Source organism: Variovorax sp. GW531-E2, assembly GCF_059423125.1.
This window is the reverse complement of the sequence record NZ_JBWKXQ010000003.1, coordinates 223,779-266,268: the sequence shown is the minus strand read 5'-3', so window position 1 is coordinate 266,268 and position 42,490 is coordinate 223,779. Positions and strand designations below refer to the sequence as shown.

At 68.0% G+C, this 42,490-nt stretch carries 42 protein-coding genes (1 of these 42 running past the window's edge); 11 read left to right on the top strand and 31 right to left on the bottom strand.

Annotation, left to right across the window (positions count from 1 at the left end):
• Window positions 1–266 precede the first annotated feature (266 nt).
• The 3 genes from phnE to AC07XP_RS04030 are packed head-to-tail and all read right to left on the bottom strand — an operon-like array spanning window position 267 to window position 3,006.
• Entirely contained in the window at window positions 267–1,265 is a 999-nt protein-coding gene (phnE, locus tag AC07XP_RS04040) for a phosphonate ABC transporter, permease protein PhnE (protein WP_495263873.1), read from the bottom strand.
• Window positions 1,262–2,062, bottom strand: a complete 801-nt coding sequence (gene phnC, locus AC07XP_RS04035) for a phosphonate ABC transporter ATP-binding protein (RefSeq protein WP_139706723.1) — start codon at window positions 2,060–2,062, stop codon at window positions 1,262–1,264. The genes phnE and phnC overlap by 4 nt, the downstream gene beginning before the upstream one ends.
• Window positions 2,063–2,070: 8 nt before the next feature.
• Window positions 2,071–3,006 (bottom strand): phosphate/phosphite/phosphonate ABC transporter substrate-binding protein, encoded by a 936-nt coding sequence (locus AC07XP_RS04030; RefSeq protein ID WP_495263872.1) that lies wholly within the window; start codon window positions 3,004–3,006, stop codon window positions 2,071–2,073.
• Window positions 3,007–3,194: 188 nt separating this feature from the next.
• Here AC07XP_RS04030 and AC07XP_RS04025 point away from each other — a divergent pair, with 188 nt between their 5' ends.
• Window positions 3,195–4,070 (top strand): HAD-IIA family hydrolase, encoded by an 876-nt coding sequence (locus AC07XP_RS04025; protein ID WP_495263871.1) that lies wholly within the window; start codon window positions 3,195–3,197, stop codon window positions 4,068–4,070.
• Here AC07XP_RS04025 and AC07XP_RS04020 read toward each other — a convergent pair.
• Window positions 4,007–4,936 (bottom strand): MurR/RpiR family transcriptional regulator, encoded by a 930-nt coding sequence (locus AC07XP_RS04020; RefSeq protein ID WP_223301301.1) that lies wholly within the window; start codon window positions 4,934–4,936, stop codon window positions 4,007–4,009. The genes AC07XP_RS04025 and AC07XP_RS04020 overlap by 64 nt on opposite strands.
• A 375-nt stretch (window positions 4,937–5,311) precedes the next feature.
• Here AC07XP_RS04020 and AC07XP_RS04015 point away from each other — a divergent pair, with 375 nt between their 5' ends.
• Window positions 5,312–5,620, top strand: coding sequence for a hypothetical protein (locus tag AC07XP_RS04015; protein WP_495263870.1), 309 nt, complete (start codon window positions 5,312–5,314; stop codon window positions 5,618–5,620).
• On the top strand, window positions 5,617–5,970 hold the full coding sequence (locus AC07XP_RS04010; protein ID WP_070060357.1) for a VOC family protein: 354 nt from the start codon (window positions 5,617–5,619) through the stop codon (window positions 5,968–5,970). The genes AC07XP_RS04015 and AC07XP_RS04010 overlap by 4 nt, the downstream gene beginning before the upstream one ends.
• A 91-nt stretch (window positions 5,971–6,061) precedes the next feature.
• On the opposite strand, the gene AC07XP_RS04005 is transcribed toward AC07XP_RS04010, so the two are convergent.
• The 8 genes from AC07XP_RS04005 to urtA form a co-directional block, all read right to left on the bottom strand.
• Window positions 6,062–6,412: a hypothetical protein gene (locus tag AC07XP_RS04005; RefSeq protein ID WP_056582144.1), complete on the bottom strand. Its 351-nt coding sequence runs from the start codon at window positions 6,410–6,412 to the stop codon at window positions 6,062–6,064.
• Between the two features lie 231 nt (window positions 6,413–6,643).
• Window positions 6,644–6,988: a zinc ribbon domain-containing protein gene (locus AC07XP_RS04000; RefSeq protein ID WP_492685449.1), complete on the bottom strand. Its 345-nt coding sequence runs from the start codon at window positions 6,986–6,988 to the stop codon at window positions 6,644–6,646.
• Window positions 6,989–6,992: 4 nt separating this feature from the next.
• Window positions 6,993–8,225 carry a formamidase gene (gene fmdA / locus AC07XP_RS03995; RefSeq protein WP_013541972.1) on the bottom strand — a complete coding sequence of 411 codons (1,233 nt, stop codon included), beginning with the start codon at window positions 8,223–8,225 and terminating at the stop codon, window positions 6,993–6,995.
• 24 nt (window positions 8,226–8,249) lie between these two features.
• Window positions 8,250–8,939, bottom strand: a complete 690-nt coding sequence (gene urtE / locus AC07XP_RS03990; protein ID WP_062478384.1) for an urea ABC transporter ATP-binding subunit UrtE — start codon at window positions 8,937–8,939, stop codon at window positions 8,250–8,252.
• Between the two features lie 15 nt (window positions 8,940–8,954).
• Window positions 8,955–9,698, bottom strand: a complete 744-nt coding sequence (gene urtD / locus AC07XP_RS03985) for an urea ABC transporter ATP-binding protein UrtD (RefSeq protein ID WP_062478314.1) — start codon at window positions 9,696–9,698, stop codon at window positions 8,955–8,957.
• Window positions 9,699–9,718: 20 nt separating this feature from the next.
• Complete coding sequence (gene urtC, locus AC07XP_RS03980; RefSeq protein ID WP_495263869.1) at window positions 9,719–10,915, bottom strand: urea ABC transporter permease subunit UrtC; 1,197 nt, start codon at window positions 10,913–10,915, stop codon at window positions 9,719–9,721.
• A 28-nt stretch (window positions 10,916–10,943) separates the two neighbouring features.
• Window positions 10,944–11,858: an urea ABC transporter permease subunit UrtB gene (gene urtB, locus AC07XP_RS03975; protein WP_354343384.1), complete on the bottom strand. Its 915-nt coding sequence runs from the start codon at window positions 11,856–11,858 to the stop codon at window positions 10,944–10,946.
• Between the two features lie 77 nt (window positions 11,859–11,935).
• Window positions 11,936–13,204: an urea ABC transporter substrate-binding protein gene (urtA, locus tag AC07XP_RS03970; RefSeq protein ID WP_062478305.1), complete on the bottom strand. Its 1,269-nt coding sequence runs from the start codon at window positions 13,202–13,204 to the stop codon at window positions 11,936–11,938.
• 244 nt (window positions 13,205–13,448) lie between these two features.
• On the opposite strand from urtA, the gene AC07XP_RS03965 reads away from it, so the two are divergent.
• The 3 genes from AC07XP_RS03965 (at window position 13,449) to AC07XP_RS03955 (ending at window position 18,572) form a co-directional block, all read left to right on the top strand.
• The gene (locus tag AC07XP_RS03965; RefSeq protein ID WP_492743868.1) at window positions 13,449–16,844 is read left to right on the top strand and encodes a hybrid sensor histidine kinase/response regulator; all 3,396 of its coding nucleotides are present in this window, start codon (window positions 13,449–13,451) and stop codon (window positions 16,842–16,844) included.
• The gene (locus AC07XP_RS03960) at window positions 16,816–17,709 is read left to right on the top strand and encodes a response regulator transcription factor (RefSeq protein ID WP_307693863.1); all 894 of its coding nucleotides are present in this window, start codon (window positions 16,816–16,818) and stop codon (window positions 17,707–17,709) included. The genes AC07XP_RS03965 and AC07XP_RS03960 overlap by 29 nt, the downstream gene beginning before the upstream one ends.
• Window positions 17,710–17,801: 92 nt before the next feature.
• Window positions 17,802–18,572 (top strand): TIGR04325 family methyltransferase, encoded by a 771-nt coding sequence (locus tag AC07XP_RS03955; protein ID WP_495263868.1) that lies wholly within the window; start codon window positions 17,802–17,804, stop codon window positions 18,570–18,572.
• Between the two features lie 29 nt (window positions 18,573–18,601).
• On the opposite strand, the gene AC07XP_RS03950 is transcribed toward AC07XP_RS03955, so the two are convergent.
• Both AC07XP_RS03950 and AC07XP_RS03945 read right to left on the bottom strand, forming a co-directional pair.
• Window positions 18,602–19,516 (bottom strand): amino acid ABC transporter substrate-binding protein, encoded by a 915-nt coding sequence (locus AC07XP_RS03950; RefSeq protein WP_062474625.1) that lies wholly within the window; start codon window positions 19,514–19,516, stop codon window positions 18,602–18,604.
• Between the two features lie 10 nt (window positions 19,517–19,526).
• On the bottom strand, window positions 19,527–19,958 hold the full coding sequence (locus tag AC07XP_RS03945; protein ID WP_062474623.1) for a VOC family protein: 432 nt from the start codon (window positions 19,956–19,958) through the stop codon (window positions 19,527–19,529).
• Window positions 19,959–20,067: 109 nt separating this feature from the next.
• Here AC07XP_RS03945 and AC07XP_RS03940 point away from each other — a divergent pair, with 109 nt between their 5' ends.
• The 5 genes from AC07XP_RS03940 (at window position 20,068) to AC07XP_RS03920 (ending at window position 23,860) form a co-directional block, all read left to right on the top strand.
• Window positions 20,068–20,988, top strand: a complete 921-nt coding sequence (locus AC07XP_RS03940; protein ID WP_307694179.1) for a LysR family transcriptional regulator — start codon at window positions 20,068–20,070, stop codon at window positions 20,986–20,988.
• A 24-nt stretch (window positions 20,989–21,012) separates the two neighbouring features.
• Window positions 21,013–21,909, top strand: coding sequence for an SPFH domain-containing protein (locus tag AC07XP_RS03935; RefSeq protein ID WP_495263867.1), 897 nt, complete (start codon window positions 21,013–21,015; stop codon window positions 21,907–21,909).
• Window positions 21,910–21,954: 45 nt separating this feature from the next.
• The gene (locus AC07XP_RS03930; RefSeq protein WP_062474617.1) at window positions 21,955–22,158 is read left to right on the top strand and encodes a type II toxin-antitoxin system antitoxin; all 204 of its coding nucleotides are present in this window, start codon (window positions 21,955–21,957) and stop codon (window positions 22,156–22,158) included.
• A gap of 49 nt (window positions 22,159–22,207) precedes the next feature.
• The gene (locus AC07XP_RS03925; RefSeq protein ID WP_495263866.1) at window positions 22,208–23,056 is read left to right on the top strand and encodes a substrate-binding domain-containing protein; all 849 of its coding nucleotides are present in this window, start codon (window positions 22,208–22,210) and stop codon (window positions 23,054–23,056) included.
• A 69-nt stretch (window positions 23,057–23,125) separates the two neighbouring features.
• Entirely contained in the window at window positions 23,126–23,860 is a 735-nt protein-coding gene (locus tag AC07XP_RS03920) for a transporter substrate-binding domain-containing protein (protein WP_495263865.1), read from the top strand.
• Between the two features lie 154 nt (window positions 23,861–24,014).
• Here AC07XP_RS03920 and AC07XP_RS03915 read toward each other — a convergent pair whose 3' ends face one another.
• From AC07XP_RS03915 to AC07XP_RS03835, 17 genes are all read right to left on the bottom strand, one after another.
• Complete coding sequence (locus tag AC07XP_RS03915) at window positions 24,015–24,422, bottom strand: LptM family lipoprotein (protein ID WP_495263864.1); 408 nt, start codon at window positions 24,420–24,422, stop codon at window positions 24,015–24,017.
• A 76-nt stretch (window positions 24,423–24,498) separates the two neighbouring features.
• Entirely contained in the window at window positions 24,499–26,736 is a 2,238-nt protein-coding gene (locus tag AC07XP_RS03910) for a M1 family metallopeptidase (RefSeq protein ID WP_495263863.1), read from the bottom strand.
• A gap of 655 nt (window positions 26,737–27,391) precedes the next feature.
• Window positions 27,392–28,708 carry an MFS transporter gene (locus AC07XP_RS03905; protein ID WP_495263862.1) on the bottom strand — a complete coding sequence of 439 codons (1,317 nt, stop codon included), beginning with the start codon at window positions 28,706–28,708 and terminating at the stop codon, window positions 27,392–27,394.
• Between the two features lie 41 nt (window positions 28,709–28,749).
• Entirely contained in the window at window positions 28,750–29,907 is a 1,158-nt protein-coding gene (locus tag AC07XP_RS03900; RefSeq protein ID WP_495263861.1) for an alpha/beta hydrolase family protein, read from the bottom strand.
• 15 nt (window positions 29,908–29,922) lie between these two features.
• Window positions 29,923–31,029 carry a porin gene (locus AC07XP_RS03895; RefSeq protein ID WP_495263860.1) on the bottom strand — a complete coding sequence of 369 codons (1,107 nt, stop codon included), beginning with the start codon at window positions 31,027–31,029 and terminating at the stop codon, window positions 29,923–29,925.
• A gap of 58 nt (window positions 31,030–31,087) precedes the next feature.
• Window positions 31,088–32,056 carry a PDR/VanB family oxidoreductase gene (locus AC07XP_RS03890; protein WP_159272139.1) on the bottom strand — a complete coding sequence of 323 codons (969 nt, stop codon included), beginning with the start codon at window positions 32,054–32,056 and terminating at the stop codon, window positions 31,088–31,090.
• A gap of 35 nt (window positions 32,057–32,091) precedes the next feature.
• Window positions 32,092–33,135 (bottom strand): Rieske 2Fe-2S domain-containing protein, encoded by a 1,044-nt coding sequence (locus AC07XP_RS03885; protein WP_495263859.1) that lies wholly within the window; start codon window positions 33,133–33,135, stop codon window positions 32,092–32,094.
• An 11-nt stretch (window positions 33,136–33,146) separates the two neighbouring features.
• A complete protein-coding gene (locus tag AC07XP_RS03880) occupies window positions 33,147–33,368 on the bottom strand; it encodes a recombinase-like helix-turn-helix domain-containing protein (RefSeq protein WP_062474598.1) in 222 nt (73 codons plus the stop codon).
• A gap of 30 nt (window positions 33,369–33,398) precedes the next feature.
• Complete coding sequence (locus AC07XP_RS03875) at window positions 33,399–34,568, bottom strand: FAD-dependent monooxygenase (RefSeq protein ID WP_495263858.1); 1,170 nt, start codon at window positions 34,566–34,568, stop codon at window positions 33,399–33,401.
• A gap of 32 nt (window positions 34,569–34,600) precedes the next feature.
• Window positions 34,601–35,587: a Bug family tripartite tricarboxylate transporter substrate binding protein gene (locus AC07XP_RS03870; RefSeq protein ID WP_095747572.1), complete on the bottom strand. Its 987-nt coding sequence runs from the start codon at window positions 35,585–35,587 to the stop codon at window positions 34,601–34,603.
• A gap of 14 nt (window positions 35,588–35,601) precedes the next feature.
• Window positions 35,602–36,573, bottom strand: a complete 972-nt coding sequence (locus AC07XP_RS03865; RefSeq protein ID WP_495263857.1) for a VOC family protein — start codon at window positions 36,571–36,573, stop codon at window positions 35,602–35,604.
• 13 nt (window positions 36,574–36,586) lie between these two features.
• The gene (locus AC07XP_RS03860; protein WP_062474590.1) at window positions 36,587–38,062 is read right to left on the bottom strand and encodes an aldehyde dehydrogenase; all 1,476 of its coding nucleotides are present in this window, start codon (window positions 38,060–38,062) and stop codon (window positions 36,587–36,589) included.
• A gap of 8 nt (window positions 38,063–38,070) precedes the next feature.
• Entirely contained in the window at window positions 38,071–38,871 is an 801-nt protein-coding gene (locus AC07XP_RS03855; RefSeq protein ID WP_062474588.1) for an aspartate dehydrogenase, read from the bottom strand.
• A gap of 20 nt (window positions 38,872–38,891) precedes the next feature.
• Window positions 38,892–40,589 carry a thiamine pyrophosphate-binding protein gene (locus AC07XP_RS03850; protein ID WP_062474586.1) on the bottom strand — a complete coding sequence of 566 codons (1,698 nt, stop codon included), beginning with the start codon at window positions 40,587–40,589 and terminating at the stop codon, window positions 38,892–38,894.
• On the bottom strand, window positions 40,582–41,421 hold the full coding sequence (locus AC07XP_RS03845; protein ID WP_495261756.1) for an SDR family oxidoreductase: 840 nt from the start codon (window positions 41,419–41,421) through the stop codon (window positions 40,582–40,584). Before AC07XP_RS03845 ends, AC07XP_RS03850 begins: the two co-directional genes overlap by 8 nt.
• Window positions 41,422–41,441: 20 nt before the next feature.
• The gene (locus AC07XP_RS03840) at window positions 41,442–42,275 is read right to left on the bottom strand and encodes an IclR family transcriptional regulator (protein ID WP_070060330.1); all 834 of its coding nucleotides are present in this window, start codon (window positions 42,273–42,275) and stop codon (window positions 41,442–41,444) included.
• 36 nt (window positions 42,276–42,311) lie between these two features.
• Window positions 42,312–42,490 carry the 3' portion of an alpha/beta fold hydrolase gene (locus tag AC07XP_RS03835; protein ID WP_492726237.1) on the bottom strand. 691 nt of this gene lie beyond the right edge of the window, so only the last 179 of its 870 coding nucleotides appear in the window; the start codon falls outside the window, past its right edge; the stop codon is at window positions 42,312–42,314.

The following is a 42,490-nucleotide window of genomic DNA, read 5'->3' as shown; positions in this document are numbered from 1 at the left end:
GTGGGCGGCAGCACCGGCAGGCCGCCGCCACCGCCGCTTCCGCCGCCGCACGCGGCAAGGCTCAGGCACAGGAGAAAGCCCGCCGCAGCGAGGCCATACCGGGAAGAACGTGAGGTCATGAAGGTGTCCTTTTCTGGATCGAAGGGGCGTGGGAAGAAAAGCAGGGCGAAGCCGGGCCGTGCAGGCCTCGAAGGGCTTGCACCGGAACGGGAAGAAACGGAATGAAGTCGGGTGCCCGAAGTGGGCGCAGGGGTGGGTGTCAGCGCTCAGGCATAGCGGCTGCGCAGGCGGGCTGCGACCCTGTCGAGCACGAGCACCGTGAGGAAGATCGCGATCAGGATCGTTCCGACGTGGGCGTAGTTGTACATGTCGTAGCGGCCCTTCAGCTCCTGGCCGATGCCGCCCGCGCCCACCAGCCCGACCACGGTGGCCATGCGCACGTTGCGGTCGAGGATGTACAGCGTGTAGGCGATGAACTGCGGCATCACCTGCGGCAGCACCGCGAAGCGCATCACCTTCAACTTGTTCGCGCCGATGGCACGCAGCGCCTCCTGCGGCTTGTCGTCGGCGGTCTCGATGTCTTCGGCGTAGAACTTGCCGAGGAAGCCCGCCGAATGCAGCGCCAATGCGAGCACGCCGGCGATGGGACCGAAGCCGTAGGCCAGCACCAGGAACAGCGCACTCACCAGTTCGGGCACCGCGCGGAACATGCCGACCACGCCGCGCGCCAGCGTGTAGACGGCGCGGTTCGGCGTGTAGTTCTTCGCGCTGCACCAGGCCAGCGGTGCGCTCAGCACGATGGCCAGCAGCGTCGCCCAGATGGCGATCTCGAAGGTCTCCAGCATCTTCACCGCCACGTGCCAGAGGTAGCCGAAGGGCTCGACCAGCACCTCGCGCCGGTCGACCACCTCTTCCATCTGCAGCGTCTGCGGGTTGAGCTTGGGCTGGCGCGACTCCTCGGTTTCGACATGCGAGAACCACGGCAGCCGCTCGCGGTCGAAGCCCTCGATGCGCGACACCTCGGTGCGCTCCGACACCTGCGGCGGAAAGAGCGACCTGGCGATGGTGCCCAGGCCCGACAGCACCTGCGACTGCTCGCGCAGGCCGACGGCCGCGAGCACGCCCTCGCCCGTGAGCGACAGCATGCGGCCCATCTCCACGCGCTGGCCGGCGAAGAAGCCGACCACCACCACGAGCAGCAGCACGGCGAGGCTGCGGGCGCCGAAGGGGCGCGGCAGGTCCCAGGCGGATGCGGGGCGGCTCATGGCACCAGCTCCAGCGCGCCGGCATGCAGCGGCAGCGGCGCTTCGGGCGCGGGCCGCGCGGGCGCCGGCGTGCGCCCGTAGACCGCGTCGAACACCTTCGGGTCGAAGGCCGCGGGTGCGCCGTCGAACACCACCGCGCCGTGGCGCAGCGCCACGATGCGGTCGGCGAACTCGCAGGCCAGCTCGATCTGGTGCAGGCTGCACAGCACCGTGGTGCCGCGCTCGCGGGCCTGCGTGCGCAGCAGCGACAGCACGTCGTGGCTGGTCTGCGGGTCGAGGCTGGCCACCGGCTCGTCGGCCAGCACCAGCGGCGGCTCCAGCATGAAGGCACGCGCGATGCCCACGCGCTGCTGCTGGCCGCCCGAGAGCTCGCTCACGCGGCGCAGCAGGTGCTGCTCCTGCAGGCCGACCGATTCGATCAGCGCGCAGGCCTTGGCACGCTGCGCGTCGGTGAACAGGCCGAGCAGCGCGCGCCAGGTCGGCACCGCGGGCAGCGCGCCGGCCAGCACGTTGTCGGCCACCGTGGAACGCAGCACCAGGTTGAACTGCTGGTGGATCATGCCGATGCGCGGGCGGATGCGGGCCAGCGAGTGGGCGGCGATCTGCACGCCCTCGACCTGCACCGCGCCCTGCGTGGGCTTGACCAGCCCGTTGGCCATGCGCAGCAGCGTCGACTTGCCCGCGCCCGAGGCGCCCAGCACCACGCAGAACTGCCCCGCCGGCACCTGCAGCGACACGCCGTCGAGCGCGCGCGTGCCGTCGGCGTAGTGCATGGCGACCGATTCGAAATTCAGCATGGCGACGCTCAACGCTCGGCGGACTTGGCGAGGATGCGGCCCTTGAGCTCGTCGGTCAGCAGGCCGAGCTTTTCGGCGGCGACGTTGAACTTGGCTTCGGAGAACTTGGTGTCGTAACCGTCGATCTTGCCGCCGCCGTAGCCGCGGATCATGTCGGGCGTGACGCCGGGGGCCTTGTTCACGGTCTGGAAGGCGTCCTTGAGCTTCGCCTTCAGCGGCTCGGGCAGCTTCGAGTTGAGCGCCAGCGGCGGGTACGGAATGGCCATGCTGCGCGCCACCACCTTCACCGTCTTCGGGTCGACCACGCCCTGCTTCACGGCCTTCTCGTACGAATCGAACGAGAGCGAGGCCACGTCGACCTGGTCCTGCACCAGCGCGGCCAGGCTGCTGGCGTGGCTGCCGGTCATGCGGATGGCGCCGAGGTCCTTGGCCGGGTCCATGCCGGCGTCCAGCAGCATCGCGACCTGGAAGGTGAAGCTCGAGGCCGAGTTGACGTCGCCGAAGGCCACGCGCTTGCCCTTGAGGTCCTTGACCGAGGCGATGGGCGCATTGGCCTTGGCGAACATGCCCGCGTAGTAGACCGAGGCGCCCTTCTCCACGCCCACGGCCAAAAGCTGCGCGCAGCCGCGCTTGTTCGCTTGCACGTACGACACGGGGCCGAAGAAGGCGATGTCGGCGAGCTGGTTGCACATGCCCTCCACCACCGCGCCGTACGACTGGCCGACCTTGAGGTCGAAGTTCAGGCCGGTGCTGCGCGTGATGGCGTTGAACACCGGCGCGTAGTCGGCCTTGGTGCCCGACTCGGTGCCGCCATCGGCCGGGATCAGCAGCACGCGCAGCGGCCGCTCGCGCGAGCCGTCGGCCACCGATTGGGCTTGCGCCGCCAGCGGCAGCGCGATAGTCAGCGAGAGGGCGGCGGCCGCAAGGGCCAGGAGCTTTTTCATGGTCGGTTCCTTCGTTTGGAAAGCGGTGGGCGTGCGGTTGCAACGCCCCGATGAAGAGAACTTTAGGAGCCGCAGATGACAGGGAAATGAAATAAGCTCATTTCAAAATTCAAATATCACTGAGCAATATTCAATAGAATCCGCCGCCACGGCCGAGCCCCTCAAGACGGCCCCACTCCCGGAGATCCATGAGCACGCATCACACGACAACAGGGACCACGAACGGCAGCGGCATCCAGGCGCTGGCGCAGGCCCGCCACCTGCTGGTCGACCTCGACGGCACGCTGGTGCGCCAGCAGGAAGCCATCGACGGCGCGGCCCGCCTGCTGGCGCACTTTCACGACCGCTACGCCATCGTGTCCAACAACTCCACGCACACGGCGCAGGGCCTGTCGGTGCGGCTGCGCACGCTGGGCCTGCGCGTGCCGCCCGAGCGCATCGTGCTGGCCGGCGAACTCGCGGTGCGCCAGCTGGCGCAGCAGCATCCGCAGGCGCGCGTGCTGCTGGCCGCCAGCCCTGCCCTGCAGCGCTATGCGCGCGCGCAGGGCTGCCGGTTGGTGTCAGCAGAGGCCGAGGCCGACGTCGTGCTGCTGGCGCTCGACATGCACTTCAGCCACACGCGCCTGTCGGTCATCGCGAACGCATTGCGGCGCGGCGCGAAGCTGATGGTGACCAACGCCGACGCCACGCACCCGGGCCCGCACGGCCGCGTGGTGCCCGAGACCGGCGCGCTGCTCGCGGCCGTGGTCGCGGCCAGCGGCGTGCAGCCGTGGTGCGTGGTCGGCAAGCCCGCGCCGCTGCTGTTCGAGGAAGGCCTGCGCCGCCTTGGCGCGAGCGCCGGGCGCACGGTGGTGGTCGGCGACAACCCGCTGACCGACGGCGAAGGCGCCATGCGGCTCGGCCTGGCCTGCGTGCTGGTGGGTGAATCGCCGGGGGCGGTGGCGCCCACGGTCGCCGGACTGCTCGTGCCGCCCGTCTCAGAAGCAGTGGAACCCGCGCCTCAGTACCGCTTGAGCGAAAGCACGTCGAAAGTCTGGCGCAGCGTGCGCACCGAGGTGTCGTAATCCGACAGCGCCAGGCAGGCGATCAGCACGTCGATGATCGCCAGCTGCGCGAGCCGGCTCGTCATCGCCTCGGTGCGGAAGTTGGTTTCGCGCGCCATGGTGAACAGCAGCACGTCGGCAAAGGCCTGGATCGGCGACTTGCCGAAGTTGGTGATGCACACCGTGGCAGCGCCGGCCTCCTTGGCCAGGCGCGTGGCCGTCACAGTCTCGTGCGTGCTGCCCGAATGCGAAATCGTCAGCACCGCCGTCTTCGCATTCGTGAGCGAGGCGCTGATGGCCTGCACGTGCGAATCGACCACCACCTTGGCATTGAGGCCGATGCGCAGCATGCGGTAGTGCGCGTCCTCGGCAATGGTGGCCGAACTGCCGATGCCGTAGATCTCGATGCGCTCGGCCTTGCGAAACAGCTGCACCGCGCGCTCCATCGCCTTCGCGTCGAGCATCGACTGCGTGTCGTGCAGCGTCTGCACGTTGCTCTGGAAGATCTTGCGGATGACCGCATCGGCCTTGTCCTGCGGGTCGAGGTCTTCGTGGATGAACTGCACCGGCCGCACGATCTCCTGCGCCAGCGCAATCTTGATCTGCTGGAAGCCCGTGGCGCCCAGGTTCTTGCACAGGCCGACGATGCTGCCCTCGCTCGAGCCGGTGCGCTCGGCCACCTCGCTGACCGACATGTGGACCACCTCGCGGGGGTTCTTCACGATGAAGTCGGCGATGCGCTGGCCCACGGGGCCGAGCGAGGACCAGAGGGTTTCGATGCGCGCCAGCACGGCCGACACCGGAACGTCGGATGCCTCGGCGGCGGGCGCCGCGGCAGCCTTGCCGCCGGTGGACTTGGACGTGCGGGGAGTGCTGTTGCGCTTCATGGGCCGCGAGCTTACCCGCCCTCGATGGCGGTTTCACGCACGCGGCTGGCCAGGCACATGCTGGGTCTTCTATATTCGGCCGTTCCTCATTCGGAATTGGCTGCCTTGTGGTGACACCCCCCGAACCCTCATCGCTCAAGACAACCGAGCGCCGCGTGACGAGCTACTGGGAGGCCTACTACCGACAGGCCTTTCCGCGACAAGAGACGTATCCCGGTTTCCGTGTCATGACGGCACTGAAAGACGCGGCGGCGAAACTGGAAAACCGGACACTGACTTCAAAGAACTGACCTGCGTGATGAAGCCACTTCAATTCCTTCTGAAAGAAAGCGAATGGCCAGACACCCATGCGCCCGCGTGAGCCAGACAACTCTCATGACCACCGCCCTCCCCATCGACCGCCGGCTGCAACTCATCTCCGACACCCAGGTCGAAATCTACTGGTTCGCATCGAACGGATTCCTTCGCGCGGTGCTGGGCACGCACGATGGCCCGCAGTGCGCGCCGTCGTTTCGCTACCGGGTACTGTCTGGCGACAGCATCGAGCTGATCGGCGCCGACGGCATCATCGACACGTGGACCCGCGTCCGCATCGAAGGTGACCTGCTCCATGCCGAATCCGGCGGCAAGCCCAAGGCTTTCCGCATCGCACCCGAAACCGCCGAAGAGAGTTCCAAACAATGAAAGTCAAACGACTGGTCGCCAACTTCGCGACGCAGGATGTGGCGCGCGCACAGGTCTTCTACGCCGACGTGCTCGGCCTCGATCTGCTGATGGACCACGGCTGGATACGCACCTACGGTTCGCAGGCCGAGATGAGCGTGCAGGTCAGCTTTGCGTCTGAAGGCGGTTCGGGCACGCCGGTGCCTGACCTTTCCATCGAAGTCGACGATGTCGACACCGCGCTTGCGCGCATGCGGGCTGCCGGCTTTGCCATCGAATACGGCCCGGTCGACGAACCCTGGGGTGTGCGCCGTTTCTATGTCCGCGATCCGTTCGGGAAGCTCGTCAACGTCCTTGCGCACGCAGCCTGACGCGCGACGTCCCAACGAAAAAACGGGCCCCAAGGGCCCGTTCGTTCTTCAAGCAGCCGATGCAGGCACCGGCTTGCCGCAGCGACCTGGCTTACAGGCCAGCCTGGCGCGTGAACGACACGCTGGGCTTCTTGTACGCAGCCGGCACTTCGTCGCGGTAGAACGCGCGCCGGTCGAGGCTGGCCAGCGGGTCGTGGGCCTTGGCGACGGCTTCAGCGCGGATCGTCGAGCGGTCGGCGGTCGAGGTGAAGGTCTGTGCGCCGGCGGTGGCGCCGTCGCTGTACTCGTTGCCGGCACGGGCGGCGGCCACGGCTTGCGACGCGACTTCCGAACGCGAGAGGGTCGAGTTCACGGTGTGCACGCCGTCATAGGTTTCGGCGTGGGCACCGGCAACAGCCAGGAGCGAGAGCGCAACGGCGGCGAGGGTCTTCGAGGCATTCATTTCAATCTCCTTCAGGTGGTGTGTCGATGGGATGAAGTTTGAACCTGAAGCGCCCCAAAAAACGGCAGCAAAAGGAATCGCGGCGTTCACGGGATTGAAACAATCGCGCGCCGCCCGCGCATGCGATGCGGCGGCCGGAACCCTCTCCTCCAGAGGGCACGCACGAGAAAGTTCTCGCTGCCGGCATCCCTTGCATGCGTCTAGCGCATGCAAGGGATGCACGCCGAACCCTCAGTGCGAGATCATCCAGGGCCGCCGCGACGGGGCCGATTTCGCACCGTTCGGCGCGGTCTGCGTGGCACTGCGCCGCGACGATCCCGAGCAGCAACCGCAGCCCGAGGGATGCCGCAGCCGCGCATAGTCGCGTGAGCTCGAAGGCTCATGCCGCGCGCGTTCGTTGGTGGCCATCGCATGGCGCGTGTCGGCGGCCATCAGTGCCAGGCGCGGCGCGGCCGTGAACACGCGCGGCGAGGCGCTGCCGCAGTCGGGGCAGGCAGCGGGCTCGTCGCGCTGGCCCGAAGGCCGCAGCGATTCGAAGCCGCCGCACTGCCCGCAGGCGTAGTCGTAGGTCGGCATGGCTTCAGCGCAGGTCGTGCGACAGCGGCATGTCGATGCTGCCGTCGATGAACTTCACCGGGCCCGAGGCATTCGGGTTGATGTCGAAGTCGAAGATGCCCGTGGGCAGCCACAGCGTGGCGCACGAATTCGGCACGTCGACCACGCCGCTGATGTGGCCCTGCACAGGTGCCGTGCCCAGAATCGAATAGGCCTGCGCGCCCGAGTAGCCGAACTTCTTCAGGTACTCGATGGCATTGAGGCAGGCCTGGCGGTAGGCCACGTTGACGTCGAGGTAGTGCTGCTTGCCGCTCTCGTCGACCGAGATGCCTTCGAAGATCAGGTAGTCGTTGTACTGCGGCGTGATGGGGCTGGGCTTGAAGATCGGGTTCTTGATGCCGTACTTGGCCATGCCGCCCTTGATGAGCGTGACCTTCATGTGCACCCAGCCGGCCATTTCGATGGCGCCGCAGAAGGTGATCTCGCCGTCGCCCTGGCTGAAGTGCAGGTCGCCCACGCTCAGGCCCGCGCCGTCGACGTACACGGGGAAGAACACCTTCGAGCCGCGCGACAGGTCCTTGATGTCGCAGTTGCCGCCGTGTTCGCGTGGCGGCACGGTGCGCGCGCCCTCGGCAGCGGCCTTCGCCCTCGCCTCACCGGTCATCTTGCCCATGTGGGCGGTGCCGGCGAACGGCGGGTTCGCCAGACCTGGCACGCGGTCCGGGTCGGTGGCGATGAGCTTGCCTTCGCGCTCGTTCCACATGTCGAGCATGGGCTTGTCGGGCAGGCAACCGATGAGGCCGGGGTGGATCAGGCCCGCGAAGTTCACGCCCGGAATGTGGCGCGAACTCGTGAACATGCCCTTGAAGTCCCAGATCGATTTCTGCGCTTCGGGAAAGTGATCGGTGAGAAAGCCGCCGCCGTTCTTCTTCGAAAAGAAGCCGTTGAAGCCCCACAGGCTGTCCTGCTTGGCGCCGATGTCGAGCAGGTCGACCACCAGCAGGTCGCCGGGCTCAGCGCCCTTCACGCCCACGGGGCCCGACAAGTAGTGCACCGTGCTCAGGTCGATGTCGCGCACATCGTCGGCGCTGTCGTTGTTCTTGATGAAGCCGCCGGTCCAGTCGAAGGTCTCGAGGATGAAGTCGTCACCCGGGTTGACCCAGCAGGCCATCGGAATGTCCGGGTGCCAGCGGTTGTGGATGTTCTCGTTCTCCGTGGGCGATTGGGTCAGGTCGACCTTGATCAGCGTGTCCGTCATGTGCAGTGGCTCCTGGGGTTGTGGTTAGACAGAGAGATAGGCTTTGATGTGTTCCACATCGGTCTTGTCGCGCGCGGTCTCGTGCACGAGCCGGCCGCCTTCGATCACGAACAGCCGGTCGGCCACGTCCATCGCGAAGCTCAGCACCTGTTCGGACACGACGATGGTGATGCCGCGCAGCTTGCGGATCTCGTTGAGCGCCTTGGCGATGTCCTTGATGATCGAAGGCTGGATGCCCTCGGTGGGCTCGTCGAGCAGCAGCACCTTGGGGTCGGTGACGAGCGCGCGCGCAATGGCGAGCTGCTGCTGCTGGCCGCCGGAGAGGTTGCCGCCCTTGCGGCTTTTCATGTCCCACAGCACGGGGAACAGCGCGTAGATCTCTTCGGGGATGCGCCGGGTCTTCGAGTTCTCCAGGCCGGTCTGGATGTTCTCTTCCACCGTCAGCGTCGGGAAGATCATGCGGCCCTGCGGCACGTACGCAATGCCCTTGGCCACGCGGCGAAAGCTCTCGTCGCGCGACACGTCCTGCCCCGCCACTTCGATGCGCCCGCTCTTGATCGGCAGCACGCCCATGAGGCTCTTGAACAGCGTGGTCTTGCCCATGCCGTTGCGGCCCATGATGGCAATGGTTTCGTTGGCATGGCCCACGAACGAGATGCCGTGCAGCGCCTCGCTCTGGCCGTAGGCGGTGTGCAGGTCGTCGACCTTCAGCATGATGGTGCTCATGGTTCAGTGCCCCAGGTAGACGTCGATGACCTTCGGGTCGGCCTGCACCTTCTCCATCGGCCCTTCGGCGAGGATCTTCCCCTGGTGCATCACGGTGACCTTGTGCGCGATCTGCTTGACGAAGGCCATGTCGTGCTCGATGACGATCACCGCGCGGTTGCGGCAGATGCGCTGGAGCAGGTCGGCCGTGAGCTCGCGTTCGCGCGCGCTCATGCCCGCAATAGGCTCGTCGAGCATCAGGAGCTCGGGCTCCTGCATCAGCAGCATGCCGATCTCCAGCCACTGCTTCTGGCCGTGGCTCAGGAGGCCGGCTTCTGTGCCGAGTTTGTCGGCCAGGCCGATCTCCGTGGCGATGGCCTGCACCTTACCCTTGACCTCGTCGTCGCACTGGAAGGCCAGCGCGCCGAACACCGAGCGGCCCTTCGGGAAGGACACCTCCAGGTTCTGGAACACGCTGAGGTTTTCGTAGATCGACGGCGTCTGGAACTTGCGGCCGATGCCCAGCCGCACGCGCTTGTGCTCGGCCATCTTCGTGAGCTCGGTGTTCTTGAACTTGATGCTGCCGGCGCTGGCGCGCGTCTTGCCGCAGATCAAATCGAGCAGCGTGGTCTTGCCGGCGCCGTTGGGGCCGATGATCACGCGCAGCTCGTTCTTGTCGATGTACAGCGTCAGGTCGTCGATGGCCTTGAAGCCGTCGAAGGAGACGCTGAGGTCTTCCACGGCGAGGGCGAAGTCGGTGTTGCTCATGGGGTGGGCTCCGGGTTCGGTCAAGCGCGCTGGCGGCCGATGCCTTCGGGCAACACGGGCTCGGCCTGCGGCGCGGCGACGGGTGAAGGGGCCGACACGGCGGCGGGCGGTGGCTTCGTCGCGGCGTCGCGCAGGGCCTGGCGGCGCGAGGCCCACCACGGCTTGATCGTGTCTTCCCACAGGCCCGCCAGGCCCATCGGGAAGGCCATGGTCACGCCGATGAAGAGCGCGGCCATCAAAAAGAGCCACAGGTCGGGAAAGCTTTCGGAGAACAGCGTCTTGCCCGCATTCACCAGCAGCGCGCCGTACACCGCGCCTACCAGGCTCATGCGGCCGCCGACGGCGCAGAAGATCACCATCTCGATCGAGGGCACGATGCCCACGAAGCTCGGCGACATGAAGCCCACCTGCAGCGCGAACATCGCACCGCCGATGCCCGAGAGCCCGGCCGCCAGGCAGAAGGTGAAGACCTTGAAGTTCGACACGTCGTAGCCCGAGAAGCGCACGCGGTCTTCCTTGTCGCGCATGGCCAGCAGCAGCGTGCCCAGCTTGCTGGTCTGCACCCAGCGGCACAGCAGGATGCTCAGCACCAGCAAGCCCACGCAGACGTAGTAGAGGATGTACTTGGCGCTGTCGGTGCGCGTGTCCCAGCCCAGCAGCGTCTTCAGGTCGGTCATGCCGTTCACGCCGCCCGTGTAGCCCTGCTGGCCGATGATGAGCACAGTGCAGATCAGCGCCACCGCCTGCGTGATGATCGCGAAGTACACGCCGCCCACGCGGCGCTTGAACATCGCGAAGCTGATGAGCCAGGCCAGCGCCATCGGCGCCAGCACCACCAGCGCGAGGCTCAGCGGCAGGCTCTTGAACGGCAGCCACAGCGCGGGCAGCTCGGTGATCTGGTTCCAGTCCATGAAGTCCGGGATGCCGGGCGTCGACTGGATCTTGGTCGTGATCGGGTCGGAAGCTTCGAGCTTGAGGAACATCGCCATCGCATAGCCGCCGATGCCGAAGAACACGCCCTGCCCCAGGCTCAGCACGCCGCCGTAGCCCCACACCATGACGAGGCCCACGGCCACGAAGGCGTAAGTGAGGTACTTGCCCACGAGGTTGAGGCGGAAGATGTCGAGCGACAGCGGCAGCACCACCGCGAGCAGCAGCACCAGCAGCAGGAGGCTGCCGAGCTGGTAGCGCCGGATCGAGGCCTTGAGGAAATTCATCGAGTGGTTCTCCGGGAAGGAATCGGGTTCAGCGACGGACCTTGACTGCGAACAAGCCCTGGGGGCGCATCATCAGGATCAAGACGATCAGCGACAGCGTCAGCACCTTGGCCATCGAGCCGGTCATGAAGAACTCCGAGATCGACTGGGTCTGCGCAATGCCGAAGGCCGAGACCACGGTGCCCAGCAGGCTGGCCGCGCCGCCGAAGGTGACGACCAGGAAGGCGTCGACGATGTACAGCGAGCCCGAGGTCGGACCGGTCGATCCGATGGTGGTGAAGGCCGCGCCCGCCACGCCGGCAATGCCGCAGCCGATGGCGAAGGTGAGGCGGTCGGTCTTCTTGGTGTCGATGCCGGTGGCGTTGGCCATGGTGCGGTTGGCCACGGTGGCGCGCACCCGCAGGCCCCAGCGGCTCTTGTGCAAGGCGATGAGCACGCCGCCCGTGACCAGCGCGGTGAGCGCCAGCACGAACAGGCCGTTGATCGGAATGTCGAGACCCTCGTGCGGCGTCCACGAGCCCATGAGCCACTCGGGCAGCGTGGGGCTCACCTCCTTCGGGCCGATGAAGGTGCGAAAGATCTGTTGCAGGCCCAGGCTCACGCCCCAGGTGGCGAGCAGCGTGTCGAGCGGGCGCTTGTACAGGTGGCGGATCAGCGCCCACTCCACGAGCCAGCCGGCGATGAAGGCGAACACGAAGGCCAGCCCGATCGCGATCGGAAAGTAGTACGGCATGAGCGAGGGCGCCATGCGCTCGGTCACCTGCGCGGCCAGGAAGATCGAGTAGGCGCCGATGGTCATGAACTCGCCATGTGCCATGTTGATCACGCCCATCTGCCCGAAGATGATCGCGAGCCCGAGGCCCATGAGCAGCAGCACCGCAAAGAGGCTCAGCCCCGCGAAGCCCTGCATCAGGCCGATGTTCATCATGTCCGACAGCGTCATGGCGGAAGTTCCGGAGTGTTGGGGTTGCGCCCTCTCCCGCATGCGGGAGAGGGTTGGGGTGAAGGCCCGCGGCCGGTTTACTGGTAGCCCTTGGGGAACGGATCGGGCTTGATCAACTCGCCCGACTCCGCAACGACCTTGAAGCTGCCGTCGAGCTGCCCCTGCCCGATGCGCGCCTTGCTCCACAGGTGGTGATTGGCGTCGAGCTTCACGTAGCCCTCCGGCGCGGTCTTCAGCTCGATGCCCGGCGACGCCGCCACCACCTTGTCGATGTCGAAGCTGCCCGCCTTCTCCACCGCGGCCTTCCACAGCCACGGGCCGAGGTAGCCCGCCTGCGTCACGTCGCCGATCACCGCGTCCTTGCCGTACTTGGCCTTGAAGGCGGCCACGAACTTCTTGTTGTTCTCGTTGTCCAGCGTCTGGAAGTACTTCATCGACGAGTAGAAGCCCGCGAAGTTCTCGCCGCCCACGCCGGTCATCTCGTCCTCGGTCACGGCCAGCGTCAGCAGGAACTGCTTGTCGCCCGTGATGCCGGCGGCCTTGAGCTGCTTGTAGAAGGCCACGTTCGAGCCGCCCACCACCGCCGCGAAGATGCAGTCGGGCTTGGCCACCTTGATCTTGTTGATCAGCGAGTTGAAGTTGGTGTGGCCCAGCGGGTAGTACTCCTCGCCCTTGACCGAACCCTTCTGGAAGTTCTCGATGTGCTTGCGCGCGATCTTCATCGAGGTGCGCGGCCAGATGTAGTCGGAGCCGACGAGGAAGAAGGTCTTGGCCTTCTTCTCCTTCGCGCCCCAGTCGAGGCCCCAGATGATCTGCTGCGTGGCCTCCTGCCCCGTGTAGATCACGTTCTTGCTCTGCTCCAGGCCTTCGTAGAAGGTCGGGTAGTACAGAAGGCCGTTCTCCTTCTCGAACACCGGCAGCACGGCCTTGCGCGAGGCGCTGGTCCAGCAGCCGAAGACGGCCGCGACCTTGTCGTTGACCAGCAGCTTCTTCGACTTCTCGGCGAAGGTGGGCCAGTCGGAGGCGCCGTCTTCCTTGATGACCTTGATCTTGCGGCCCAGGATGCCGCCCATGGCGTTGATCTGGTCGATGGCCAGTTGCTCGGCCTGGATGGAGCCGGTCTCCGAGATGGCCATGGTGCCGGTGGACGAATGCAGCTGGCCCACCGTGACTTCGGTGTCGGTCACCGCGAGCTTGGTGGTGTTGACCTTGGCCGTGGGGAACTGACCCTGGCCGAAGCTCAGGCCGCTCAGGCCCATCACGGGCAGCGCGGCGGCGCCCTGCAGCAGGCGTCGGCGGCGCAGTGCCATGGCATCGAGGGAAGAAGGATCGGAATCACGCGACATCAGGAACTCCAGGCAGGTTGAAAGAAGAGTGAGCCGCGCACCATCGCAGTGCATCGGACGGTGCTGCGAGCACCATGGCTGGTACTTTAGAAATCACTTGCCTCTGCGCGAATACGTCATTCAACGTAGCGATGCGCCCCTGCCCGGGCCGCAGACTCGCGAGCAGACAAGGCACGGGACAGCAGGGAGCGCTTCTTGCTGTACCTGCCGCATGCCACCGTTGCCGCCGCCGCGAGAACCCGCCATGACATCCGTCTCCGGACAGAAGATCTTTCGCATCCGCCGCGACTACAACGCCTGGGTCGCGAACGAAACGCTGGAGGACTACGCGCTGCGCTACACGCCGCGCAGCTTTCGCAAGTGGTCGGAGTTCCGCGTGGCCAACGCGGCCTTCGGCGCCACCTCGTTCCTGGCGCTGGAGGCCATCGGCGGCGCCATCGCGCTGAGCTACGGCTTCTCGAACGCGCTGTGGGCGATCCTGGTGGTGGGGCTCATCACCTTCCTCACGGGCCTGCCCATCTCGTACTACGCGGCACGGCACGGCGTCGACATGGACCTGCTCACGCGCGGCGCGGGCTTCGGCTACCTGGGCTCCACGCTCACCTCGCTGATCTACGCGAGCTTCACCTTCATCTTCTTCGCGCTCGAAGCGGCCATCCTCGCGCTGGCGCTGCAGATGTACCTCGACTGGCCGCTGTGGCTGCTGTACCTGGTGTCGTCGATCGTGATCATTCCGCTGGTGGCGCGCGGCATCACGCTGATCTCGGGGCTGCAGCTGTGGACGCAACCGATCTGGATCGTGCTGTTCGTCTGCCCCTTCATCGCGGTGATGGTGAAGAAGCCCGAGCTGTACGCCGACTTCACCGGCCTCGTGGGCCGCACCTCGGACAGCAGCGGCTTCGATCCGCTGATGTTCGGCGCGGCGGCCACGGTGGCCTTCTCGCTCGTGGTGCAGATCGGCGAGCAGGTCGACTACCTGCGCTTCTTGCCCGAGAAGACCGCCGCCAACCGCGGGCGCTGGTGGACGGCGGTGCTGGTCGCCGGGCCGGGCTGGATCGTGCCGGGCATGCTCAAGATGATGGGCGGCGCGTTCCTGGCCTTCCTGGCGCTGCAGCACGAGATACCGGCCAACCACGCGATCGAGCCCACGCAGATGTACCTCACGGGCTTTTCGTACGTGCTGCGCGACCCGGCGTGGGTGCTGGGCATCACGGTGCTGTTCGTGGTCGTGTCGCAGATGAAGATCAACCTGACCAACGCCTATGCGGGCTCGCTCGCGTGGTCGAACTTCTTCGCGCGACTCACGCACAGCCACCCAGGGCGCGTGGTGTGGCTGGTGTTCAACGTGGCCATCGCGATTTTGCTGATGGCGCTGGGCGTGTTCGCGGCACTGGAGCACGTGCTGGGCTTCTACAGCAACATCGCCATCGCCTGGGTCGGCGCACTGGTGGCCGACCTCGTCATCAACAAGCCGCTGGGCTGGAGCCCGAAGACCATCGAGTTCAAGCGTGCGCACCTGTACGACATCAACCCCGTGGGCCTGGTCGCGATGCTGGTGGCGGCGGCGCTGGCGATGCTGGCCTACTCCGGCGCGCTGGGCCAATGGGCGCGTGCCTTCTCGCCCTTCATCGCGCTGGCCACGGCCATGGCCGTGTCACCCCTGCTGGCGTGGCGGACGCGCGGTCGCTACTACCTGGCGCGCACCGACATCGACCGCTGGACGCCGGGCCAGAGCGTGAAGTGCTCGGTGTGCGACAACAGCTTCGAGTCGGAAGACATGGCGCATTGCCCGGCCTACAGCGCACCGATCTGCTCGCTGTGCTGCACGCTCGAATCGCGCTGCCACGACCGCTGCAAGACCGACTCGCGCGCGGCCGAGCAGATGAGTGGCTGGCTGCAGGCGCTGCTGCCGCCCGCGCTGTCCGCGCGGCTGAACTTCCGCGTGGCGCACTACCTGCTGGTCGCCACCTCGCTCATCGCGTTGCTGGCCACGGTGGTGGGCGTGGTCTACGCGCAGGAGGCCATCGCCGGCACCATCGATTCGGCGATGGCGACAGCCTTTTTGAAAGTGTTCGCGCTGCTCTCGGTGGTCGCCGCCGTGGCCGCGTGGTGGGTGGTGCTGGGCAGCGAGAGCCGGCAGATGGCGCAGGAAGAGTCGAACCGCCACAACAACCTGCTCGCGCTCGAAATCGAGGCGCACCGCCGCACCGACGCCGCGCTGCAGACCGCCAAGGAAGCCGCCGAAGCCGCCAACCAGGCCAAGACGCGCTACGTGGCCGGCATGACGCACGAACTGCGCACGCCGCTCAACAGCATCCTGGGCTACTCGCAGATCCTGCTCAAGGGCGGCGACGCGGCCCTGCCGCCGCGCGAGGCGGTGCAGACCATCCACCGCAGCGGCGAGCACATGCTGGGCCTCATCGACGGGCTGCTCGACCTGGCGCGCATCGAGGCCGGCCGGCTGCAGCTGGAGCCCTCGCCGCTGGCGCTGCCGGCCTTTCTCGACCAGGTGGTGCAGATGGTGCGCCCGCAGGCCGAGGCCAAGGGCCTGGCGTTCGTCTACACGCATGCGGGCCGGCTGCCGCCGTGGGTGCATGCCGACGTGAAGTGGCTGCGCCAGATCCTCATCAACCTGCTGACCAACGCCGTGCGCTTCACCGACAGCGGCACCGTCACGCTGCATGTGGACGCGCGGCGCGAGGTGCTGCGCTTCGACGTGGTCGACACCGGCATCGGCGTGGCGCCGCAAGACCGCCAGCGCATCTTTTTGCCCTTCGAGCGCGGCGCCGCAGGCCGCCGGCGCGGCGAGCCGGGCACGGGGCTGGGTCTCACGATCACCGGGCTGCTCACCTCGCTCATGGGCGGCGAGCTGAAGCTGGCGTCGACCTCCTCGGCGGGCAGCACCTTCAGCGTGCGCGTGTACCTGCGTGAGGTGGCTGACCCCGGCCCGCAGGCGGGCTCACGCGAACCGGTGTCGGGCTACCTGGGCGAGCGCCGCACGCTGCTGGTGGTGGACGACCAGCCGGTGCAGCGCCAGATGCTCGCCGGCATGCTCGCGCCGCTGGGCTTCACGGTGCGCGAGGCCGCCAGCGGCACCGAGTGCCTCGACAGCCTGCGCGAAGAGCTGCCCTCGGCCATCCTGCTGGACCTGACGATGGACGACATGGACGGCTGGCAGACCGCGCGCTCGGTGCGGGCCTCGGGCTTCGCCGAACTGCCGATCATCATCGTCTCGGCGAACATGTTCGAGAACCAGGCCGACCGGTTGCGCGCCGCGGGCTGCCAGGCCTTCGTGGGCAAGCCGGTGATCGAGTCGGAACTCATCGCCACGCTGGAGCGGCACCTGGGCCTCGAATGGCTGGCGACCGGCGACGCAATGCCGCCGCCCGCCGACCCCGACCTGGCGCCGCCGCGCCCGCCCCTGCTCGCGCTCAACGAAGACGACCGCGCCGACCTCATGCGCCTGGTGCAGATGGGCCATGTGCGCGGCCTGCACACCGCGCTCGACCGGCTGGCCGCGGCCTCGCCCGCCGCGGCCGCCACCTGCACCTGGCTGCGCGGCATGGTCGCGCGCTTCGAACTCGACAACCTCCGCAACGCACTGGCAGAAGATGCAGACACTCCCCTCGCCCGGTCATGAATCCGAACGCCCTGTCGTGCTGGTGGTGGACGACGCCCCCAGCAGCCTGGGCATGCTGTGCGACACGCTCGAGGCCAGCGGCTACACCGTGCTGGTGGCGGCCGACGGCGAGGCCGCGCTGCAGCGGCTCGAACTGGTGGTGCCCGACGCGATATTGCTCGACGGCCTGATGCCCGGCCTCTCGGGCTTCGAGACCTGCCGGCGCATCAAGGCCAACGCGGCGCTGGCGCACATCCCCGTGCTGTTCATGACCGGCCTGTCGGAAACCGCGCACGTGGTCGAGGGCTTCGAGTGCGGCGGCGTCGACTACGTGGTGAAGCCGATCCGCGCGCAGGAGGTGCTGGCGCGGCTGCACACCCACACGCGCAACGCCCGCATCACGCGCATGGCGCGCGACGCGGTCGACGTGGCGGGCATGGGCGTGGTGTTCGTCGACACGCGCGGGCGCATCGCCTGGCGCTCGCCGCAGGCCGCGCTGTGGCTGCACGCGCTCGAAGACCCGGTGGCGCCGGGCCGCCTGCCCGCGTCGGTGGAGCCCGCGCTGGCGCCGGGTGCGTCGATCGCCATCGGCACCGCCACGGGCATGCGCCTGTCGGTGCGCAACCTGGGCGCGGCGGCGCTGGGCGAGACCATGCTGCTGTTCGCCCTCCAGCGCGAAGGCCCGGCCGCGCGCCTGGCCGACGCGGCCCTCACGCCGCGCGAGACCGAGGTGCTGTCCTGGCTCGCCAAGGGCAAGACCAACCGCGACATCGGCGAGATCCTGGGCACCAGCCCGCGCACGGTGAACAAGCACCTGGAGCACATCTTCGAGAAGCTGGGGGTGGAGACCCGCGCGGCGGCTGCAGCGCTGGCGAGCGGCATGTAAACCCCCACGGGGTAACCGCCCCCGCGGCACTGGGCTATCGCCCCCCAAAGGCGCCGATTGCGCTCAGAATGGGACAGCCACAGGAGAGAGACATGCTTTCAAGCCTGCTGACCTTCCCGCCCCGCGAAAGCGCCTACCGGCGCAAGTTCCTGAACAACACGGACGAGAACCTCTTCATGGGGTCGTTCGAGAGCTTCGAGGCGGCCGAGGCCGGCGCGCCGCCCTCCAAGGCCATCGGCTACGCCAACGCCGACGCGGGCGAGCTCTACAGCCCGCAGATCTATTTCTACGACTATCCCGGCCTCTTCTGGCTGGGCCGCTCCATCGATGCGGGCCTGACGCGCGTGTTCGACCTGGGCGGGCACGTCGGCATCAAGTACTACGCCTTCCGGCGCGTGCTGAGCTACCCCGACACCCTGCGCTGGACGGTGTGCGACGTGCCCGGCGTGGTCGAGAGCGGCCGCGCGATGGCCCTCAAGCGCGAGGCGACCGCGCAGCTCGGCTTCACCACCGACTACCGCGACGCGAGCGGCTGCGACGTGCTGTACGTGTCGGGCAGCCTGCAGTACCTCCCGATGCGCATGGACGCGATTCTTTCCGCGCTCGCCGTGAAGCCCCGGCGCATCGTCATGAACACCACGGCCGTGCACCCCGAGCGCACCATCTACACGCTCAACAGCATCGGCGTGGCCGTGTGCGCCTACCGCATCCAGCACCACGACGAGCTGCTGGCCGACCTGGCACGCTCCGGCTACCGCAAGCGCGACGTGTGGCGCAACGAGGGCAAGCCGATCGAGGTGCCCTTCGTCGATGGCGGCGACAAGCCGTACTACGCGGGCTGCTGCTTCGACCTGATCGCCTGATTCGACCTCGTCGCCTTGCGGGTGCCGCCCTATCGCACCTCGTAGTCTTCCATCGGCTTGTCGCTGGGGTTGGCCCAGGCGGCCCTGGTCAGGGCGCTGGCCGGCAGTCCCACCTTCGCGCCGTGCGGCGCAATGGGCTGCATGAACCACTTGTCGTAGATCCGCGCGGCGTCCCCGCTCCTTGCCAACGCCAGGACGCTTTGATCGACCAGCTTCTTGAACGCGGCATCGCCCTTGGGAATCATGATCGCGATCGGCTCGACGCTGAGCACCTGGTCGAGCAACCGGTACTGCGCCGGCTCCTTGCTCCTGGAAATCAAGGTGGCAAGGATCTGCCCGTCGGCGACGAAGCCCTCTGCGCGGCCCGATTCGAGCAGCAGGAACCCTTCGCTGTTGTCCTTGGCGTACACCTGCGCGATCTCAGGGGCGTTGTCGCGCTTGAGTTTTCTCAGCAGCTGGACGGAGGTGCTCCCCGTCGTGACGGCCACCGCCTTGCCGGCGAGCTGGGCCGCAGAAGCAACGCCGGATGTCGCCTTGACCGCGATGCGAACCCCCTCGACATAGAGCGTCGGGGCGAACGCGACGTCTTTCTGGCGCGCCGCATTGTTGGTCGTGGTGCCGCACTCGATGTCGACCGTTCCGTTCTGCACGAGCGGCATGCGGTTCTGCGGCGTGACGAGCTGGTACTTCACGTGGATCTTGCCGATCTGCAACGCCTTCCCGATGTCGGCAATGACACGTTCGCAGACCTCGACGTGAAAGCCCGTGTAGCTGCCGGGCCCCAGCGTGAAGGACATGGCGCCCGAGGCGTCGCGCACGCCCATGGTGATGGCGCCGGACTCCCTGATCTTCTTCAGCACGTCGGTTTGGGCGGATGCACGCCCGGCGCACAGCAGGAGCGCCGCGGCCGTTGCGGCCGCCAGAAGGCAGTGGGTTGTTTTCACGTCGGCGCTTTCAGACGGCGAACAGCGAATCCAGGTCCGCAAAGGACTTCAGCTCGATGGCGTTGCCCGACGGGTCGAGAAAGAACATCGTCGCCTGTTCGCCGGGCTCGCCCTTGAACCGGATGTAGGGCTCGATCACGAATTTCGTCTGGCGTGCGATGAGCTTGTCGGCCATTGCCTGCCACAGGTCCATCGGCAGCACGGCGCCGAAGTGACGCACAGGCACGTCATGGCCGTCCACGGCGCTGTGCGTCTTGTGGCCGCATTCGTCGGGCGCCAGGTGCGCCACGATCTGGTGGCCGTGGAAGTTGAAGTCGACCCACTCGGTCGAACTGCGGCCTTCGGGACATTCGAGCAACTCGCCGTAGAAGGCGCGCGCCTCGGCGATGTCGCGCACGGGAAAGGCCAGGTGGAACGGGATGCGTGCAGTGGGGGTGCTCATGGGGTTCATCGATCAAGGAGTTCAGGGTGAGCAAACTCTAAGCAGCGAGCCACATAACCGAAAACGATATATTTCATCGCTGAGCACCACCCATTTCGATGAATCCCGAATGATCACCGAGCTTCGAACCTTCATCGCCGTGTGTCGCCACGGCACATTCGCCGCGGCGGGAGAGCGCATCGGCCTCACGCAATCGGCCGTCAGCAGCCAGATCAAGCGGCTCGAGGAATCCCTGGGGTTCCCGCTCTTCGATCGCACGGGCCGCTCTGCCACCTTGAATGCGGCGGGCGAGACCACGCTGGGACGGGCGGAAGAAATCTGCGGCCTCTACGCCAAGCTCGGCGAGCTGCCCGACGACGCCGCGAACGCCGGGCTGCTGCGCATCGGCGCCATCGCGTCCGCGCAGCCGACACTGGTGGCGCGGGCGCTCGAGAAACTGCGCGCCGGCTTCCCCCTGCTGCGCGTGCACATCTCGCCCGGCGTGTCGATGCGGCTGATGGACGACCTGGACGCCGGCAGCATCGATGCGGCCGTGATCATCCGGCCGCCTTTCGGCATTCTTCCCGAGCTGACGTGGCAGACCCTGGTGCGCGAGCCCTATGTGCTCATTGCCCCCGCGAGCGTGCCGGGCAGGAACTGGCGCACCCTGCTGCAGGAACAGCCGTTCCTGCGCTACGACCGCGCATCGTTCGGCGGGCGCATGGTCGAACGATTCCTCCAGCGTGAAGGCCTCGTGGTCAGCGACGCCATCGAGGTCGACGAAATCTCCGGGCTCATCCACCTGGCCTCCAAGGGCCTGGGCGTTGCGCTCGTGCCATGGGTCGAGGCCCACCTGCCGCTGCCGCCGGGCGTGCGCATGCTGTCCCTCGGCGAGGCCACGTTCCATCGCGAGATCGGCCTCCTGCAGCGCAAGCCACGCGCCAGCCCGCCCCTCGTCGCGCAGTTTGCGCAGTGCCTGCGCGAGGCAGCCGAACCGGCGAAGGCGAGCCGAAAGAAAGCCTTGACGATCTCCAAAAAGATATTAGAGTGATATCACTTTCAACAGGAGGCCTTCATGCACGAGCAGACCCCGTCCATCCCTCGCCCGGTCCGCAGGGAGCGGCCGTACCGGTCCGTCAACGGATACGGCATCGTCGCCGTGGCGCTGCTGATCCTTGCGGTCGGCGCCTGGGTTCTCGTGCGGCGGATGATGCCGCTGCCCCTGAGCATCTTGCTGATCGTCGTCGGCGTCTCGCTGCTGCCGGGCCTGTACATGCTCAAGCCCAACGAGGGCATCATCCTCACGCTCTTCGGCAAGTACCAGGGCACCGACCGCACCGAGGGCCTGCGCTGGACCAACCCGTTCCAGTCGGGCCAGAAGATCTCGCTGCGCGCGCGCAACCTGAACACGCCGCCGCTGAAGGTGAACGACAAGCGCGGCAACCCGGTGGAAATCGGCGCGGCCGTGGTCTGGCGCGTGCACGACACGGCGCAGGCCGTGTTCGAGATCGACGACTACAACAAGTTCGTCGCCATCCAGTCCGAAGCCGCCATCCGCCACCTGGCCACGCTCTACGCGTACGACAGCGGCGACGACCTGCAAAGCGACGAGGTCACGCTGCGCGCCGGGCTCGACGTGGTGGCCGACGCCCTCAAGGCCGAGCTGAACCAGCGCTTTGCCAGCGCCGGCGTCGAGGTGCTCGACGCCAAGCTCACCCACCTGGCCTATGCGCCCGAGATCGCCCAGGTGATGCTGCGGCGCCAGCAGGCGGTGGCCATCGTGAGCGCGCGGCACCAGATCGTGGCGGGCGCGGTCGGCATGGTCGAGGCCGCCCTCAAGGGGCTGTCGGAGCGCAACCTCGTCGTGCTCGACGACGAGCGCAAGGCCTCGATGGTGTCGAACCTGCTGGTGGTACTGTGCTCGGACCGCGAAACCCAGCCCGTGGTCAACACGGGCACGCTCTACACCTGATGCATCCACGGCACCTGATCACCGCCGCCACGTCGTTGTTCCCTGATGGCCAGTCCCGGTAAGAAGTCCTACCCGCTGCGCATCGATCCGGCCCTGTGGGCCGAGATCGAGCGGCTGGCGGCCCAGGAGCTGCGCAGCGCGAACGCGCAGGTCGAGTTCCTGCTGCGCGAAGGGCTGGCGAAGCGTGGGCGCCTGCCGGCGGCGGCTGCGCCCGCCAAGGACGCGGACCCGCCCAAGCCCTCGCGCTAGTAGTAACCCCGAATTTCCTGAAGGCCGATTGACAGCCTCGGCCCCTACGATGACACGGCACGATCTTCAGGAGACACACGCCGTGACAGCCTTCGCCTTCCCCCGTTCCGCCCTGACCCGCCGCGCCGCCCTGGCGCTGGCCGCCTCCTTCGCGCTCGCCGGTTGCGTCAGCACCCCACCCGCCGCGACGGGCGACATCCACGTCATGACCTCCGGCGGCTTCACCGCCGCCTACAACGAGCTGCGCCCCGGCTTCGAGCGCAGCACCGGCCGCAGCGTGAAGACGGCCTACGGCGCGTCGATGGGCAACGCCAGCGACTCGATTCCCAGCCGCCTGGGGCGCAACGAGCCGGCCGACGTCGTGATCCTGGCGCGCCCCGCGCTCGATGCGCTGGTGGCGCAGGGCAAGGTGGTGGCGGGCAGCCAGGTCGACCTGGTGCGCTCGTCGATCGGCTTCGCGGTGCGCAAGGGTGCGCCCAAGCCCGACATCGGCACGGTCGATGCGCTCAAGCGCACGCTGCTCGCGGCGCCGTCGATCGCCTACTCGGCAAGCGCGAGCGGCACCTACTACGAGACCGAGCTGCTCAAGACGCTGGGCATCGAGGACCAGGTCAAGCCCAAGAGCAAGCGCATCCTCAGCGAGCGCGTGGGCACGGTGGTGGCGCGCGGCGACGCGGCCCTCGGCCTGCAGCAGGTGAGCGAGCTGTTGCCCATCGAGGGCATCGACTACATCGGCCCGCTGCCCGCCGAGGTGCAGCGCGTGACGGTGTTCTCGGCCGGCGTGGCCACGGCCTCCAAGCAGCCCGAGGCGGCGCGCCAGCTGATCCGCTACCTCAACTCGCCGGCCGCGGCGCCGACGATCGCGAAGACGGGGCTGGAGCCCCTGTCGGCACGCTGAGCCGGCGCCTCACGGCCCGTAAACTGGCGGCCTTCATCCCCTCCTTCCTCTTTCCGACGAACGGACGCCATGACCACTTCGCCCCCTTCCGCCCTCGTGACTGCCTTCGCGCCCAGCGGCACGCTGCGCGCCTCGATCAACCTCGGCAACCCGATCCTGGCCAACAAGGACGCCACCACGGGCGAACCGGTCGGCGTGTCGATCGACCTGGCCCGCGAGTTCGCGCGGCGGCTGGGCGTGAGCATCGAGCTGGTGGTGTTCGAGAAGGCCGCGGCCTCGGTGGACGCGGTGAAGAACGAGAAGGCCGACATCGGCTTCTTCGCGGTCGATCCGGCGCGCAGCGAAGGGCTGCGCTTCACGGCGCCTTATGTGCTGATCGAGGGCAGCTACCTCGTGCCCGAATCCTCTGCGCTGACCGACAACGCGCAGGTCGATGCTGAAGGCCACCGCATCTCGGTCGGCTCTGGGAGCGCCTACGACCTGTTCCTCACGCGCGAGATCAAGGCGGCCGAGATCGTGCGCCTTCAGGGCGCGGGGCCTGCGCTCGCTGCATTGCGCGCGGGGCAGGTCGAGGTGGCGGCGGGCATTCGCCAGCTGCTCGAAGGCGAAGCGACTCGCGCGCCGGGCGTGCGTGTGCTGCCGGGGCGCTTCATGGTGATCCAGCAGGCGATGGGGACGCCGGCCAGCCGGGGGGCCGAGGCGCAGGCGCTGCTCTCTTCCTTCGTCGAGGAGATGAAGGCTTCGGGCTTTGTGGCCGATGCGTTGAAACGCCATCGCATCGAAGGCGCGATCGTCGCGCCCTGATCAAGCGCGCTCGTTCAGGGCGCGTGCACAGGCCACCGGGTACTTCCCTCCGCGAATGTCCCCCGGGGCTTCGCCCCTCCTCCTTGATTTCGCTGCGGGAAGCACCCAGTGTCCTGTGCCCGCTGGGTGCTGTCGTGGTGGTGGCGGCGGCCGATCAGAGCTTGTGGGCCTCCACCGGTCCCTGCGAATAGAACAGGAAGTAGCCCGTCTGGGTCTTGAAGCCGTTCTTCTGCCAACCGGGCGGCACCTTGAAGATACCGAGCTGGTCGCTCGAGATGCCGACGAAGGACGTGTTCTCCGTGTCGGTGGTGATGCGGCTCCAGCGCTCGCGCGTCACCGGCTGCAGCTGCATCTTCGGTTCGCTCCACTCGGGTGTGCGCACCTTGTCGCGCATGATGTAGCGGTCGCCGTCGCGCTCGATCTTGACGACCTCCTTGAGCACGCCGTTGCGTTCGACGGCGTAGACACCGACCAGTTCGGTCTCGGGCCCGCCGCGCGCGCCGCAGGCCGAGAGCAGTGACACACAGGCCACTGCCAGCAAAGAGTTCAGAAGCTTTTTCATGGGTTCGGATGAAGTGGTGACGCATGCGCCGCCGGGCGGCACATGCGAGGGTTCACGAAAGTGAGTTCAGTTCAACTCAACGCTTCTGGTTCTCGCGCAGCGGCAGCTTGCCCTGGAAGCGCAGCGCGTGCGGGTACTCTTCCTTGCCGCCCGCGTCCACCGCCGCCATCTTCTGCTGGCTCAGCTGCGTCTTGGCGAGCAGCGGCGCCGGCAGGTTGAGCACGCCCTTGATCTGGTCGTACTGCGCCTGCGTGATGCGCCCCACGCCCAGCAGGCGGAAGGCATCGCGCTCGATGTTCAGCAGCAGCGGCTTGTTGCCCGCGAAGTTCTGCACCTTGGCCAGCAGGTTGCTCCACGACGGCGCGCTGTAGTTGCTCACGTAGTAGTCCTGCCCCGTCGGCCCGGCCAGCACCGCGGTGCAACCCGGCAGCTCAACCTGCGTGGCGTTGTTCGACATCACGAAGGTCTCGCGCTTTTCCATCGCGTCGCCGTGCGCCAGCGTGACGGGAATGGTCCACGTCGAGGCCGGGAACTGGTTCTGGTTGGGGAACGACTCCTGCGTGATGTTCACGTAGGTGCGGTCGCCGGCGCACTGCGCATCGACCGTGAGCAGCGGAATGCCGGTCTGGCGGATGAAGCTGTCGCCGATCTCGCTCACCTTCTTGCCGCCAGCGGCCTTCTCCAGCGAGGTCCACAGCCGCGTGGGCGTGACGTTGCCGAACGCGTAGTCCTTCAGGTAGATCTGCAGGCCCTTCTGCATCGCCTCTTCGCCGATGTAGTTCTGCACCATCTCCAGCACGTGGCTGCCCTTGTTGTAGACGAAGATCGCCGGGCTGATGAAGCCGAAGGAGCCCGCGTCGTTCAGGTTGCGCTGCACCGGCACGGCCGACGGCTTCAGGTCGGCCACGATCACGTTGTGCTTGTCGAGCACGTAGTCGGAGAAGCTGTAGTACTCGGGGTGGAACTTGATCGTGGTGCGCCGTTCGAACCAGCGCGCAAACGACTCGTTGAGCCACACGTTGTCCCACCAGTCGAGCGTGACGAGGTCGCCGAACCACTGGTGCGCCACCTCGTGCGTGACCACGGTCACCGAGTACAGCGTGGGCTTGTCGCCGGGCTTGGTGAGCACCGCGTCGGCAAACTCGAAGATCGCGCCCCAGTTCTCCATGCCGCCGAAGCCGGTGTTGGGCTTGTTGTCGTAGCTGTCGTTGGCAGCCACGGTGTCGAACTTCTTGAAGGGCAGCGAGATGCCGGTGTACTTGTAGTAGTAGTCCATCGACACCTTGGTCCACTCCATCGCGAACTTGGCCCAGTCGGAGCGGCCCGGCGGCGTGAACCAGCGCAGCGCCATGTCGCTGCCGTCCAGCGGGTTCTTGAAGGTGTCGGCCAGGATGTCGAACTTGCCGCCGCCGAAGAAGGCCAGGTACATCGGCATCGAAGGCGTCTTCTCGAAGGCCACGCGCTGGTAGCCGTCGGGCAGTTTCACGGCCTCGGTCTGCGCGCCGTTGGACACGGTCTTCCAGTCGCCCGGCACCTCGGCCGAGATCTCGAAGGTGTGGCGGAAGGCCGGCTCGTCCCAGCCCGGGAACCACTGGCGTGCGAAGTTGGTTTCGCCCTGCGTCACGATGGCGTCGCTGCTCACGCCCTCGGGCGTGGAAAGGCCCACCTTGAAGATGCCCGACGCGGCCGAGCACAGCGGGTTCTTCGCCATCACTTCCGGCGTGCAGTACTCGGCGTCGGAGAACTGGATCTTGCCGTCCCACTCCATGTGCAGCAGGTACTTGCCCTTGGCGATCTGGCCGTCGTTCAGGCGCAGTTGCACGAAGTCGCCGCGCGTCTGCGGCGAGGGAATCAGCGGGATCACCTCGCCCGGCTTGGACACCTTGCGCAGCGTGGTGCGCCCGCGCGCGAAGTTGAGGTCGTGCGCGGCGACGACGATGGCGTCGACCGGCTTGAGCACGTCGATCTCCACGTCGGCGCGGCCCACGAAAGTCTTGAGCGCCGCATCGGGGCGGAACCACAGCTTGTAGTTCACGGGCCAGACCGTGTCGGGCAACTCCATCGGCCGGGCCGAACGATCGACCGCGGCCACTGCCGATTCGGGTGCGGCGGGCACGCCGTCGTCGGGGGTCTTCTTGGTGGTGTCGCCGCTGTCGGCCGCGGGCGCGTTGGCCAACGACGGCGCGTTCAGGCCGGAGCCGCCGAAGGATGCGCCACCGCCGCTGTCTCCGCCGCCGCCGCAGGCCGTCAGCGCGGCAAGGGTCACGGCCGTGAGAGCCAGGCAATGAACGACAGGTGTATTCAGTGATTTCATGATCGCCTCTGGGTACTCTTGGTAAGGAACATGCGCCGCACCGCAGGCACCGGCGGATAGCCGGCGATGCGCGTGACGCGCGCGGGATGAGTGGAACGACAGATCAGCAGGAAATGCGGGCAGCACAGCACCCTCCCGGCGAACAAACCGTTCGTCAGGAACGCAGGCTCAGGCCGGACCGCACCGCGTGTGCTGCGGTGGTCCCAGAATGCGCGGGGCGAGCGGCGCCATTCCCGTCAGGACGCGGGGTGTGGGGGGAGCGTGTGAACGCGGTGGGGTGTCGCGGGCCGGGCTCAGTGCCCGTGCATCGACGCGATGCGTTCACCCGTCGGGTGAACGGCCGGGGCCATGGCGAAAGCGATGGCGACGGCAAGACTGGCTGCGGCTCTTGTGGTTGATTTCACGCGCATTCCCTCGTCCGTTGAAGTGCACGCAGTTGTAGCTGATCGATGCAATGAGCTCAACGATCCGCGGAACTTTTCTCTCTCCAATTGTTCGCGCGCGATAGGCCGAATGGCGTCATGGCACGCGACGCGTGCCATGCGATACGAAGATGGTTCTGCGGCCGAAACACCTGCTCACGCAGATGACGAAAACGCGGGCCCTTCACTGTGACGAAGCGGCCACAGTACGAAGGTTCAAGCCACGGCGAAGGCTACGAAAGCTGTGAACCAGAGACTGCAGCGGTGCGTTGCGCACGCTCGCGCCACCACAACAGAAAGCCGCATGCGAACACCACGATCTGCGTGCCGATGAGCAGTGCAAAGCCCGCGAAGAAACCCGCCGCCGACGAGGCCGCGGTCACCGTTGTGTGTGCTGCGCCGCCGCTGTGCGACACCGCGGTGATCACGCCGCCCATCAGCGCCGGCATGAAGCCCGCCACGAGGCTGCCCACGCCGTTGGTCACGCCGAAGGCACTGGCCGTGTGCTCGGGCCGCGAGCAGTGCTGCACCGTGCTCGGAATGGCGGGGCTCTGCAGGCCCCAGAAGAAGTTGGCCGCCACGAGGCACGTCGCGGCCATGTACGGGTCGCGCGCATTGATGGCCAGCAGCACCGACAGTGCCACGCCCGCGCTCGCGCCCATGAAGATGAAGGGCACGCGGTCACGCCCCAGCTTGTCGATGAGCACGCCGCCCGTGAACACCGCGAGCACCGTCGCGTACTGCGGCAGCGACGCGATCCAGCCCATCTCGCGCAGCGAGAAGCCGCGCGCCTCGCGCAGGTAGGTCGGCAGCCAGTTGCTGCTGCCCCAGAGATAGGCCAGCGCCGCCGAGGTCAGCAGCGTGATGAGGAACAGGTGCCGCGTGTGCAGCGCGCCTTTCACGATGCCCGCCACGCGCGACATCGCATCGCCCAGCGACGAAGGCTTGATGCCGTCGCCGTGTCCCGCGGGCATGCGCACGAAGGCCAGCACCAGCGGAATGCCCAGCACGATGTTGAGCACGCCCAGCACGTGGAACGAGCTGTCCCACTCGAACTGCGTGAGCAGGTGGCCCACCAGCGGATAGCCCACCGCCAGGCCCAGGCCCGTGCCCATGTTCACCAGCGCATTGGGCTTGCCGTTCTCGTGGCTCTGGAAGTGCGCCTTGATGTACGACGAGGCCAGCGAGAACAGCGGCCCTTCCGACACGCCCAGCAGCACGCGCGAGGCCAGCAGCAGGCCGTAGCTGTTGAACATCGGCGAAGCCCAGGTCACCACGCCCCACAGCACGAGGCCGTAGATCAGGCTGCGCCGCACGCCGAACAGCGCCGAGCAGAACGGCGTGAGCACGAAGGCCGAGATGCCGTAGCCCAGCATGAAGGCCGTGGCCAGCAGGCCCTGGCTCACGCGGTCGGAGGCGTCGATGCCCACGTGCTTCAGGAAGGCCGCATCGGTGATCAGCACCGCGATGTTGATGCGGTCGACGTAGGAGATCGCGACGATCACGAACAGGGTGACGACCCCGTACCAGCGCATGGCCTTGGATGACATGGGATTCTTCTCAGGTGGGTTGCACGGAGGCCGGCGCGGCTTCAGGGACAGTCGCTGGACAGCCTGCCTGCGTCGAGGACCGTTCGGGCGAATCCGAACGCGTCGGATTGCGAGGCGCCGATGACCGACCGATGGGTCTGTCCGGCGTACTGCTTCAGTTGCACGGTCGCGCCGCGCGCGCACAGGCTGCGCACCATCGCCGCCGTGGTGTCGGGCGTGACCGTCGTCTCGTCCTTCTCGCCCTGAATGACCGACACAGGCACCCGCATCGTGAGCGACGAGGCATCCTGCGCGGCCAGCAGCCGGGCCATCGCGTCATACGCCGCGCCGGCCTTCAGGTACGGCCCCGGCGGCAGCGGTGGCATCGCGAACAGCCCCGAGAGGCAGGCGGAGCCCATCGCGTCGAGGTGCGGGCGCAGCGCGGGCGAGGTCAGGGCCTGCACATCGATGGCCGGGTTCATCGCCTTGGCGCTCATCACGGTCAGCGACACGAAGGGCAGCGCCGGAACGGCCACCGCTTCGCCGCGCATCACGCTGTCCATGAACCGCAGCACGCCGGGCCCCGTGGGCGCGATGGCGATGGCCGCCCGCAGCGGGTAGCGGCCGGCGCTGCGGTCCGGCAGGCCGGCGGCCCACAGCACGGCGCCGCCGCCCTTGCTGTGGCCCACGGCGATCCAGTCGGGGCGCAGCTTCGCGCCGTCGAGCGCATGCGCGGCCGCCACGGCATCGGCCAGGTTCTCGGCGTTGCTGCGGCTGTGCAGGTCGGGCACCGGCCCGAAGGCGCCCCACCCTGCGTAGTCGGTGCGCACCACGGCATAGCCCTGCTGCACCCAGGCGTTGAGGTAGGCATCGCGCTCGCGGTTCACGACCAGCGAAGGCGCGCACTGCGGCGCGAGCCCCGTCGAGCCGTTGGCCCAGGCGATCACCGGATAGCCGCCGGCGGGCGCGGGCGTGCGCGGCAGCGCCACCTGGCCGACGACCACCGCGTTCGCGCCGTCGAAGGTGGTGGACGCGTACGACATGACCCAGTTGCGCCCTGCGTCGGGCAAGCCGTGCAGCTTGTCGGGGCTGGCCAGCAGCAGCTGGCCGGGCGCGGGCTGCGCGGTCGGCGACATGCCGGCGCAGCCGGCCACGAGCAGCGATCCGAGGGCCAGCGCCGCGAGGCGCCGCACCTGCGGCCAGACGGGGGTTGCGCGCATGCCGGCCCTTTCGCGTCAGAACATGTGCCGCATGCCGAACTCGACGCCGCTGGAGGCGCGGTTGGGCATGGTGATGGCGCCGGCCAGGGCCTGCGTCGCACCGTTCTTGTTGCTGATGCGCGCGATGGTGCCGTACACCGCCGTGCGCTTGGACAGGTTGTGCACGTAGCCGATGGCCAGCTTCGACGTCGTGGGCTCGCGCACCGCATTGGCGGGCTCCAGCTTGTAGCGCGCGTACGAGGCCTTGATCTCGCCCGGCCCGATGGGCAGCTGGAAGCCGACCAGCACGCCTTTGGCATCGGTGCTGCCCTTCGATTCCTTGTACAGCTCGCTCGTGAGCTTGAGGTTCATGAGCGCCGCATCGAAGGTGTAGGACGCGCCCAGGTTGGTCACGCGCAGGTCGCCGGCGGCGTAGCGCGTGCGGCCGGTGGCAATGGCCACGTTGAGGCCGCCGCTCTGGTAGCCGAAGCGCGCGCCCGTGTGCTGGCCGTCGCGCTTGTTCGACACCTGGGTGCCGGGCAGCACCGAGTTCGAATCGTTCTCGCCCATCGCGTACATCACCTGGCCGTAGAAGCCGCCCAGGTTGGCCGGCAGGAAGTAGCCGATGCTGTTCGAGGCGCGCGTGCCGGTGGGTGCCACCAGGCCGCCCAGGCCCGAGAAGTAGATCTGGTTGGCGCCGATGCCGCCGCCGGTGCCGAAGGGGTCGAAGATCGCGGTGTTCCAGAAGGCCGGCACGTAGTCGCGGCCCAGGCGCACTTCGCCGAAGGGGCCGGCCAGGCTCACGGTCGAACGGCGGTTGAAGCTCATCACGCCGGGCGTGCCGTTGCCGCTGGCCTGGTTGTTGGAGTTCGAAGGAAAGCCCGTGCCGCTGTCGTTCTGCAGGCCCATCTCGAGCCAGAAGTTGGCCGAGTAGCCACCGCCGAGGTCTTCCGTGCCGCGAAAACCGAGGCGGCTGAACATGTTGCCGCTGTTGCCCAGCTGCGTCTTGTGGGCCGATCCGTTGCCGCTGCCGCGCGTGTAGACCACGGAGGCGTCGACGACGCCGAAGAGCGTCACGGAAGATTGGGCCAGCGCTCCGCCAGCCGCGGTGGCCGCAGCCATCGCGATCAAGTACTTTTTCATTGAATGTCTCGGTTGGTTTTCTTCTCTCGGCCGTCTTTTGGGGTTGTGGCCTTCTCGTTCAGATGTCCAGCACCAAGCGCTCGCCCTTGCAGCGAGAGACGCAGATCATCATGGTCTTGTTGGACGCACGTTCGATCTTGGTGAGGATGCCGTCGTGGTGATCGACTTCGCCCTCGAGCACCGCCGTTTCGCAGGCGCCGCAGACGCCTTCCTTGCAGCTGTGGTCGGGGTTGAGGCCAGCGTCGATCAGGCTGTCGAGAATCGATTTGCCCGGAGGCACCTCGACGCTCTTGCCGCTCTTGGCGCACTGCACCACGCAGGTCTGCGTGGCGCTGGGCGCCTCCACATGCACGGCGGCGAAGCGTTCGATGTGGGCGTTGGCGTAGCCCAGTTGCTCGCAGCTCTTTTCGAAGGCGTCGAGCATCGGCGTGGGGCCGCAGCAGTAGTAGTGGCTGGTGGCGCCCTTGCCGGCCAGCAGCGACGCGAGGTCGGGCGGCGCGCCCTTCTCGTCGTCGAAGTGCCAGGTGAGCTGCACCGATTTTTCGGTGGCCAGCGCCTCGATGGCGTCGCAGAAGGCGGCTTCCTTGCGGGTGCGTGCGCAGTACACGAACTCCACCGGCTTGCCGATGGCGATGAGCCGCTGCAGCATGCACCAGATGGGCGTCACGCCGATGCCGCCGGCCACGAGCACCGAGCGCTCGGCGCCCTCTTCCAGCTTGAAGTTGTTGCGCGGTGCCGAGATGGGCAGCGTCATGCCCACGCGCAACTGCTGGTGCACGTAGCGCGAGCCGCCGCGGCTCTTGCGGTCGTTGAGCACGCCCACCACGTAGCGCTGGCGGTCGCTCGAGGGGTTGCACAGCGAGTAGCTGCGCACCAGCCCGTTGGGCAGGTGCAGGTCGATGTGGGAGCCGGCCTCGAAGGCGGGAAAGTCCACCGCCGGCGTGGCCGGCCGGAACTCGACGCTGACGATGCCGTCGGCCTCGTAGCGCATGGTATGCACGAGGGCGTTCAGCGTGGGAGAAGACATGGCGATGCTCGCTTGCTTACGTACTTGCTTGCAGTTCAGGCCGTGGCGGCCTCGGCTTGCGCCAGCTGCGCCTGCGCCAGGTTGCGCATGTGGCGACGCAGGCGGACGATGCCCAGGTCGTGCTGGTACAGGTTCTCGTGCTGGTTGGCGTCGGCTTCCATCTCTTCGAGCATCACGCGGTCTTGTTCCAGCACGTGCCAGTGGCGTGCCTCGAGGCGGTTCTTGTAGAGGAAGCGCCAGGTGTCGCGCTCCCAGCCCGGTGCCAGTTTGCGTGCGCGCCAGAAGAAGGTGGCGGTCATGCCGTTGGCCATGGGCGAGAAGGCGCCGATGATGATGAAGTTGCCGCCGGGGCCGCCGGTCTTCGGGTAGGGGATTTCCAGGCGCATCCAGTGGATGCCGGTGTCGGCCCACTCGGTCCAGTCGAAGTTGACGTTGCGCTGGCCTTCCTTCTCGAACACGAAGCCGATGTCGGTCGGGCGCACGCCGAACTTGGCGCTGGAGTCGCCCTCGGCCATCGAGTGCGACTGCTTGTGCAGGTACGTGCCGTGCATCGGGTCCATCACGTTGTCCAGCACGTAGCGGTAGTCGCCCTTCCACTCCGTGTAGCACAGGAAGTTCGCGTACTCGGCCTCGTCGGTCAGCTGCTCGGGCAGCACCAGCGGCGGCGGCACGTCGACCGACTCCTTCGAGTTGTAGAGGAACACGGCGCCTGCGCGCTCCTGCACGTGGAAGTGGCGCGTGGCGCGCGAGCCTTCGAGCTTGCAGCCGGGGCTGCCGGGCACGCGCGTGACCACGCCGTCATGGCGCACTTCGACGCCGTGGTACGGGCACGAGAGGCGGTCGCCCAGGACCACGCCTTGCGACAGCGGTGCGCCGCGGTGCGGGCAGCGGTCTTCGAGCGCGTGCAGCACGCCTTCGCCGTCGCGCCACAGCGCGATCTTGCGGCCGAGGCGGCGCAGGGAGATGGGGTTCTCCTTGATGAAGTGCGAGGGGCAGATCGGGTACCAGAGGTCCTTCAGGCCGATCTCGAGCAGGTGGTCGACCGGATCGACGGGAACGGGATGGATGGCGATGGTCATGGTGGTTCTCCTCAGGCGGCCAGCGTGGCCATTTCCTTGCGGTACAGCGCCTCGGTCCATGCGAGGCCGCCCGGCGTGGCCAGGCCGCTGTCGTTCAGGCGCTGCACCAGGCCCGGCAGGTCGTGGATGCCGTCGGCGTAGGCGCGTTCGATGACGTCGCCCAGCAGGTCTTCGTAGGTGGTCGCGGGGCGCTGGCGCGCCTGGTGCGGTTGGAGAAAGCGGTCTTGTTGCATCGTGAGCCTCCGTAAGCGAGGGGAAAAATTTCAGGCGGTGGCAGCGACGGCGCCCTGTGCCGGCACGCCCAGCGGCACGGCCCAGGCGTCGTAGGCGTACACCCAGTCGGCATTGCCGCCTTCGCGCAGCCAGTTGTTGCCGCGCGAGCCGAGCTGCACCTGGCTGGCGCGCTCAATGCGGGCGGTCTGGTAGGCCTGCAATGCGGCGGGGATGCCGGCCATGGCCACGCCGTCGAGGTGGCGCGACAGCACCACGGCGTCTTCGATGGCCATGCCGGCGCCCTGCGCCATGAAGGGCAGCATCGGGTGCGCGGCATCGCCCAGCAGCGCCATGCGGCCCTGCGCCCAGGCGGGCATGGGGTCGCGCTCGTACAGCGCGGTCTTCAGCACCGTGTCGCAGGCATCAAGCAGCGCGCGCGCCTCGGGGTGGTAGGCCACGTACTGCTCGCGCAGCTCGTCGACGCTGCCCGGCGCGGTCCACGATTCGAGGTGCCAGGTGTCCTGCGGCGTGGTGGCGAAGATGAAGATGTCCTTGCCGCGGTTCAGCGGGAAGGTGACGATCTGGCTTTGCGGGTTCGGGCCCCACCACTTGGTGAAGGCGCCCAGGTTGGGCACGCCGGCCACGCGCTCGGCGGGCACCACGGCGCGGTAGGCCACGATGCCCGTGAAGCGCGGGCTCTCCGCGCCGAACATCGCGGTGCGCACACCCGAGTGGATGCCGTCGGCACCGATCAGCACGCCCACGCGAGCGCTGGTGCCGTCGCTGAACGACAGGGTCACGCCCTGGTCGTCCGCCGCGATGGTCTCGGCGCGCTTGCCCAGCGCCACGCGCTCGGCCGGGAACATGTCGGCCAGCGCGGCCAGCAGGTCGGCGCGGTGGATGGTGAGCTGCGGCGCACCGTAGCGCTGTTCGGCCGAGTCGGCCATTTCGAGGCGCGAGGTTTCTTCGCCGCTGTCGTAGGTGCGGCTGATGCGGTGCGACGGGCGGGCCGCCGTCACGCGGGCGGCGTCGCCCACGCCCAGGCCGTCGAGTGCGCGCACGGCGTTGGGCGTGAGGTTGATGTCGGCGCCGACGCGGGCGAACTGTTTCGCCTGCTCGAACACGACCACGTCGTGCCCCGCGCGGCGCAGTGCGATGGCGGCGACCAGGCCGCCGATGCCGGCACCGACGATGCCGATGGTGGATTCGCTTGTCTGCATGGTCTCTGTCTCTCTTTGTTCTTGGGGGTGGCTCACTCGGCCACGATGTTGCGGGCCTTGATGATCCGGGCCCAGACGGCCGTCTCATCGCGGATGTGGGCAGCGAACTCGGCGGGCTTCATGGCCGCATCGGTCATGCCCTGTGCCTTCAGGCGTTCGCGCACGTCAGGCTGGGCCAGCATCTCGGCCGCGTCTTTCGCGAGCTGCTCGACCACGGCCGGCGGCGTGCCCTTGGGGGCCAGCAGGCCGTACCACGAGGTCACGGCCACGCCCTGGATGCCCTGCTCCGCCAGCGTGGGGATGTCGGGCGCGGCGGCGCTGCGCTTGGCTTCGGTCACGCCCAGCGCGACGAGCTTGCCGTTCTTGATGAAGGGCATGGTCGCGGGCAGGTTGCTGAACATCAGCGGCACCGAGCCGCCGAGCACGTCGTTGAGCGCGGGCGCCGTGCCCTTGTAGGGCACGTGCAGCAGGTCGATGCCGGCCTGCTGCTTGAACAGCTCGCCCGCCAGGTGCAAGCCGCTGCCCACGCCGGGCGAGGCATACGACAGCGTGTTGGGCTTGGCCTTGGCCATCGCCACCAGTTCCTTCGCGCTCTTGATGCCCGAGGCCGGCGCGGCCACCAGCACGTTGGGCGCCTTGGCGAGCATGGTGACGGGCACGAAGTCCTTCTCGATGTTGAACGGGAAGTTCGGCATCAGCGTCGGGTTGATCGTGAGGTTGCCGGCCGGCACCACGAGCAGCGTGTGGCCGTCGCCCTTGGCACGCTTGACCTTGTCGATGCCGATGTTGCCCGCCGCGCCCACCATGTTCTCGACCACGGCCGCCTGGCCGTAGCGCTTGGCCAGGCCGTCCGACAGGATGCGGGCCAGCGTGTCGACCGGGCCGCCGGGCGGGAACGGCGAGACGATGGTGAAGCGGTCGCTCGACAGCTGCTTGTGCGCGTCGCTCTGCGCGTGCGCGGGCAAGGCGATGGCCAGCGCCGCGGCGGCCAGCAGGGAGAAAGAAAAACGTCGTTGCATGAGGGTCACCGGGTTCACTTCTTCTCGGTCAGGAAAGCACCTTTCGGGCCTTCCGCGTTCTTCTGGCGGCGGGTGTTGCCATCGAGGCCGCCATCGACCGCCCATTCGGCGAACACGGTCGGGCCGGGTTCGAACTCGCGCGGCTGCCAGTCGGCGGTGAGCTGGTCTTCGTCGGCGTAGTACTCGATGAGGCCGCCGGCCGGGTTCTTGAAGTACCAGAAGTACGCCGACGACACCGGGTGGCGGCCCGGGCCCAGTTGGGTGTCCCAGCCGCAGCGTGAAAAATGCAGGCCGCCGCCGAACACCTCGTGGATGTCGCGCACGGTGAAGGCCACGTGGTTCAGCCCGCGCTTGCCCGAGGGAATCTGCAGCAGGAACAGGTCGTGGTGGCCGCCCTCGGGCGCGCAGCGCATGAAGGCGCCGCGGTTCGGATAGCCGTCGGACGACACGAAGCCGAAGCGCTGCGCATAGAACGCGCTCGTGCCCTTCACGTCGCTCACGAAGAACACGACGTGGCCGACTTCGATCGGCGTTGCGCGTTCGTAGATCGGTGCGGGCTGGTTCACGCGCGGCTTGGCGTTCCAGGTGTTCATGGCGCCGCAGTCGACCTCGACCGCGCGCTTGCGGCTGACCTGCAGGCGCACGGCCAGGCCGTTGGGGTCGGTGCAGCCGATGCGGCGCGCGCCGTCGACCGTGGTGTCCACGAAGGCCGGGTCTTGCGCGATGGCGGCGGCGTAGCGGTCCAGGTCGGCGTCGCTTTCCACGCCCCACACCACTTCGCGCAGCGTCGGGCCCTCTTCCATCGCGGGCGGCAGGCCGGGCTTGTCCCACGCCGCAACGACCACCTTGCAGCCGTTGAGGCACTCGAAGACGAGTTCGTCGGCGGCTTCGGACGTGAGTGAAAGGCCCCAGTCCTGGAAGAACTGGCGGCAGGCGGGCAGGTCGTCCGCGCCGTAGGTGATCTGGTCGATGCCAAGTACGCTCATCGTGTGCTCCTGTTCAGTTCGCCCACGGGAGCGGTTGTTCATTGGTGCCCCAGTACATGCTCTTTTGCTCCATGTACTGGAAGATGCCTTCGCGGCCCTTCTCGCGGCCCAGGCCGCTGTCGCGCCAGCCGCCGAACGGCGTCGAAACCGAGAACTGCTTGTAGGTGTTGACCCAGACCGTGCCGGCCTGCACCGCGCGGCCCAGCTTCCAGGCGCGCTTGAAGTCGCGGCTCCACACGCCGGCGGCCAGCGCGTAGACGCTGTCGTTGGCCTGCGCGATCAGCTCTTCCTCGTTGTCGAAGGGCATCGCGACCAGCACCGGGCCGAAGATTTCTTCCTGGCTGATGCGGGCGTTGTTGGTCAGGCCTTCGAGGATCGTCGGCTGGTAGAAGTAGCCCTTGTCGTAGTCGGCGCCGTGCGGGCGCACGCCGCCCGTGCGGATGCGCCCGCCCTCGGACACGCCCAGGTCCACGTAGCGCTCGATGCCCTCGCGGTGCTTGGCCGTGATGAGCGGCCCCATCTGCGTGCGCTCCGAGGCCGGGTCGCCCACGCGCAGCGCATTGGCGCCTTCGGCCAGCCGCGTGAGGAACTCGTCGTAGATGCCACGCGCCACGAACAGGCGCGAACCCGCGATGCACGACTCGCCCGACGAACTGAAGATGCCGTACAGCACGCCGTTCACCGCATGGTCGAGGTCGGCGTCGTCCAGCACCATGGTGGGCGACTTGCCGCCGAGTTCGAGCGACACCGGCATCATCTTGTCGGCCGCGATGTGGGCGATGTGCTTGCCGGTGGTGGTGCCGCCGGTGAACGACACGCGCTTGACCAGCGGGTGCTTGGTGATCGCGTCGCCGATCACCGAGCCCTTGCCCGGCAGCACGCTCACGATGCCCTTGGGCACGCCGGCCAGCTCGCAGATGCGCGCCAGTTCCAGCGCCATGAGCGGCGTGACTTCGGCGGGCTTCACGACCACCGCGTTGCCGGCGGCCAGCGCGGGCGCCAGCTTCTGGGCTTCGCTCGCGATGGGCGAGTTCCACGGCGTGATGGCCGCGACCACGCCCATGGGCTCGTGCACGCTCATCGTGACGAAGGCGCCGCGCGAGGGGGTGATGGTTTCTTCGAGCGTCTCCAATGCGGCGGCGAAGAACTGGAAGGTGCCCGCGGCGCTGGCCACGAGGTTGCGGGTTTCGCTGATCGGCTTGCCGTTGTCCAGGCGCTGCTTCTGCGCCAGCGACTCGCCCTCTTCGCGGATCAGCTGCGCCACGCGGTGCAGCACGGCGGCGCGCTCGTGCGGCAGGCGCTGGGCCCAGCCGCTGGTGCGAAAGGCGTGGTCGGCGCGCGTGATGGCTTCTTCGACATCGGCCAGGCTCGCGGCCTTCAGGCGCGCGATGGGCTCGCCGGTGGCCGGGTACAGGCTTTCGTAGACGTCGCCGCCGCCCAAGCGCCATTCGCCGGCGATGCAGATCGGAAGGAGTTCGGTGGAGATCATGGGGTGGCTCAGATGGCGAGGGCCGCGACGCGGTTGCGCAGCGCGCGCACGGCGCTGTACACGGTCAGGGCCGAGGTCTTGGGATTGGCCGCGAGCGGCTTGTTGCGCATGGTCAGCGCGAAGCTGCCGAAGGCGCCTTCGGCTTCGACGGTGTGCACGTTCTCGGTGGTGGCCGGATCGGCAATGAGGCGCACCAGCGTCTGGTCCAGGCCCAGGCCCGCGAGCGAGACGGTGGCCGCCACGTTGGCGTTCTTCGGATAGAGCAAGGCGGCTTCGCGCGCGCTGCCTTCGAAGATCACGGTTTCGTGCGCCAGCGTGTCCAGGTTGCGGCCCTGCTCGGCCGGCGTGCCCTTCCAGGCCTGGGGCGGCTTGCGGCCGGTGTAGCGCACGCTGTCCAGGCCGCCGATGCGGGCCGCGGCGAGCGCGTCGATGCCGCCGATGGCGCCGGGAATCAGCTGCACCTGCGTGCGGCCGGCAACGGCGGCGGCTTCGAGCTTCTCGGCGAAGCCCGTGGCCGACAGCGCGCCCACCGAGGCCACCACGCAGGGCGTGCCGCGTGCCAGGGCGGGCAGCACGTGTTCCTCGATGGCGGCATGGCCGGCGGTCTCGACCACGAGGTCGATGCCGTCGGCGGGCACGGCGCTGCCCACCTGCGCGTCGGGGGCGACCTTCTGCGCGGCAGCGATGCCTTCGGCCGGCACGACGATGGCCACCACCTTCAGGGCGGGGTCGCCGCGCAGCAGTTCGAGCACCGAGGTGCCGATGGCTCCGCAGCCGACAAGGGCGATGCGCGTGATGGCGGTGGTCATGCGTGGGGCTCCGCGTTCACTCACTTGGCCGCGCCGAGCGCGGGAATCTGCGTGACCGTGTTGGTCGGCGGGCCGGCGAAGCTGGTCTTGAAGCCGCCGATCGACAGCATGTCGATCTCCAGCAGGAACGGGCCGTCGGCGGCGAGCGCCTGGTCGAGCTGGGCCGGCAGGTCGGCCAGGTCTTTCACGCGGGCGTGCGGCAGCGCGATCGACTTGCACAGCAGGTCGTAGTCGGGCGTGTGCAGCTCGGCGTAGCACTGGCGGCCGCCGTACTGCGCGTCCTGGATGTTCTTGATCACGCCGTAGCTCTTGTCGTTCATGAGCACGATGACCATGGGCGCCTTCTCCTGCACCATGCAGGCCAGCTCGCCCAGGTTCAGGATGAAGCCGCCGTCGCCGGCCAGGCAGAAGGTCTTGCGGCCCGAGCCCGTCACCGCCGCGCCGATGGCCGCGCCGATGGCCATGGGCATGCCCTGGCCGATGCCGCCGCCCGTGGCGTGCACGCCGGCGCTGGGTTCGAACACGCGCAGCTCGCGGTTGCCCCAGGTGCTGTTGGACACCGTGACGTCGCGCACCCAGTTGAACTTGCGGCCGGCCACCGACTGCAGCTGGCGCACGAGTTCGGCGTACGGGCCGAGGCCGTCGCGCAGCGTGGCCACGGCCTGGTCGTGCGCGGCGCGCAGGTCGACCAGCAGCTGCGGGTCGGCCTGGTACTTCGCGGCTTCGAGGCGGTCGGCCAGGCCGTCGAGGGCCAGCGCGGAATCGCCGCAGACAAAGGCCTCGGACGCATAGCAGCGGCCTTCGGCAGCGGCATCGGCGTCGATGCGGTACAGCGGGCGCGGCAGCTTCAGTTCGTACTTGAGCGTCTCGTTGCCGCGCAGACGCGAACCGACCACGAGCATCGCGTCGCAGGTCTGGTAGAAGGCCTCGACCGGCTTCTGGATGTTGTAGGCGCCGAGCGAGCCGGCGTCGTCCTCGGGCACCGTGCCGCGGCCCTGCGTGGTCGTGACCACGCCGAAGCCCAGCTTCTGCAGGCGCTGGATCGCACTGCGCGCATGGCGGGCACCGCCACCGACCCACAGCAGCGGACGCTTGGCCGTGGCCAGGCGCGCGGCCAGTGCATCGAGGCCGGCGGCCGAAGGCACGGGGCGCTCGATGGGCAGCGGCGACAGGTCGGCCGGCATGGTCGTGAGCGCCGACTGGATGTCGATCGGAATCTCCACGCTTACCGGGCCGGTCGGCGCCGTCATGGCGAGCTGCACCGCGCGCTTGAGCGTGCCGAGCACCGTCTCGACGCTGCGCACGCGCAGCGCGGCCTTCGACACGGCCTTGAGCATGGTGAGCTGGTCGGGCGCCTCGTGGATGTACGACATGCCCTTGTCCAGGTACGGCGTCTCGATCTGGCCGGTGATGTGCAAGAGCGGCGCGCCGGCGGTCAGTGCCTCGACCATGCTGCCGGCGATGTTGCCCGCGGCCGGGCCGGTGCTGGTGATGCACACGCCCAGGCTGGCGGTGGAGCGCGCATAGGCATCGGCCATGTTGCCCGCGCCGGCTTCGCCGCGCGCCGAGATGAAGCGCACCGTGCCGCGCTGCGCGAAGGCATCGAGGATCGGCATGTTGTGGATCGAGATCACGCCGAAGGCTGCCTTGACGCCGCACTGCTCGAGGAACGCGGCGACGACGGCGCCGACCGTGACGGTGTTGTTGGGGTTATGCATGGCGGGAATGGCCTCCGGAGATGTCGATGTGGCTGCCGGTCGTGTACGACGCGAGCGGTGAAGCAAGGAAAAGGATCGCGCGCGCGGCTTCGGTCGGAAGCCCCAGGCGACCCAGCGGGATGTGTTTGGTGGTGGCGAGCTGGCGGCTCCAGGCGGCCCAGTCCTGCGACTTGTCTTCGCGCGCCTCGAAGCGGCGGCGCCACTGGCCCGACTCGACCAGGCCGATCAGGATGCCGTTGACGCGCACGCCCTGCGGCGCGAACTCGGTGGCCATGGAGCGCACGAGGTTCAACAGGCCCGCGCGCGCGGCCGAGGTGGCGACCATGTGCGGCTCGGGCTGGCGGGCCAGCAGCGAGTTGGCGCAGACGATGGCGGCATCGCCCAGCACCGCGCGCTGCGCCGTGAGCTGCGGCAGGAAAGCGCGCGTCGGGTGGATGACGGAGAAGAACTTCAGGTTCAGCTCTTGCATCCAGGCCGCGTCGTCGGTGTCGGCGAAGGTGGAGACACGCCCCTGCCCTGCGTTGTTGACCAGCATCGAGGCCGGGCCGAGCGCGGCCTCGCTCGCGGCGGCGAAGGCGCGCACCGAGGCGGCGTCGAGCACGTCGCAGGTCTGCGCGAACAGCTTGGCGTCGGGGTATTGCGCGCGCAGGCCGGCCACGGCGGCATCGAGCCGTTCGGCGTTGCGCCCGCACAGCGCCACGGCGGCGCCGCAGCCGAGCAGCAGCTCGACGGTGGCCAGGCCGATGCCCGACGACCCGCCCGTGACCACGGCCACGCGGCCGGCCAGTGCGTCGGCGGCGAAGAAGGAGGAGGAAGGGGCGAAGGTCGTCATGGTCGATCTGAAATCAGTCGTCAGGCGCTGCGCAGCGGCACCACCTTGCTGGTGCGCGCGGGCGAGTAATTGAGCAGGCCCGAGATCTCGTCGGCGGTGCCGCGCACGCGCTGCACCATCTCGTCCATGCGGTTCTCGTCGATGTGGCCCGAGGTGATGGTGGCGCCCAGTGCCGCCACGATGTGGCCGCTGTGGTCGCGCACCGGCGCGGCGATGGTCGAGATGTTCGATTCGAAGAAGCCTTCGCCCAGCACATAGCCGCGCTGGCGGTCGGCCTGCACCATGTCGAACAGTTCGTTCACGGTCTTGGGCGTGCTCGGCGAGAAGGTCTCGAGCTTGTCTTCGGGGTACAGCGCGCGCAGCTGCGGCAGCGTGAGGTCTTCGAGCAGGATGCGGCCCAGCACCGTGGCGTGGGCCGGCAGGCGCGTGCCCACCGTGACCGAACTGGCGAAGGGCGTGGCTGGCGCCACCTTGGCGACGTAGACGATCGAGCGGCCGTCGCGCACCACCAGGTTGCAGGGCGTGCGCAGCTCGTCGCACAGGCGGTTGAGCAGCGGCGTTCCCAGCTGCGTGAGCTCCAGCGAGGCCAGGTATTCGAAGCCCAGGCGCAGCACGGCCAGGCCCAGGCGGTAGTCGCGCCCGCCCTCGGCGCGCTCGAGGAAGCCCATGTTCTCCAGCGTGGTGAGCAGACGGAAGACGGTCGAGCGCGGCAGGTCGAAGCGGCGCGCCAGCTCGGGCGCGGAGAGCGTGCGGCTCTCGCGGCTGAACTCGCACAGCACGCGCAGGCCGCGCTCCAGCGCGGGCACGTTGTAGCGGTCCGCGCCCTCTTCCATCACTTCGTTGTCGGTGGCCATGTCTGGATTCCTCTCGGTTGTCTTGTTCGTGTCGGGTCAGCCGGCGAGCGATTCGCGCAGCAAGGCGGCGACGGCCTGCGGTTGTTCCACATAGCCGGCGTGACCCGCATCGTCCACCAATTCGAGGGGCACGCCGCAGCGGCGCGCGACTTCTTCGCAGGCGGCGGGCGGCGTGACGACGTCGAGCGCGCCGCAGGCCACGCGCACGGGCATCG

Coding starts and splice junctions, on each gene's coding strand:
- phnE (WP_495263873.1), bottom strand. CDS start 1,265: ATGAGCCGCCCCGCATCCGCCTGGGACCTGCCGCGCCCCTTCGGCGCC.
- phnC (WP_139706723.1), bottom strand. CDS start 2,062: ATGCTGAATTTCGAATCGGTCGCCATGCACTACGCCGACGGCACGCGC.
- AC07XP_RS04030 (WP_495263872.1), bottom strand. CDS start 3,006: ATGAAAAAGCTCCTGGCCCTTGCGGCCGCCGCCCTCTCGCTGACTATC.
- AC07XP_RS04025 (WP_495263871.1), top strand. CDS start 3,195: ATGAGCACGCATCACACGACAACAGGGACCACGAACGGCAGCGGCATC.
- AC07XP_RS04020 (WP_223301301.1), bottom strand. CDS start 4,936: ATGAAGCGCAACAGCACTCCCCGCACGTCCAAGTCCACCGGCGGCAAG.
- AC07XP_RS04015 (WP_495263870.1), top strand. CDS start 5,312: ATGACCACCGCCCTCCCCATCGACCGCCGGCTGCAACTCATCTCCGAC.
- AC07XP_RS04010 (WP_070060357.1), top strand. CDS start 5,617: ATGAAAGTCAAACGACTGGTCGCCAACTTCGCGACGCAGGATGTGGCG.
- AC07XP_RS04005 (WP_056582144.1), bottom strand. CDS start 6,412: ATGAATGCCTCGAAGACCCTCGCCGCCGTTGCGCTCTCGCTCCTGGCT.
- AC07XP_RS04000 (WP_492685449.1), bottom strand. CDS start 6,988: ATGCCGACCTACGACTACGCCTGCGGGCAGTGCGGCGGCTTCGAATCG.
- fmdA (WP_013541972.1), bottom strand. CDS start 8,225: ATGACGGACACGCTGATCAAGGTCGACCTGACCCAATCGCCCACGGAG.
- urtE (WP_062478384.1), bottom strand. CDS start 8,939: ATGCTGAAGGTCGACGACCTGCACACCGCCTACGGCCAGAGCGAGGCG.
- urtD (WP_062478314.1), bottom strand. CDS start 9,698: ATGAGCAACACCGACTTCGCCCTCGCCGTGGAAGACCTCAGCGTCTCC.
- urtC (WP_495263869.1), bottom strand. CDS start 10,915: ATGAATTTCCTCAAGGCCTCGATCCGGCGCTACCAGCTCGGCAGCCTC.
- urtB (WP_354343384.1), bottom strand. CDS start 11,858: ATGACGCTGTCGGACATGATGAACATCGGCCTGATGCAGGGCTTCGCG.
- urtA (WP_062478305.1), bottom strand. CDS start 13,204: ATGTCGCGTGATTCCGATCCTTCTTCCCTCGATGCCATGGCACTGCGC.
- AC07XP_RS03965 (WP_492743868.1), top strand. CDS start 13,449: ATGACATCCGTCTCCGGACAGAAGATCTTTCGCATCCGCCGCGACTAC.
- AC07XP_RS03960 (WP_307693863.1), top strand. CDS start 16,816: ATGCAGACACTCCCCTCGCCCGGTCATGAATCCGAACGCCCTGTCGTG.
- AC07XP_RS03955 (WP_495263868.1), top strand. CDS start 17,802: ATGCTTTCAAGCCTGCTGACCTTCCCGCCCCGCGAAAGCGCCTACCGG.
- AC07XP_RS03945 (WP_062474623.1), bottom strand. CDS start 19,958: ATGAGCACCCCCACTGCACGCATCCCGTTCCACCTGGCCTTTCCCGTG.
- AC07XP_RS03940 (WP_307694179.1), top strand. CDS start 20,068: ATGATCACCGAGCTTCGAACCTTCATCGCCGTGTGTCGCCACGGCACA.
- AC07XP_RS03935 (WP_495263867.1), top strand. CDS start 21,013: ATGCACGAGCAGACCCCGTCCATCCCTCGCCCGGTCCGCAGGGAGCGG.
- AC07XP_RS03930 (WP_062474617.1), top strand. CDS start 21,955: ATGGCCAGTCCCGGTAAGAAGTCCTACCCGCTGCGCATCGATCCGGCC.
- AC07XP_RS03925 (WP_495263866.1), top strand. CDS start 22,208: ATGACACGGCACGATCTTCAGGAGACACACGCCGTGACAGCCTTCGCC.
- AC07XP_RS03920 (WP_495263865.1), top strand. CDS start 23,126: ATGACCACTTCGCCCCCTTCCGCCCTCGTGACTGCCTTCGCGCCCAGC.
- AC07XP_RS03915 (WP_495263864.1), bottom strand. CDS start 24,422: ATGAAAAAGCTTCTGAACTCTTTGCTGGCAGTGGCCTGTGTGTCACTG.
- AC07XP_RS03910 (WP_495263863.1), bottom strand. CDS start 26,736: ATGAAATCACTGAATACACCTGTCGTTCATTGCCTGGCTCTCACGGCC.
- AC07XP_RS03905 (WP_495263862.1), bottom strand. CDS start 28,708: ATGTCATCCAAGGCCATGCGCTGGTACGGGGTCGTCACCCTGTTCGTG.
- AC07XP_RS03900 (WP_495263861.1), bottom strand. CDS start 29,907: ATGCGCGCAACCCCCGTCTGGCCGCAGGTGCGGCGCCTCGCGGCGCTG.
- AC07XP_RS03895 (WP_495263860.1), bottom strand. CDS start 31,029: ATGAAAAAGTACTTGATCGCGATGGCTGCGGCCACCGCGGCTGGCGGA.
- AC07XP_RS03890 (WP_159272139.1), bottom strand. CDS start 32,056: ATGTCTTCTCCCACGCTGAACGCCCTCGTGCATACCATGCGCTACGAG.
- AC07XP_RS03885 (WP_495263859.1), bottom strand. CDS start 33,135: ATGACCATCGCCATCCATCCCGTTCCCGTCGATCCGGTCGACCACCTG.
- AC07XP_RS03880 (WP_062474598.1), bottom strand. CDS start 33,368: ATGCAACAAGACCGCTTTCTCCAACCGCACCAGGCGCGCCAGCGCCCC.
- AC07XP_RS03875 (WP_495263858.1), bottom strand. CDS start 34,568: ATGCAGACAAGCGAATCCACCATCGGCATCGTCGGTGCCGGCATCGGC.
- AC07XP_RS03870 (WP_095747572.1), bottom strand. CDS start 35,587: ATGCAACGACGTTTTTCTTTCTCCCTGCTGGCCGCCGCGGCGCTGGCC.
- AC07XP_RS03865 (WP_495263857.1), bottom strand. CDS start 36,573: ATGAGCGTACTTGGCATCGACCAGATCACCTACGGCGCGGACGACCTG.
- AC07XP_RS03860 (WP_062474590.1), bottom strand. CDS start 38,062: ATGATCTCCACCGAACTCCTTCCGATCTGCATCGCCGGCGAATGGCGC.
- AC07XP_RS03855 (WP_062474588.1), bottom strand. CDS start 38,871: ATGACCACCGCCATCACGCGCATCGCCCTTGTCGGCTGCGGAGCCATC.
- AC07XP_RS03850 (WP_062474586.1), bottom strand. CDS start 40,589: ATGCATAACCCCAACAACACCGTCACGGTCGGCGCCGTCGTCGCCGCG.
- AC07XP_RS03845 (WP_495261756.1), bottom strand. CDS start 41,421: ATGACGACCTTCGCCCCTTCCTCCTCCTTCTTCGCCGCCGACGCACTG.
- AC07XP_RS03840 (WP_070060330.1), bottom strand. CDS start 42,275: ATGGCCACCGACAACGAAGTGATGGAAGAGGGCGCGGACCGCTACAAC.